At 70.7% G+C, this 54,345-nt stretch carries 61 protein-coding genes and 3 pseudogenes (1 of these 64 only partly in view); 27 read left to right on the top strand and 37 right to left on the bottom strand.

What is annotated here, in order from left to right; all coding sequences use genetic code 11:
* The 4 genes in view from nhaA (VG276_10475) to VG276_10460 are tightly spaced (at most 53 nt apart) and all read left to right on the top strand, a layout consistent with a single transcriptional unit that may run on beyond the window.
* Positions 1-268 carry the end of a Na+/H+ antiporter NhaA gene (gene nhaA / locus VG276_10475; protein HEV8649806.1) on the top strand. The gene continues 1,094 nt to the left of window position 1, outside the view, so only the last 268 of its 1,362 coding nucleotides appear in the window; its start codon lies beyond the left edge, outside the window; its stop codon occupies positions 266-268.
* An 8-nt stretch (positions 269-276) separates the two neighbouring features.
* Positions 277-726, top strand: coding sequence for a CBS domain-containing protein (locus tag VG276_10470; protein HEV8649805.1), 450 nt, complete (start codon positions 277-279; stop codon positions 724-726).
* On the top strand, positions 723-2,015 hold the full coding sequence (locus VG276_10465) for an ArsB/NhaD family transporter (GenBank protein ID HEV8649804.1): 1,293 nt from the start codon (positions 723-725) through the stop codon (positions 2,013-2,015). Before VG276_10470 ends, VG276_10465 begins: the two co-directional genes overlap by 4 nt.
* 53 nt (positions 2,016-2,068) lie before the next feature.
* Positions 2,069-2,461, top strand: coding sequence for a hypothetical protein (locus VG276_10460; protein ID HEV8649803.1), 393 nt, complete (start codon positions 2,069-2,071; stop codon positions 2,459-2,461).
* Between the two features lie 146 nt (positions 2,462-2,607).
* On the opposite strand, the gene VG276_10455 is transcribed toward VG276_10460, so the two are convergent.
* From VG276_10455 to VG276_10445, 3 genes are read right to left on the bottom strand one after another with little or no spacing between them, the layout of a single operon-like run.
* Positions 2,608-3,243, bottom strand: coding sequence for an ABC transporter permease subunit (locus VG276_10455; GenBank protein HEV8649802.1), 636 nt, complete (start codon positions 3,241-3,243; stop codon positions 2,608-2,610).
* Positions 3,240-3,410: a hypothetical protein gene (locus tag VG276_10450; GenBank protein HEV8649801.1), complete on the bottom strand. Its 171-nt coding sequence runs from the start codon at positions 3,408-3,410 to the stop codon at positions 3,240-3,242. The genes VG276_10455 and VG276_10450 overlap by 4 nt, the downstream gene beginning before the upstream one ends.
* Positions 3,407-4,300: an ABC transporter ATP-binding protein gene (locus VG276_10445; protein HEV8649800.1), complete on the bottom strand. Its 894-nt coding sequence runs from the start codon at positions 4,298-4,300 to the stop codon at positions 3,407-3,409. Before VG276_10445 ends, VG276_10450 begins: the two co-directional genes overlap by 4 nt.
* A 308-nt stretch (positions 4,301-4,608) precedes the next feature.
* Between VG276_10445 and VG276_10440 the strand changes: the two genes are divergently transcribed.
* The 3 genes from VG276_10440 (at position 4,609) to VG276_10430 (ending at position 7,216) form a co-directional block, all read left to right on the top strand.
* Positions 4,609-4,911, top strand: a complete 303-nt coding sequence (locus tag VG276_10440) for an antibiotic biosynthesis monooxygenase (protein ID HEV8649799.1) — start codon at positions 4,609-4,611, stop codon at positions 4,909-4,911.
* A gap of 165 nt (positions 4,912-5,076) precedes the next feature.
* On the top strand, positions 5,077-6,027 hold the full coding sequence (locus VG276_10435) for a calcium/sodium antiporter (GenBank protein ID HEV8649798.1): 951 nt from the start codon (positions 5,077-5,079) through the stop codon (positions 6,025-6,027).
* Positions 6,028-6,460: 433 nt separating this feature from the next.
* Positions 6,461-7,216: a cation:proton antiporter gene (locus VG276_10430; protein ID HEV8649797.1), complete on the top strand. Its 756-nt coding sequence runs from the start codon at positions 6,461-6,463 to the stop codon at positions 7,214-7,216.
* 166 nt (positions 7,217-7,382) lie between these two features.
* Here VG276_10430 and VG276_10425 read toward each other — a convergent pair whose 3' ends face one another.
* The 4 genes and pseudogenes from VG276_10425 to VG276_10410 form a co-directional block, all read right to left on the bottom strand.
* Positions 7,383-7,736: an amino acid permease gene (locus VG276_10425; GenBank protein HEV8649796.1), complete on the bottom strand. Its 354-nt coding sequence runs from the start codon at positions 7,734-7,736 to the stop codon at positions 7,383-7,385.
* A 177-nt stretch (positions 7,737-7,913) separates the two neighbouring features.
* Positions 7,914-8,459: pseudogene (locus tag VG276_10420) on the bottom strand (glycosyltransferase family 2 protein).
* A gap of 28 nt (positions 8,460-8,487) precedes the next feature.
* Positions 8,488-9,363 (bottom strand): ABC transporter permease, encoded by an 876-nt coding sequence (locus VG276_10415; GenBank protein ID HEV8649795.1) that lies wholly within the window; start codon positions 9,361-9,363, stop codon positions 8,488-8,490.
* A 10-nt stretch (positions 9,364-9,373) separates the two neighbouring features.
* On the bottom strand, positions 9,374-10,438 hold the full coding sequence (locus VG276_10410; protein HEV8649794.1) for an ATP-binding cassette domain-containing protein: 1,065 nt from the start codon (positions 10,436-10,438) through the stop codon (positions 9,374-9,376).
* 140 nt (positions 10,439-10,578) lie between these two features.
* On the opposite strand from VG276_10410, the gene VG276_10405 reads away from it, so the two are divergent.
* The gene (locus VG276_10405) at positions 10,579-11,091 is read left to right on the top strand and encodes a MarR family transcriptional regulator (GenBank protein HEV8649793.1); all 513 of its coding nucleotides are present in this window, start codon (positions 10,579-10,581) and stop codon (positions 11,089-11,091) included.
* 98 nt (positions 11,092-11,189) lie between these two features.
* Here the strand turns inward: VG276_10405 and VG276_10400 are convergent, their stop codons facing one another.
* Positions 11,190-11,876: a TIGR03943 family protein gene (locus VG276_10400; GenBank protein HEV8649792.1), complete on the bottom strand. Its 687-nt coding sequence runs from the start codon at positions 11,874-11,876 to the stop codon at positions 11,190-11,192.
* Entirely contained in the window at positions 11,873-12,898 is a 1,026-nt protein-coding gene (locus VG276_10395) for a permease (GenBank protein ID HEV8649791.1), read from the bottom strand. The genes VG276_10400 and VG276_10395 overlap by 4 nt, the downstream gene beginning before the upstream one ends.
* A gap of 175 nt (positions 12,899-13,073) precedes the next feature.
* Here VG276_10395 and VG276_10390 point away from each other — a divergent pair, with 175 nt between their 5' ends.
* Positions 13,074-14,957, top strand: coding sequence for a bifunctional metallophosphatase/5'-nucleotidase (locus VG276_10390; GenBank protein HEV8649790.1), 1,884 nt, complete (start codon positions 13,074-13,076; stop codon positions 14,955-14,957).
* Between the two features lie 107 nt (positions 14,958-15,064).
* Here VG276_10390 and VG276_10385 read toward each other — a convergent pair whose 3' ends face one another.
* Positions 15,065-15,256 carry a PspC domain-containing protein gene (locus tag VG276_10385; GenBank protein ID HEV8649789.1) on the bottom strand — a complete coding sequence of 64 codons (192 nt, stop codon included), beginning with the start codon at positions 15,254-15,256 and terminating at the stop codon, positions 15,065-15,067.
* A 54-nt stretch (positions 15,257-15,310) separates the two neighbouring features.
* Positions 15,311-15,502: a hypothetical protein gene (locus tag VG276_10380; GenBank protein ID HEV8649788.1), complete on the bottom strand. Its 192-nt coding sequence runs from the start codon at positions 15,500-15,502 to the stop codon at positions 15,311-15,313.
* A gap of 161 nt (positions 15,503-15,663) precedes the next feature.
* Between VG276_10380 and VG276_10375 the strand changes: the two genes are divergently transcribed.
* Complete coding sequence (locus tag VG276_10375; protein ID HEV8649787.1) at positions 15,664-17,244, top strand: hypothetical protein; 1,581 nt, start codon at positions 15,664-15,666, stop codon at positions 17,242-17,244.
* 84 nt (positions 17,245-17,328) lie between these two features.
* On the opposite strand, the gene VG276_10370 is transcribed toward VG276_10375, so the two are convergent.
* The 4 genes from VG276_10370 to VG276_10355 all read right to left on the bottom strand — a co-directional run bounded on the left by VG276_10370 (position 17,329) and on the right by VG276_10355 (position 21,436).
* Positions 17,329-18,186: an HAD-IIA family hydrolase gene (locus VG276_10370; GenBank protein HEV8649786.1), complete on the bottom strand. Its 858-nt coding sequence runs from the start codon at positions 18,184-18,186 to the stop codon at positions 17,329-17,331.
* A gap of 140 nt (positions 18,187-18,326) precedes the next feature.
* Positions 18,327-18,860 carry a YbhB/YbcL family Raf kinase inhibitor-like protein gene (locus VG276_10365; protein ID HEV8649785.1) on the bottom strand — a complete coding sequence of 178 codons (534 nt, stop codon included), beginning with the start codon at positions 18,858-18,860 and terminating at the stop codon, positions 18,327-18,329.
* Between the two features lie 194 nt (positions 18,861-19,054).
* Positions 19,055-20,866, bottom strand: a complete 1,812-nt coding sequence (locus tag VG276_10360; GenBank protein ID HEV8649784.1) for a hypothetical protein — start codon at positions 20,864-20,866, stop codon at positions 19,055-19,057.
* A gap of 297 nt (positions 20,867-21,163) precedes the next feature.
* Positions 21,164-21,436 (bottom strand): hypothetical protein, encoded by a 273-nt coding sequence (locus VG276_10355; GenBank protein ID HEV8649783.1) that lies wholly within the window; start codon positions 21,434-21,436, stop codon positions 21,164-21,166.
* Positions 21,437-21,911: 475 nt separating this feature from the next.
* Between VG276_10355 and VG276_10350 the strand changes: the two genes are divergently transcribed.
* Positions 21,912-22,172, top strand: coding sequence for a DUF2277 domain-containing protein (locus tag VG276_10350; protein HEV8649782.1), 261 nt, complete (start codon positions 21,912-21,914; stop codon positions 22,170-22,172).
* Between the two features lie 173 nt (positions 22,173-22,345).
* On the opposite strand, the gene VG276_10345 is transcribed toward VG276_10350, so the two are convergent.
* Positions 22,346-22,732, bottom strand: a complete 387-nt coding sequence (locus VG276_10345) for a nuclear transport factor 2 family protein (protein ID HEV8649781.1) — start codon at positions 22,730-22,732, stop codon at positions 22,346-22,348.
* A gap of 134 nt (positions 22,733-22,866) precedes the next feature.
* Positions 22,867-23,103: a hypothetical protein gene (locus tag VG276_10340; protein ID HEV8649780.1), complete on the bottom strand. Its 237-nt coding sequence runs from the start codon at positions 23,101-23,103 to the stop codon at positions 22,867-22,869.
* A gap of 179 nt (positions 23,104-23,282) precedes the next feature.
* Here VG276_10340 and VG276_10335 point away from each other — a divergent pair, with 179 nt between their 5' ends.
* Complete coding sequence (locus VG276_10335; GenBank protein HEV8649779.1) at positions 23,283-24,068, top strand: SDR family oxidoreductase; 786 nt, start codon at positions 23,283-23,285, stop codon at positions 24,066-24,068.
* 42 nt (positions 24,069-24,110) lie between these two features.
* Here the strand turns inward: VG276_10335 and VG276_10330 are convergent, their stop codons facing one another.
* Positions 24,111-25,493 carry an amidase family protein gene (locus VG276_10330; protein ID HEV8649778.1) on the bottom strand — a complete coding sequence of 461 codons (1,383 nt, stop codon included), beginning with the start codon at positions 25,491-25,493 and terminating at the stop codon, positions 24,111-24,113.
* A gap of 163 nt (positions 25,494-25,656) precedes the next feature.
* Here VG276_10330 and VG276_10325 point away from each other — a divergent pair.
* The 3 genes and pseudogenes from VG276_10325 (at position 25,657) to VG276_10315 (ending at position 28,105) form a co-directional block, all read left to right on the top strand.
* A pseudogene (locus VG276_10325) lies at positions 25,657-25,785 on the top strand (IS5/IS1182 family transposase).
* Between the two features lie 140 nt (positions 25,786-25,925).
* On the top strand, positions 25,926-26,621 hold the full coding sequence (locus VG276_10320; GenBank protein ID HEV8649777.1) for a hypothetical protein: 696 nt from the start codon (positions 25,926-25,928) through the stop codon (positions 26,619-26,621).
* Positions 26,622-27,025: 404 nt separating this feature from the next.
* A complete protein-coding gene (locus tag VG276_10315) occupies positions 27,026-28,105 on the top strand; it encodes an ABC transporter substrate-binding protein (GenBank protein HEV8649776.1) in 1,080 nt (359 codons plus the stop codon).
* Positions 28,106-28,305: 200 nt separating this feature from the next.
* Here VG276_10315 and VG276_10310 read toward each other — a convergent pair whose 3' ends face one another.
* Together VG276_10310 and VG276_10305 are read right to left on the bottom strand one after the other, a co-directional pair.
* A complete protein-coding gene (locus VG276_10310) occupies positions 28,306-28,776 on the bottom strand; it encodes an SRPBCC domain-containing protein (GenBank protein HEV8649775.1) in 471 nt (156 codons plus the stop codon).
* Positions 28,769-29,107 (bottom strand): metalloregulator ArsR/SmtB family transcription factor, encoded by a 339-nt coding sequence (locus tag VG276_10305; protein HEV8649774.1) that lies wholly within the window; start codon positions 29,105-29,107, stop codon positions 28,769-28,771. Before VG276_10305 ends, VG276_10310 begins: the two co-directional genes overlap by 8 nt.
* A 95-nt stretch (positions 29,108-29,202) precedes the next feature.
* Here VG276_10305 and VG276_10300 point away from each other — a divergent pair, with 95 nt between their 5' ends.
* Positions 29,203-29,796, top strand: coding sequence for a dihydrofolate reductase family protein (locus tag VG276_10300; protein ID HEV8649773.1), 594 nt, complete (start codon positions 29,203-29,205; stop codon positions 29,794-29,796).
* Between the two features lie 179 nt (positions 29,797-29,975).
* On the opposite strand, the gene VG276_10295 is transcribed toward VG276_10300, so the two are convergent.
* Together VG276_10295 and VG276_10290 are read right to left on the bottom strand one after the other, a co-directional pair.
* Positions 29,976-30,209 (bottom strand): hypothetical protein, encoded by a 234-nt coding sequence (locus tag VG276_10295; protein ID HEV8649772.1) that lies wholly within the window; start codon positions 30,207-30,209, stop codon positions 29,976-29,978.
* Positions 30,210-30,454: 245 nt separating this feature from the next.
* On the bottom strand, positions 30,455-30,964 hold the full coding sequence (locus VG276_10290) for an Hsp20/alpha crystallin family protein (protein ID HEV8649771.1): 510 nt from the start codon (positions 30,962-30,964) through the stop codon (positions 30,455-30,457).
* A gap of 153 nt (positions 30,965-31,117) precedes the next feature.
* Between VG276_10290 and VG276_10285 the strand changes: the two genes are divergently transcribed.
* Positions 31,118-31,987, top strand: coding sequence for a TetR/AcrR family transcriptional regulator C-terminal domain-containing protein (locus tag VG276_10285; protein ID HEV8649770.1), 870 nt, complete (start codon positions 31,118-31,120; stop codon positions 31,985-31,987).
* A gap of 54 nt (positions 31,988-32,041) precedes the next feature.
* Here the strand turns inward: VG276_10285 and VG276_10280 are convergent, their stop codons facing one another.
* Positions 32,042-33,172, bottom strand: a complete 1,131-nt coding sequence (locus VG276_10280) for a site-2 protease family protein (protein ID HEV8649769.1) — start codon at positions 33,170-33,172, stop codon at positions 32,042-32,044.
* Positions 33,173-33,341: 169 nt separating this feature from the next.
* On the opposite strand from VG276_10280, the gene VG276_10275 reads away from it, so the two are divergent.
* The 3 genes from VG276_10275 (at position 33,342) to VG276_10265 (ending at position 36,027) form a co-directional block, all read left to right on the top strand.
* Positions 33,342-34,292: a glycosyl hydrolase family 32 gene (locus VG276_10275; protein HEV8649768.1), complete on the top strand. Its 951-nt coding sequence runs from the start codon at positions 33,342-33,344 to the stop codon at positions 34,290-34,292.
* 16 nt (positions 34,293-34,308) lie between these two features.
* Positions 34,309-35,475, top strand: coding sequence for a glycoside hydrolase family 68 protein (locus tag VG276_10270; GenBank protein HEV8649767.1), 1,167 nt, complete (start codon positions 34,309-34,311; stop codon positions 35,473-35,475).
* A gap of 372 nt (positions 35,476-35,847) precedes the next feature.
* Positions 35,848-36,027, top strand: a complete 180-nt coding sequence (locus VG276_10265; protein ID HEV8649766.1) for a hypothetical protein — start codon at positions 35,848-35,850, stop codon at positions 36,025-36,027.
* Between the two features lie 648 nt (positions 36,028-36,675).
* Here VG276_10265 and VG276_10260 read toward each other — a convergent pair.
* Positions 36,676-37,410, bottom strand: coding sequence for a hypothetical protein (locus VG276_10260; protein HEV8649765.1), 735 nt, complete (start codon positions 37,408-37,410; stop codon positions 36,676-36,678).
* 17 nt (positions 37,411-37,427) lie between these two features.
* On the opposite strand from VG276_10260, the gene VG276_10255 reads away from it, so the two are divergent.
* Entirely contained in the window at positions 37,428-37,745 is a 318-nt protein-coding gene (locus VG276_10255; GenBank protein HEV8649764.1) for an alpha/beta hydrolase, read from the top strand.
* Positions 37,746-38,393: 648 nt separating this feature from the next.
* Here the strand turns inward: VG276_10255 and VG276_10250 are convergent.
* Together VG276_10250 and VG276_10245 are read right to left on the bottom strand one after the other, a co-directional pair.
* The gene (locus VG276_10250; protein ID HEV8649763.1) at positions 38,394-38,750 is read right to left on the bottom strand and encodes a hypothetical protein; all 357 of its coding nucleotides are present in this window, start codon (positions 38,748-38,750) and stop codon (positions 38,394-38,396) included.
* A 79-nt stretch (positions 38,751-38,829) separates the two neighbouring features.
* Positions 38,830-39,303, bottom strand: a complete 474-nt coding sequence (locus tag VG276_10245) for a helix-turn-helix domain-containing protein (protein ID HEV8649762.1) — start codon at positions 39,301-39,303, stop codon at positions 38,830-38,832.
* A 102-nt stretch (positions 39,304-39,405) separates the two neighbouring features.
* On the opposite strand from VG276_10245, the gene VG276_10240 reads away from it, so the two are divergent.
* Positions 39,406-39,651, top strand: coding sequence for a hypothetical protein (locus VG276_10240; protein ID HEV8649761.1), 246 nt, complete (start codon positions 39,406-39,408; stop codon positions 39,649-39,651).
* A complete protein-coding gene (locus tag VG276_10235) occupies positions 39,648-40,172 on the top strand; it encodes a PaaI family thioesterase (protein ID HEV8649760.1) in 525 nt (174 codons plus the stop codon). The genes VG276_10240 and VG276_10235 overlap by 4 nt, the downstream gene beginning before the upstream one ends.
* A 327-nt stretch (positions 40,173-40,499) precedes the next feature.
* Here VG276_10235 and nhaA (VG276_10230) read toward each other — a convergent pair whose 3' ends face one another.
* The 7 genes from nhaA (VG276_10230) to VG276_10200 all read right to left on the bottom strand — a co-directional run bounded on the left by nhaA (VG276_10230) (position 40,500) and on the right by VG276_10200 (position 46,712).
* Positions 40,500-42,383, bottom strand: a complete 1,884-nt coding sequence (nhaA, locus tag VG276_10230; protein HEV8649759.1) for a Na+/H+ antiporter NhaA — start codon at positions 42,381-42,383, stop codon at positions 40,500-40,502.
* Positions 42,384-42,740: 357 nt separating this feature from the next.
* Entirely contained in the window at positions 42,741-43,469 is a 729-nt protein-coding gene (locus tag VG276_10225; GenBank protein HEV8649758.1) for a maleylpyruvate isomerase family mycothiol-dependent enzyme, read from the bottom strand.
* Positions 43,470-43,740: 271 nt separating this feature from the next.
* On the bottom strand, positions 43,741-44,136 hold the full coding sequence (locus VG276_10220; GenBank protein HEV8649757.1) for a DUF1801 domain-containing protein: 396 nt from the start codon (positions 44,134-44,136) through the stop codon (positions 43,741-43,743).
* Positions 44,137-44,419: 283 nt separating this feature from the next.
* Positions 44,420-44,698, bottom strand: a complete 279-nt coding sequence (locus tag VG276_10215) for a UBP-type zinc finger domain-containing protein (GenBank protein ID HEV8649756.1) — start codon at positions 44,696-44,698, stop codon at positions 44,420-44,422.
* A gap of 2 nt (positions 44,699-44,700) precedes the next feature.
* Positions 44,701-45,246 carry a DsbA family protein gene (locus VG276_10210; GenBank protein HEV8649755.1) on the bottom strand — a complete coding sequence of 182 codons (546 nt, stop codon included), beginning with the start codon at positions 45,244-45,246 and terminating at the stop codon, positions 44,701-44,703.
* Positions 45,247-45,300: 54 nt separating this feature from the next.
* A complete protein-coding gene (locus VG276_10205; protein ID HEV8649754.1) occupies positions 45,301-46,119 on the bottom strand; it encodes a pirin-like C-terminal cupin domain-containing protein in 819 nt (272 codons plus the stop codon).
* Positions 46,120-46,532: 413 nt separating this feature from the next.
* Complete coding sequence (locus VG276_10200; GenBank protein ID HEV8649753.1) at positions 46,533-46,712, bottom strand: hypothetical protein; 180 nt, start codon at positions 46,710-46,712, stop codon at positions 46,533-46,535.
* Between the two features lie 100 nt (positions 46,713-46,812).
* On the opposite strand from VG276_10200, the gene VG276_10195 reads away from it, so the two are divergent.
* From VG276_10195 to VG276_10185, 3 genes are all read left to right on the top strand, one after another.
* Positions 46,813-47,436, top strand: coding sequence for a dihydrofolate reductase family protein (locus VG276_10195; protein HEV8649752.1), 624 nt, complete (start codon positions 46,813-46,815; stop codon positions 47,434-47,436).
* A 502-nt stretch (positions 47,437-47,938) separates the two neighbouring features.
* On the top strand, positions 47,939-48,511 hold the full coding sequence (locus VG276_10190) for a hypothetical protein (GenBank protein ID HEV8649751.1): 573 nt from the start codon (positions 47,939-47,941) through the stop codon (positions 48,509-48,511).
* An 84-nt stretch (positions 48,512-48,595) separates the two neighbouring features.
* The gene (locus tag VG276_10185) at positions 48,596-49,780 is read left to right on the top strand and encodes a transposase (GenBank protein ID HEV8649750.1); all 1,185 of its coding nucleotides are present in this window, start codon (positions 48,596-48,598) and stop codon (positions 49,778-49,780) included.
* A gap of 165 nt (positions 49,781-49,945) precedes the next feature.
* On the opposite strand, the gene VG276_10180 is transcribed toward VG276_10185, so the two are convergent.
* Complete coding sequence (locus VG276_10180; GenBank protein HEV8649749.1) at positions 49,946-51,472, bottom strand: serine hydrolase domain-containing protein; 1,527 nt, start codon at positions 51,470-51,472, stop codon at positions 49,946-49,948.
* Between VG276_10180 and VG276_10175 the strand changes: the two genes are divergently transcribed.
* Positions 51,471-51,635 carry a hypothetical protein gene (locus VG276_10175; protein HEV8649748.1) on the top strand — a complete coding sequence of 55 codons (165 nt, stop codon included), beginning with the start codon at positions 51,471-51,473 and terminating at the stop codon, positions 51,633-51,635. The two genes, VG276_10180 and VG276_10175, sit on opposite strands and share 2 nt — an antisense overlap.
* A gap of 615 nt (positions 51,636-52,250) precedes the next feature.
* Here VG276_10175 and VG276_10170 read toward each other — a convergent pair.
* The 3 genes and pseudogenes from VG276_10170 to VG276_10160 form a co-directional block, all read right to left on the bottom strand.
* Positions 52,251-52,550, bottom strand: a pseudogene (locus VG276_10170) (ISNCY family transposase).
* Entirely contained in the window at positions 52,475-53,326 is an 852-nt protein-coding gene (locus tag VG276_10165; protein ID HEV8649747.1) for an MBL fold metallo-hydrolase, read from the bottom strand. Before VG276_10165 ends, VG276_10170 begins: the two are co-directional and overlap by 76 nt.
* Before the next feature lie 87 nt (positions 53,327-53,413).
* Positions 53,414-53,854: a hypothetical protein gene (locus VG276_10160; protein ID HEV8649746.1), complete on the bottom strand. Its 441-nt coding sequence runs from the start codon at positions 53,852-53,854 to the stop codon at positions 53,414-53,416.
* Positions 53,855-54,345 lie beyond the last annotated feature (491 nt).

Below are 54,345 nucleotides of genomic sequence, written 5' to 3'. Positions count from 1 at the left end.
AACGCTACCGCGGCTGGTCACTCGCCAGCAGCTGGCGGCTGCGGCCGCCCTGGCTGGCATTGGCTTCACGGTCGCGTTGTTCGTCACCGACCTCGCCTTCACGGATCGGGTGGCCGAGGAGGAGGCCAAGGTCGGGATCCTGGTCGCCTCGGCGGCGGCCACCACGATCGGCTGGCTGCTGTTCCGCATGCCAGTTCGTCCTTCCGGCCGCCGGCCGCACGTTGGCGGCGCCCCGCCAGCTGGCGGCGCTGGCGGGGCAGGGAGGTGAGCCAGCCGGTGCGTGCGCGTGACCTTGCCATCACCTATCCGTCGCTGACGCCGGACGCCCCAGCGGAGGAGGCGGCCCGGCTGCTGGCCGAGGAGCCGGTGGAGGGCGTGTTCGTCCAAGACCAGCACGGCGGCCTGCAGGGGGTGGTGTCGGACACGGCGCTGCTGGCGTTCCTGCTGCCCCGCTATCTGGCCGAGGACCGGGCGCTGGTCGGGGTGCTGGGCGAGGACGTCGCTGATGCGTTGTGGCAGCGGCTGCGCGGCCGACCGGTCCGGGAGCTGCTGCCGGCCTCATCGGCCGGGTTGGCCGAGGTCGACGCCGACGACACCCTGGTCAAGGTCGCTGCGACGCTGGTCCGCGGCGGCGCCTCCCTGGTGGTGGTCCGCGACCGTGATGGCCGGCTGTTGGGCGGCATCACCACCTCCCGGCTCATCACCCGGCTGCTGGGGGCGCGGTGAGCGCGACGCTGGCGGTCGGCGTCTTCCTCGGCGCCTACGCGTTGATCGCCAGCGAGAAGGTCAACCGGGTGGCGGTGGCGCTGGGCGGCGCCGGGCTGATGCTGGCCCTGGGGCTGCTGTCCTCGGCCGACGCGTTCCACTCCGAGCGGTTCGGGATCGAGTGGGACGTCATCTTCCTGCTGCTGGGCATGATGGTCATCGTCGGCGTCATCAAGCAGACCGGCCTGTTCGACTACCTGGCGATCTGGTCGGCCAAGCGCGCCGGCGGGCGGCCGTTTCGCATCCTGGTGACCCTGACCACCATCACCGCGGTCGCCTCGGCGCTGCTGGACAACGTCACCACCGTGCTGCTGGTCGCCCCGGTCACCTTCCTGATCTGCGAACGCCTGGACATCCCCGCGGCGCCGTTCCTGATCGCCGAGGCGTTGGCCTCCAACATCGGCGGCACCGCCACCCTGATCGGCGACCCGCCCAACATCATCATCGCCAGCCAGGCCGACCTGTCCTACACCGACTTCCTGGTCCACCTCGCGCCGCTGGTGGTGGTGCTGATGCTGCTGTTTGTCGCCATGAGCCGCTGGCTGTTCCGCAACGCGCTGGTCTACCGGCCCGAACGCGCCCGCGAGCTCATGACGCTGGAGGAGCGGGAGGCGCTGACCGACCGGCCCCTGCTAATCCGCTCCCTGCTGGTCCTAGCGCTGGTCACGGTCGCGTTCGCGCTGCATGGGGTGCTGCATTACGAGCCGTCGGTGGTGGCGCTGCTGGGTGCGGGGCTGCTGCTGCTGGTCGCCCGGCGTGATCCTGGGCCGTTCCTGCGTGAGGTGGAATGGCCCACCCTGGCGTTCTTTGCGGGCTTGTTCGTGATGGTCGGCGCGCTGATCAAGACCGGCGTGATCGCCCAGCTCGCCGAGGCCGTCGCCGCCGCGACCGGGGGGAGTTTGTGGGTTGGCAGCATGCTGCTGCTGTGGGTCTCGGGGGTGCTGTCGGCGATCGTGGACAACATCCCCTATGTGGCCACCATGGCGCCGGTCACCGCCACCCTCGTCCAGGACCTGCAGGGCGATGGGGATGCGACGGTGCTGTGGTGGTCGCTGGCGCTGGGTGCCGACCTTGGCGGCAACGCCACCGCCATCGGCGCCAGCGCCAACGTGGTCATCCTCGGCCTTGCCCAACGCGCCGGCCAACCCATCCGCTTCCTGGAGTTCACCCGCTACGGCGTGGTGGTCGCGGTCGCCACCACGCTGGCCTGCGTGCCCTACCTGTGGCTGCGCTACTTCGCCTTCACCTGAACCCGCACCCGGCCATCCCAACGACCCCCAAGAGACGGCGCGAGCATCCACCGATGGACGACAGGATCCGGCAAGGACACGACCCGGAATGGCGGCTCGCCTTCCACGATCGCCTCGACCATGCCGCCCGGGCTCGGGTACTGCAAGCAGTCAGCGCCGGGGAGAGCCTTCCCGATCCCCATGAGGCAGCCATTGCGGCCGGGTTGGCCCACCGACAGCAACGCTTGCTCCTTCGCCATGCGCTGATCATCCTGCCGCTCCAGGTCGGGCTCACCCTGACCTGGCTCGCCATGCTCCTGCCACCAGCGCGGCTGCCCGCCGCCTTCCGCTGGATCTGGGCGGTCGTGCTCACCCTGCTCGTCGGCGTGGCACCGCTGCTGCTCCGACACCAGTACCTGACCGCCCGCCACACCATCGAAGCCAACCAGCGGGCCGGCCGCTCATGAGCGATAGCCGCTCCCCTTCCGGCATTCGTGACCGGGTTTCCACGTCCCTCGGCCGTCCCGTTCGCCGCTGACCGGTCGCCGATCCGCCGGGCCGCGGCCCGGCGTGCGTGGCCGGCTTGGGGTGCGCGGGACCGTGACGGTGGCTCTCAGCGGAGGTCGCGGCGGCGGAAGGCCGCCCAGCCGATCAGCACGACCGGCACCGACACCACAACTGGCAGGACGATCGCGGCGACCGCGGGTCCTTCCGCGAGCATGTTGCGGTCCAGGTACCAGTGCCAGGGTGTGATGGCACGCAGCGGCGCCAGGGCGCCGGTGAGGCTGAGCAGGCTCTGGACGAGGTAGCCGCCGACCGCCACGGCAGTGGCCACCGCGATCGCGGGTCCCCGTCGGCCGGTCGCGGCGCCCACCGCAAAGGCGACGCTGGCATGCAGCAGGGCGATGCCGAAGACCCCGGCGCAGGCACCCAGCAAGCCGGTCAGCGACACGCCGTCCAGCACCTCGAACGGCGCGCCGAAGGCGACCAGGGCCAGGGTGAACGCCGCCACAAGGACGACCAGCAGCGCCACGATTGCCAGGTAGCGTTCGGCCGCGACCCGGCGGCGGGTGACCGGGTTGGCCAGCAGCGGCTCCAGCGTGCCGGCCTCCTCGCTGCCGCCGATGGCCTGCGCGCCGGCGCCGATGCCGAACACCAACACCACCAGCGGTGCCAGGCTGGCGAACAGCCGGGCGTGCAGATAGCCGGGCGGGGAGGTCAGCGGCACCCCGGCTTCGTAGCCGATCACGTCCTTGAAGCCCTCGCGGGTAGGTCGGCGATCACCTGGTCGAAGGACGCCTGGCCCTTGATCGAGGGGTACAACGCGACCGTGAACAGCACCAGCGCCAGCAGCCCACCGATCCACCACAGGGTCGACCGGCGGCGGTCACGGAGCAGCCGGGCGGCCACGATCACGGCTGCTCCCCCTGGTAGTAGCGCAAGAAGACGTCCTCCAAGTCGGCGTGGTGGGTGATGACGCGGACCACCTCCAGCCGCGCGGCGGCCTTGATGACCTGGTCCACCGAGCCCTCCACCACCAGCTGCACGGTCCCATCGCTGGCGTGGACCTCCACCACGCCAGGGACACCGACGAAGTCCGCCGGGTCTGCCGGCCCGGCCACGTGCAGGTCGATGCGCTGGCGGGCCTGCCGGCGCAGCTCCTGGACCCCGGCGACCGTCACCAGGCGGCCCGCCCGCAGGATCGCCACCCGCCGGGCCAGCACCTCCACCTCGGGCAGCGCGTGGCTGGACAGGAACACCGTGGCGCCCTCGCCCACCAGCTCCCTGATCAGCAGCTGGAACTGATGCTGCAGCAGGGGATCCAGGCCCGAGGACGGCTCGTCCAGCACGAGCAGCTCCGGGCGGTGGGCCACCGCCTGCACGATGCCGACCTTGCGCCGGTTGCCGGTGCTGAGCTCGCCCACCGGTCGGGTGGGGTCCAGGTCGAAGCGTTCCAGCAGCATCGCCACCCAGCGCGAGTCGTGGCCGCCACGCAGCCGGCCGTAGAAATCGAGCAGATCGGTGGTGGTGTAGCGAGGGTCGATGGAGAGCTCCGCGGGCAGGTAGCCGATCCTGGCCCGCACCCGCGGGTCCGCCCCGGAGCCGCCGAGCAGCTCCGCGCGGCCTCGTGTCGGCCGGATGAAGTCCAGCAACAACCGGATCGTCGTCGTCTTGCCGGCGCCGTTGGGCCCCAGATAGCCGAACACCTCGCCCTGCTCGACGGCGAGATCGAGATCCTCCAGCGCACGGACCGACCCGAAGTGCTTGGTCAGCCCCTGGATACGGATCACGGGCTCGCTCGGCATCGGGCGCCTCCAGCCGCAATCGTCAGCCACAACAGCGATGCCGACCCGACTTCCCGGCGCACCACCCGAACCATAGCAGGCGGCTTGGCTGCCGCGCACTGAACCCGACGCGACCACCGAGCTCCTGCTCGGGAACCCGACGCGAACCTCCCACGGCGTTGCTGACCTGTCCGCCGACCGTCCCACATCGGGCGTCTCGGCCTGCCGCCACCTGTATGGGCGGCGGCAGTTCGACGGCACCCCAACCCCCAGTAGGATGCCCCAATCGCGGTCTGTGCCAGGCCGCACCACCGGAAAGGACAGCCATGATGGTCACCGTAGGGCTGCTTGTTCGCCTAGTCGCCAAGCCCGGGAAAGAGGCCGAGGTGACCAGCTTTCTGGAGGGAGGGCTGTCGCTGGTCGACGAGGAACCGGCAACGATCGCGTGGTTTGCGATCCAACTTGGCACGTCGGAGTTCGGCATCTTCGATGCCTTTCCCGACGACGCGGGCCGGCAGGCACACCTGGCGGGCCGGGTCGCAGCCACCCTGATGGCGCAAGCCCCTGAGCTGCTGGCGCAGCCACCGGTGATCGAGCCGGTCGATGTCCTTGCGGCCAAGCTACCCGGATAGCTGCCCCATCGGGAGCCTCCTCGACGAGCCTGACCTGCTGCTGACCAGGTCTCGAGCGGCAGTCTGGTCGGCACGTGACTGGTGTACTCGGGAGCCGACCGTGCGGATGCAACCCTTGTTCGCTGACTGTCGCGACGCCCACCTCCGGCGAACCGGCGCGGCCCGGTGATCCAGCTGCTCGTCGGCTTCGGGGTGGGGCTGCTGCTGCTCGCCAAGGCCTCCGACTACTTCGTCGTCGGCTCGGCCCGGCTGGCCACCAGGCTGCGTGTATCACCGGTGTTCATCGGTGTGGCCGTCATCGGGTTCGGCACCAGCGCGCCTGAGCTGCTGGTCTCCGGGTTGGCCGCCGCGCAGGGCAGCACCGAGCTGGCCGTCGGCAACGTGGTCGGCTCCAATGCCGCCAACATGACCCTGGTGCTGGGCATCGCCGGGCTGATGGCCGTGGTGCCGGTGCGTTCGGCAGTGCTGCGCTGGGAGGCGCCGCTCAGCGTTGGCGCCGTGCTGGCCTTCGCCGCCCTCGTCCCCGGCGGGCTCAGCCTCGCCGAGGGCGCGGTACTGCTTGGGCTGCTCGCGGCCGCGCTGTGGCTGCTGCTGCGGGCGGCCCTAGCGGGCAAGGTGGACGTGCTGGCCGGCGAGGTCGGCGAGTACGTGGACGGCACCATCCAGCACTCGTTGCGGGCCGAGCTGATCCGCACCGGGATTGGGCTGGTCGGCACCCTCGCCGGGGCGCAGCTGCTGGTCTGGGGCGCCGCCGGGCTGGCCTCCAGACTCGGTGTGCCGCCGGAGGTGATCGGCTTCACCCTGGTAGCGGTGGGGACCTCCCTGCCCGAGCTGGTCACCGCGATCCAGGCGCAGCGCCACAACGAACCGGACCTGCTGGTCGGCAACCTGCTGGGCAGCAACCTGTTCAACAGCCTTGCCGTCGGGGCAGTGATCGGGCTGGCCGGTGCCGGCGCACGGGCACCCGTGGTGCCCACTACACAGGTCGTGGTGATGGTGGTGACGAGCCTGGGGGCATGGCTGCTGCTCGCCAACCAGGCACGCCTGGACCGCTGGGAGGCCGGGCTGCTGCTAGCTGGGTACGCCATAAGCCTCCCTCTCATTGTCCTGCAGTAGCACACCCCCCGAGCGTGTCACGAGCAGTATCGGGTCGGCGTTGCCATCCTCGGAGGCACACCGTCAAGGGCGCCAGCGGCAACAACCTCAGCGACCGGCGGTCCTGACCAGCCACGCGTCCAGAAAGCAAAGCACGGTAGCAATGACCGCTGCGCTGCCGTGCCTGACGCTGGTCGACCGAGTACTCCTCGTAGGGCAGAAACGACGGCAGCCGCAAATCGAAACGGTGAGGCACGCGATCCCGATGGCAAGCAGCACAGGTTCGGGTCCGACCAGACTTCCTGGTATTCCGCGGGTACCTATTGATCCCCTGAGCGATCGTCCCAGCGTGCGGCTACCTTAGGGCCGAGCAACGCCGCAACCCACTGCCCAGGACCTACCCTTGGCACCGTACGGTTTGAGGCGGGACGCCGAGGGAGCCTGAGGAGCGTTCGTGGACCAGTTGGAAGCGATCTTCGGGCTGTTCGTGCTGCTGGTGGTCATCGCGACCCTGGCGCGCCGCATCGACGTTCCCTACCCGATCCTGCTGGTGCTGGGCGGGCTGGCGATCGGGCTGGTGCCGGGCCTGCCGCTGGTGGAGCCCGACCCCGAACTGGTGCTGCTGGTGTTCTTGCCCCCGCTGCTGTACGCGGCGGCAATCGCCACGCCCGTACGGGAATTGCGGGAGAACCTGCAGCCGATCAGCCTGCTCGCCTTCGGCCTGGTCCTGGCCACGATCGCGGTGGTGGCCGTCACCGCCCATCTCGCCATCCCCGGGGTGAGCTGGCCGGTCGGCTTCACCCTCGGCGCGATCATCTCGCCGCCTGACCCAGTGGCGGCCACCGCCATCGCCAACCGGCTGGGCCTGCCGCGCCGCCTGGTCACCATCCTGGAGGCCGAAGGCCTGTTCAACGACGCGACCGCGCTGGTCGCCTACCGGCTGGCGGTCGCCGCGGTGGTGACCGGCAGCTTCTCGGCGGTCCGGGTCGCCGGCGGCTTCCTGCTGGCCGCGGTCGGCGCGGTGACGATCGGGCTGGCGGCGACTACGACCGGCTGGACCAGACCCTGGCAGAAGTGCGCCGTGAGCTCCTCGAAGCAGAGCGGGATGAACTGTTCCATCTGCGCGACAAGCACGGCATCAGCTCAGAGGTGTTCCGCCGCGTGCTCCACGACCTGGACGTCGAGGAGACCCGCCTTGGTTAGGCAGTGAGCCAGCCATCGCACCTGCACCGCTCCAGACGGTCGTCGCGATAGCAGCGGCGTTCCTTCGGGACGTATCCCGCGTGGTTCTGTCCGAGCTCAGCGCAACGCGCCGGACGGTGATGTCAGCGAGCCGGGCGACATTCTCGATGGTCAGGCTGCTTGATGTGTCGGCTTTATGACACAGGCATGACGGATGAGCGGAAACCGACGGTTGCGTCCACGAACGCGTAGCCCCAGCCGACCAGGAAGCCCACGGCCGGGTGCAGGCCGCGGGCGGCGTAGGTGTAGAAGCCCCCGGCCGACGGGAGCCACCTGGCCAGCTGCCCGATCGACACCGCCACCAGCAGGCAGCCGACCAGGGCCAGGACCACCGAAAGGGGCAGGGCTCCGGCGGCGAAGTTGGCCCCGACGATGATCGAGAAGGCCACCGCAGCGGCCGGGGCCATATGGGTGATCGACTGGAACAGGACCTCCCTGAGGCCGATGGCCTCGCGGGCGAGGCCACGGGATGGGCTGCTCTGCGCCACGTGCGCCTCCTTCGGAGACCTCCCACCACCAAGACAGGCATCCTGAACGGTGGACCGGCACGGGGGGAAAATCAAGAGAAGTCCGAGACGCCCGGGTGGTCCGAACCGGTCAACGTCTCTCGGCGATCGTGGGTGACGAACAGCGCCGCGACCGCTTGACGTACGGGTAGACCGCGGTCATCCCACGTAGCGTCGGGCGGTGAAGCGGCGCTGGGGTTCTTCCAGCAGGCGTAGCCCGTCCTCGACGTGTGGGGGGACCACCCGCCGTTCCCGCAGCACCCAAGGCAGGCCCGCCACGGCCTCGGCGACCGCTGCCACGCTGGCCCGGTCGGGCGGGAACGAGCGCAGCAGCGCCCCCGTGCGGCGCAGCGCGCTTGTGGCCGGGCGGCGCAGCCAGGTCGTCCACAGCGTGTTGCGGATGCCCAGCTGGCGTCGGCGGCGGGGTTCACGCGCGGTCGAGGGCGCGTGGTAGACGACCAGGTCCTCTGCCCAGCACATCCACCAGCCCCTTGCCGCCAGGTCGATGGCCAGCAGCTCCTCCTCCCCGCCAAACCACAGCCGCGGGGAGAACCCCCCCACCTCCCGGAACGCCGCCACGCGGAACATGCTGGCTCCGGCCAGCACCCCCAGCAGCGCGGGGCCGGGCAGCCACGCCGGCCCTGGCACCGGTGAGTGGCGCAGCTCGGGCATGAGCGGGTCCTCGGCCCGGTCGGGCTCGACCAGGCGGGGACCGGGTGTGCGCCGCGGCCGCCTACTCGGTCCGGCGGAACTCGGCGATGGCCACGCCGAGCATGGCCAACCCGACCACCGCGACGACCGTCAGCTCGACCAGCGGCGGGACGGTCCAGCTTCCCCACGTCACCCCGGGGCTGAGCTCGGCGCGCACCGCCGCGGGGATGTCCAGGTGCGCGAACACCGCCTGGCGCATGGGGTCGACCGCGTAGGTCATCGGGTCGATGCGGGTGAGGACGTGCAGCCACGTCGGGAGGTTGCCCAACGGGTACAGCGCACCGGAGAGGAAGAACATCGGCATGAGGAGCGCCTGGGTCAGCGCCATGAAGGACTGGATCTGCCGGATGCGCGCCGCAGCCATCACGCCGAGCGCCGTCAGCGTGAACGACAGCAGCAGCAGCTCGACGACCAGCGTCCCCAGCAGCACCGGGGAGTAGGGCACGCCGACGGCCCCGGCCAGGGACAAGATCACCACGCCCTGGAAGGTGGCCACCGTCGCGCCGCCGAGGCACTTGCCGATCACGATCGCGCTGCGGCGTACCGGCGCCACCAGCATCTCGCGCAGGAACCCGAACTCCCGGTCCCACACGATCGACGCGGCCGAGAACATCGCGGTGAACATGGTGGACATCGCCAGCACGCCCGGGAATATGAACGTGCGCAGGTCCAGGCCGCCGGTGCCGCGCGAGGCGAGCGTGGACAGCCCCGTGCCAAGCACGAACAGGAACAGCACCGGCTGCACCAGCGAGACCACCATCCGGGGGCGGTCCTGCAGGAACCGGATCAGGTCGCGCTGCCACACGATCTTCACGGCCCGCAGGTCGTGGCGGATCGTGCGCCCGGGCAGCCGGACCGGGGCGACAGCGCCGGGGTGCGTTACGGTGTCGGTCGCCATGGCCCTGGTCTCACCTCCTCCTGAACGCGGCCGCCATCGCCCGCAGCGGGTTGGCGGCCTCCGCGTCGCGGATGGTCTTGCCGGTGTAGGACATGAACACGTCGTCAAGCGTTGGCCGCGTCACGCTCACCGACCGGATGGGCACGCCCAGCTCGGCGAACAGGCGCGGGACGAACTGCTCGCCGTCGGCGACGAAGAACGTCACCGCGCCCTCGTGGACGCCCCCCTCCAGGTCGAACCGCTCCCGGAGCGCGGCGATGGCGGCCTCGTCGTCGGGGGTCTGGATCTGCACGCGATCCTTGCCGACGCTGGCCTTGAGGACCTCGGGGGTGTCGAGGACCACGATCTTGCCGTGGTCGATGATGGCGATCCGGTCGCAGTGCTCGGCCTCGTCCATGTAGTGGGTGGTGAGGAAGATCGTGATGTCCTCCAGGCGCTTCAGCTCCTCGATGTAGCCCCAGATCGAGGCGCGGGTCTGGGGGTCGAGCCCGACCGTCGGCTCGTCCAGGAACAGCACGCGTGGGGAGTGCAGCAGCCCGCGGGCGATCTCCAGCCGCCGCATCATGCCGCCGGAGAACGTCTGCACCAGGCTCGTGCGCCGCTCCCACAGGCCGACTATCTCGAGCACCTGGCGGAGCCGGTCGCCGACCACCGGGCGCGGCACGCCGTACAGCTCGGCGTGGAAGCGCAGGTTCCGCTCGGCAGTCAGATAGCCGTCCAGCGTCGTGTCCTGGAACACGAGCCCGATGTTGCGGCGGACGTCGTCGCGCTCGCCCACGACGTCGTAGCCGGCCACCGTGGCCGACCCCGCCGTGGGCGTGGCGAGCGTGCACAGCATCTTGATGGTGGTCGACTTGCCCGCGCCGTTGGGCCCGAGGAACCCGAACGTCTCCCCGCGGCCAACCTCGAAGTCGATACCCGTGACAGCCTCGATCTCGCCGTAGCGCTTGACCAGGCCGTTGACGCAGACGATCGGGTCGTTGCCCGCGGCGGCGGAGCCTGCTGCCGGGTCGAGCGGCCGCTCGTCAAGTGGCGCGCTGCGGGTGGTGCCAGGGGGCTGGCTGTGGTTTATCATGGGGCGTCCCCACGATAGGAGTCACCCCAGTGACTGTCAAGGCAGGCGCGGGCGGCGGGCAGCGCGCAGACGATGCCCGGCGAGCGACCGGCGAGGTCAAGGCTTCGCGCGTGGACCGGCGCGTGGGGCGACGTATGCGCATGAGCGAGGTGCGGCCCGATTCGCCGCCGCTGCCGGGACGGCTGCTGCGGCACCCAAGCGCGGTGCTGTTCCTGGTCATGCGCGAGGCCTTCCGGCTGGGCCAGCGGCGGGCGCAGCGCGCGGGCGCCTCCCCCGCGGAGGCGATGCGCTTTCCCCACTTCGCCCTCCTTGCCTGCCTCGACGAGTTCGGCCCGGCGTCGCAGAAGGAGGTCAGCGACCGCCTCCGCTTCGACGCGAGCGACCTGGTCGCGTTCGTCGACTTCCTCGAGCGTGCAGGATTCGTCGTCCGCAGGCGCGACGAGCGGGATCGGCGCCGGTACGCGCTTCAGCTCACCGCCACCGGCCGCCGGGCCCTCCGGCAGCGGGACGAGGAGGCAGAACGCCTCAACGAGGAGCTGTTCGCCCCGCTCTGCCCGGAGGAACGCGAGCAGCTTCGCCGCCTGCTGCTGCGAGCCCTTGCCCACCACGATCCCCGAGTGCTGGGCGCAGACCCCGGCGACGGTCCCGCCTGAGCGAGCTCGAACGGCCGGTCGGCTGACTCCCTAGTTTTGGGCGGTGCGCCTGAGGTTTGGGCGGTGCGCCTGGTCTCACTCGGGCGGTGCGCCTGGTCTCACTCGTAGGGGTCGTCGGGCGCGGGGATCTCGACGACGCTCGTGGCCGCCAGCTCGGGCACCTCGTCGCCTCCCGGTTGGAACACCCCGGTCACGGTCACCCACTGGTCGCGCGCAGGGCCGCCGTGGACACCGACGACCCGCAGCACCACCGGAGCCGCGTCGGCCGCGCAACACGCGATCTGGTAGCGGGCGAGCCTGAACCCGTCCTCCTCGGCGCCCGCCACGAAGCCGGTGAGCTGGACCGCGGCACCGTTGAAGCTGGCGCCGCCGCGGTCGAAGGCGCGCTGGCCGAACTCGAGCAGGGTCATGGGGACGGGTTCGGCGCCAGGCACGAGCGGGTCGAGGACGCCGCCACCGGAGCGGATGTCGACCTCGGCGCCCCGGCCGACGCCGTAGCTGCCGAGCGTGGGAGGCGCCACGAGCAGGAGGGCGGCGACCGGCGCCAGGAGCAGCCATCCCACCCGGTCGCCTCCGCCACGACGATGATCGTGGGCGTCGGCGGGGTGGGTGTGACGGAGCGCGTGGACCAAGGTCACCAACCCGAGGACGATCGCCACGACACCTGCGACGGCCAGCCACGGACCCATCCCCAGGCGGACGTAGCGACCGTAGGTGCCTGTGAGCGTGAGTCGCAGCAACACGGTGCCGACGAGCACGCTGATCAGCCCACCGGCTGCGGTCACAGCAGCCACCACCCGATGACGGCGCTCGACGCCAGCGCGACGACGAGCGTGAGCGGTGCGAACCGCAGCGCGAAGCCGCGCCCGAACGTGCCCGCCTGCAGGGCGATGAGCTTCACGTCGACCATGGGGCCGACGACCATGAACGCCAGGCGGGCGCTCAGCGAGAACTGGGTGAGGCTGGCGGCCACGAAGGCGTCGGCCTCGGAGCAGATTGCCATCACCACCGCGAGGCCGGCCAGCGCCAAGAAAGCCAGCGGGCCGGCGCCGGCCACGGTGTCGAGGACGCTCCGGGGCACAACCGTCTGCAAGGTGGCGGCGGTCGCCGCCCCGACGATGAGGAATCCACCGGCGTGAAGCAGGTCGTGCTGCGCGGTGGCCGCGAGCACGGCCAGCGGTGGCCCCGCATCGCTGCGCCGCCGGTGGACCCGCTCGAGCAACTCGTCACGGCCGGTGCGGGCCCACACCAGACCGACGACGGTCGCGGCGAGAAGGCTGGCGAGAAGACGGGCGACGACGACCTCGGGTCGGCCCGGAAACGCCACCGCCGTCGCCACCAGCACGACGGGATTGATGGCGGGCGCCGAGAGCAGGAACGCCAGAGCGGCGGCGGGCGGCGCGCCACGGGCCACCAGCCGCCCGGCGATCGGCACGGACCCGCACTCGCACCCTGGGAGCGCGGCCCCCGCCGCGGCCGCCACAGGGACCGCCAGCGCCGGCCTGCGAGGAAGGACCCGGGGGAGGAGCCCGGCGGGGACGAGGGCGGCGACCGCGGCGCTGAGCATCACGCCCAGCACCAGGAACGGCATCGCTTGCACGGCGATCGCGACGAAGACGGTGGCCCAGTGGGCGACGGCGGGCCGGTCGAGGAGACGTTCGAGGAACGGGCGGAGCACGGCGGCTGCCACGACCACCAGGGCGACGCCGGCGACGCCGGCGTCGACCGGACGGGTGCGGCGGCGATCCTGCTGCTCGCCCGGGAGCTCCCCTCCCGCGGCAACGTCGTCGCCGACCGCTCCCACCATGGGCGGGGAGTGCGGCCAGCGGTCGCGAAGGGGTTGGCGGTGAGGGTCACGGCCTGCGGATGTCGCCCTGTTCACCCCCTGCGCATGCTTTTCCCAGATATGTAACCATCGCTTCTCCCAGATATGGAACCATGAGGCGTTCTCGTAGGCGGACGGTCGAGCGCGGGAGGACGGGATGAAGCGAACCTCGCTACGGAGCTGGGCAGCCCAGGTGATGGTGGCGGGGGTCGCGGTCGGTGTGGTGCTCGCCGCACCTCTCGCGGCGCCGAACCGGGCGACGGCGGGCGCCGTGAGCATCTCCGGCGCCCGGTCGCTCTCGGACCAGGTCCTGGTGAGCTACAGCAAGCCGGTCAAACAGCGCTCCACCGACGTACATCTCCTCGCGTTCAACGACCTGCACGGCAACCTCGAAGCGGGCGGGCTCAACCTCTACGGCAAGTTCGCCGGTGGTGCCGCGTACCTGGCCAAGGCGGTGAAGGACCGCCAGGCCCGGTACGGCGACCTGCAGGCGACCCTGCTCGCAGGCGACAACATCGGCGCCAGCCCCCTGGCCAACGGGCTGTTCTTCGAGGAGCCCGTCACCATCGCCACCAACCTGATGAACGTCGACTTCGGGTCGGTCGGCAACCACGAGTTCGACAAGGGCAAGGACGAGCTGCTCCGCATCCAGAACGGTGGCTGCCACCCAGCTGGAGGGTGCACCGCGGCCCCCTACGCGCTGGCCGACGGCACGAGCACCAACGTCTACCCGGGCGCCGACTTCCAGTACCTGTCCGCCAACGTGGTCGTCGACGCCACCGGCAAGACGCTGTTCCCCGCCTTCGGCACCAAGGAGTTCACGAGCGACAGCGGAAAGAAGCTCGAGGTCGGTTTCATCGGCGAGGTGCTCGAGGCAACCCCGACCATCGTCACTCCGACCGGGGTGGCCGGTCTGACCTTCCAGGACGAGGCGGACGCCGCGAACCGCGCCGTGAAGAAGCTCAAGGACATGGGCGTGAAGACGTCGGTGCTGGTGATCCACGAGGGGGGCTTCCAGGCGGCCGGCGCCGCCCTCAACGGGTGCGCCGGCAATCTGGCCGGCAGCGCGATCGCCGACATCGCCAGCCGGCTCGACCCGGCCATCAAGGTGATCGTCTCGGCCCACACGCACGCCGAGTACCGCTGCACGATCAGCAGCAACGGCGTGACCCGTCTGATCACCAGCGCCTCGTCGTTCGGGCGGATCCTCACCGACATCACGCTCACGGTCGACGACACGACCGGGAAGCTGCTGCAGTCGAGCGCCGAGAACGTGATCGTCGAGAACGCCCTCAACACCCCGGGCCCGGGTGTCACCCGCATCCCTGATCCGTCGAAGGAGGACCCGCGGGTCCAGGCGGTCGTCCAGCAGTACGTCGCCGCGGCGGCACCGCTGGCCAACGTCGTCATCGGCCGCATCCAGGGCGACCTCACCCGAACGGCGTCGCCGCTCGGGGAGTCGGCGCTCGGCGACGTGATCGCCGACGCGCAGCTGGCGGCCACGCAGCCGGCGGGGCTCGGCGGTGCCCGGCTCGCCTTCATGAACCCGGGAGGCATCCGCGCCGACCTTCGGGTCGCCGACGTCTCCTCGGGCGGGGAGGCACCGGGTGAGGTCACCTACGGCGAGGCGTTCACGGTCCAGCCGTTCGGCAACAGCCTCGTCACGAAGACGATGACCGGCGACATGATCCGCCGACTGCTCCAGCAGCAGTTCCCCGGATGCGGCGGCCAGACCACGAAGCGGGTCCTGCAGGTCTCGAACACATTCGGGTACGAGCAGGAGCCGGCGGCCCTGACCTGTGAGGGCCGCATCGGCCGGATCCGGGTCGCCGGGGTCGAGGTGGCGCCGACCGACTCGTTCCGGGTGACGATGAACAGCTTCCTCGCAGCCGGCGGCGACGGGTTCACGGTGTTCAACGAGGGCACCGACGCCCTCGGCGGCGCCCAGGACATCGACGCCCTGGTGGCTGCCTTCGCCGCGGCCGAGCCGGCCGGCATCCCGGTGCCGCCCCTGAACCGGATCGTCGCGCCCGCCCCCTGACCGGGGGCGGGCGTCCTGGTGTCAGGCCTGGACCTTGGCCGACCCGACCTGGACCGGGCCCAGCCCTGTGTCGTCGGTACGGCGGGGCCGGCCGGTCATAGCACGCCCTACGGCTCGTTGGGGACGATGATCCACATCGCCAGGTAGATCACGGCACCGGAGCCTCCGAGCACGGCCAGGGCAACGAAGAGCACCCGGATCAGCGTCGTGTCCGTGTTGAAGAACCGGGCCAAGCCGCCACACACGCCAGCCAGCTTGCGATCGGTTCGGCTGCGGTACAGCTTGCGGGTCTGGGCCATGGCGCCGCCTTTCGTGATGCGTGCCTGCGGTTCAGGTAACCGCTGCCGGTGAGGCTACTTGTTGTCGAGCCGCAGCAGGGCCCTGGAGCCGCCCCGGGTGAGCCGTTCGAGCCGCTCGGACCGGCCGGCGGCCAGCACCACACCCACCCGTGGCAGCAGCGCTGGTGGCGGGGTACGCCGGGCCGCGCCCGCCCGCCGGGGGGCCGCCTCGAACAGATGCGGAGGAAGCTGCGGTGCCTCAGCCATATGCCATCCGGCCTCGCGGCACGAAGGTGAACTCCGCGGGAACATTGCAAGGATCGCCGGTGGCGCCCGCCCAGGCAAGGGGAGGGAGCCGGGCCGTGTTGGAGCTGCGGACAGCAATCTGGACTAGCATCGTGGAGAGCTTCGATCTGCAAGGGGGTGGCATGACGGCTCAGGGCGGCGAGAACCTCGAGTCCCGCGAGCCGGGCGGCCGCTCCCTGGCTGCAGGGGACCGGGACCGCGCTGACGGCCCGGTGGAGCCACCAAGCGCCGACTGGATGTGGGAGCTCGCGCTGCACTACGAGCGCATGCGCCGGGCCTATCCCGACCAGGAGCTCTGCATCGTGTTCGACATCGACGGGACGATCCTGGACGTCCGGTACCTGGTGGCGCACGCCCTGCTGGCCTACGACCGGGAGCACGGCACCGAGTACTTCCAGGGGCTGCGCGCCGAGGACATCACGGTTCACGAGAACCGCATCGACGAGTTCCTGGGGAACCTGGCCCTCCCCGCGCCCGTCCGTGCCGACGTCCTCGCCTGGTACGCCAAGCACCTCTGGAGCCCTGCGGCGATCCTCGCCGCGAACCAGCCCTACCGGGGGGTCCTGGGCGTGATCCGGTGGTTCCAGCTGCAGCCGGCGACCTGCGTGGCGCTCAACACCGGACGGCCCGAAGAGATCCGCGACGTCACGCTGCAGGCCCTGAACGCTCTGGGGAAGGCCTACCGGGTGACGTTCCGGTCGGACCTGCTGTGCATGAACCCCTACGGATGGGGGCGGCGCGTCGCCGAGTCCAAGACAGCCTGCATCCGGTGGCTGCAGGAGCAGGGGCTGCGGGTGGTGGCGGTGGTGGACAACGAGCCGGCCGCCATCGAGGCGATGGCCGCGGCCGACCCGACCCACGAGATCTTGTTCCTGCACGCCGACACCATCTTCGAGTCCCAGCGGGTCGTGACGCCGCGCACGGTCCGGGGCACCACCTACGACCTCGCGGAGCTGGTCTCCGAGGAGGAGCTGCGCCGACGGGTGCAGTTCGTCTGGCACGGCGTGAACGACGAGGCCAACCTCCGGCAGTTCCTTGCTTCCGGCGTCCACTGGGCGGAGTGCGACATCCGGCGGGATCCCCTGGACCGGCTGGTGCTGCGTCATGACTCCTTCGAGCAGACCCCGTGGCGTCGCGCCGAGCACCCGTTCCGGCTGGAAGCCTGCCTGCAGGCGCTCCGTGAGCAGGACCGCTCGGTCGCTCTGGACCTGAAGGAAGGTGGGGAGGTCATCGACCGGGTGCTTGGCGTGGTCGCCACCATGGGCATCGACGACGGCTCCCTCTGGTTCAACGGCTCCATCGAGGACCTGCGCGAGCCCGGGATCCGACGCCTGGCCGAGGCCCACCCGCAGGCGACCATCTCCGTCCCCGTCGACTTCCTCGGCCCGCTGCTCCTCGCGGCTCCCGACCTGGCCGGAGAGGTCCTGGACACCCTGCGGTCCTGGGGGGTGAACCGCTGGTCGCTGGACTGGCGGGCGCCGGGAATCAGGGAGCTGATCGATCGCCTCGAGGAGCGGGGATGGGAGGTCAACGTCTACGGCGTCCCCGACCTCGAGGCGTTCCTGGAGGCCTCGCTCCTGCTCCCCAGATCGGTGACGGCAGACTTCAACTTCCCCGACTGGCACTACTTCGGGCGAGGGTCGGGACAGCATCGCGCCTACCACCGCTACGAGCTCGCGGGGAGGGCGCCCTCGGAGCGGTGAGGGAGCAGGAGGTGTCCCTCCACCCGGCGCTGACCTTGCCGAGCGAGAACCGGCGAACTCATTGGCCGGCGGCGGGCCGGATGCCTACGGCTCCTCCTTCCAGTGCAGCTCCTCCCAGATGCCTGGGGGCAGCAACCGGTCGACGCGGTCGAGCACGAAGTCGGGCGTGTCAGACGGGGCCAGCCCCCGCAGGTCCTCGGCCCTGGTCTCACCGGTCAGCACGAGCGCGGCGGCCAGCCCGGTGTCAAGCGCCATGCGGATGTCGGTCGACAGCCGGTCACCCACCATCACGCACTCGGCCGGGACGACGTCCAGCCCCGCCAGCGCCGCGTGCAGCATCGCCGGGTCCGGCTTGCCCGCGTTCGCCTCACACCTGGCACCGGTGCACGCCTCGACCGCGGCGATGATCGCCGCGCAGTCGGGCTCCCCACGCCCCCCGGGAAACGGGCAGAAGCGGTCGGGGTTGGTCGCCACCAGCCGGGCCCGCTTGTGGAACCAGATGGCGTCGAAGGCGGTCTGCAGCTTGTCGTAGGTGAAGGTCCGGTCGTAGCTGGCGACCACGATGTCGATCTCGGCGGGGTCGCTGGACATGCGGATGCCCGCCTTGTCCAGCGCCCGGACCAGCGGCGGCTCGCTGATCGGGAAGACCACCGCGTCGGGGGCGTGGTCCAGCAGCCACCGGGTCATGGTCACCACGGTGTTGACGATCTCCCCGACCGGGGTTGGCAGCCCCAGCCGCTCGAGCTTGGCGGCGTACTGCTCGGGGTCTTTGGTCGGGTTGTTGGACAGGAAGCGCACCGCCAGGCCCCGCGCCCGCAGGTGCTCGACCAGCCGCCTGGCACCCGGCAGCAGCTGGTCGCCGAGGTAGATCGTGCCGTCGAGGTCGAACGCGTATGCCGTGTACAGGCGGTCCGGCACTCGAAGGCCGTGCGCGTCGGTCATGGTCGCCACCCGCTGCAGGCGTCCACCACACGATGAAGGTGAGACGTCGGGGTGATCCGCATGCGACCTCCAGGCACGTGGGCCGGGCGATGACGTGGTGACGTGGTTCGCGGGGGTTGCCAAACCCCTCGGGGCGCCCGTCACCTGGCGAAGACACCGGTCAGGCGGCCCTGCGCGATGGCCGCCTGCCCGATGGCCTCCAACGCGGCGTCGAGCCGGGCCCCGTCGGACAGGTCGAGCTGCTGGCTGAGCGCGTAGAGGGTGAACCGGTAGTGGTGAGCCGGACCGCCTGGCGGGCACGGACCGGTGTAGCCGGCCTCGCCGGCGCTGTTGCGCGCCTGGCGGGCGCCGGGCGGCAGCCGGCCCTGGTCCAGGCCGGACAGCCCGGGGTCGAGGCGGAACAGGACCCAGTGCACGTAGGTGCCCCCAGGCGCATCCGGGTCGTCGACCACCAGCGCCAGCTGGGTGGCGTCCCGGGGCACGCCCGACCACGCCAGCGGCGGGGCGGTGTCCTGGCCCGCACAGGTGAACCGGCGCGGGATCGGCGCCCCTTCGGCAAACGCCGAGCTGGTCACGCCGATGGTGTCGGGCAGGGCGGCCTGGACCCCTGGCGAGCCGCCTTGCCCACAGGCGGCCAGGCAGAGGCCGAGCACGAGCACGATCCAGCGCCGCATCCGCGTAACGGTAGTGCACCGCGGGCTGTTGCGTCTTGCGCTCACCGACGATGCGGCCGCCGACGACGTCTAGGAGGCAGACCGCCGGCTCCTCGACGAGGAACTTCCGCACGGCCGCGGCCGGCGGTGGGGTGCGGCAGATCAGGTGGCCCCACCGCCGGCTCGGATCGGCTGACTCGCTCGGCTCGGCTTGTTCAGCCGACGGGCAGCGTGATCGACTGGCCGTAGATGTTCTGGTCCAGCCCGTGCGCGTTCGGGCACCGATCCGGCTCGAGCGCCGCGGCCGTGCGGCACTGGAACACGTCGAAGCCGTCGACGTAGTCGGTCTCCCGAATGTCCACACCCGCAAGGACGTCCCTGTTGTCCGTCCAGCTCATGTAGCCGAAGAGCGAGCTCGCGCCGTCGAAGGCGAGCGCGACCCAGTTGTAGTCGCCCTGGAACGGCACCGAGCGGTTGCCGAACATCTCGTACGAGGGCTGGTGCGTCGTCGACGAGACCATGCCCAGCGGGGTGAACGTGGTGCCGTCGTCGGATACCGCGGCGTAGGTGCCGGCCACGTCGGTGCCAGACGAAACCGGCCGGCCCTGCGCGTCGAGCGTGTTGCCGATCGGCAGCTGCACGCTGTACGCGTCGTCGGTGCGGTTGTCCTGCCAGACCGCGACGAGCTTGCCGCCCAGCGCGTCCACGTCGGAGAAGTACTGGTGGCCACGGCCGCCCGCGGGGTCCACCGGGACCGGTGCGGACCAGGTCTGGCCGTTGTCCACCGAGCGGATGACGTTGACCACGGACCGGCCGACGAAGCCGGAGTTCGCCCCCGCCGAACTGTAGGACGTGGTGCTCCGGACCACGGTGGCCGGGTCGACCGCGTTGTAGGTGGCATAGACGCCGGGCAGGAGGCCGCTCTGGTCAGCGGTGATCCGCGGCTCCAGCGGCACCCGGAAGAACACGAACCGGCTCGGGCAGGCCGCCGCGCCGTCGCCGCAGTCGCGCGCGCCGTCGGACGGGAAGTACCGGGTGAAGGTCGCGGTCTGGTGGGCCGGCTCGAACGTCGCGCCGCCGTTGGCGGACCGGGCGATGGCAAGGCCCTGCGCGTCGATCGCCGACGGGGTGTTCCGGGTGCCCCAGGTCACGTACACGTCGCCGTCGTGCTCGATGGCGATGTCGCAGCCTTGCACGTCTTTGCCGTAGGACAGCAGGGTCGGACGCGAGAACGTCTGCCCCGAGTCGGTTGACCGGCTGAAGGAGATCTGCGTCCGGCCGTTGAAGCCGACAAAGCGCGACCAGCAGATGTAGACGTTGCCGTCGTTGCGCCCGCCGGTGCGGTCGACGTCCAGCTCCGGCTTGTCCTCGAAGATGCCGTTCAGCCCGGGCGTGCCCTGGCCGACCACGACCGTGCGCAGGTAGTCCTTGGGGTAGCCGCTGGGGTGCGGGCGGTTCGCGTAGGTGGCCACCCACACGTCGCCGTTCTGCGGGTTGACCCGGTTGAACGCGATGCCACCGGCGAACAGGTTGCCGTCGTTGTCGAAGGCGAGCAGCGGGTCGCCGGCCTCGGCCTGCCGGTTGTGCAGCGGCGACGCCACGCCCTCGGCCGAGGTGTCGCTCGGGTAGCCGGGGATCTTCGACGGCGTCCAGCTCTCACCACGGTCACCGGAGAACGCAAGGCCCATCCAGCCGCCACCCAGGTCCGCGTCGCAGTAGTCGTTCCAGCTGGCCACGACGAGGTCCGGGTTCGTCGGGTCGATCGCGACCGTGGGCTCGTTGCCCTGGCGGAAGGCACCACCGTCGTTCGAGTCAGCGTCACCGTCACCCGGGATGTCTGGTGCGGTGCTCGTCGACGTGTCCGAGCAGTGCTGGATGGCCCGGTCGGTGCCCCCGTCGTGCCGTACGTAGGCGGCCGCGGGCGTCACCCGGTCGTCGGGCTCGGGAGCTGCCGCGGAGGGCTGCGCCACGGAGGCGAGGCCGACAACCAGCAGCCCAACCGTGGCAAGGAAGACGGATCGTCGCATGCTTCCTCCAGGGAGGTCGTTGGTACGGCGCCTCGACGACGGGGCAGCGCCGCGGGCCCAATCAAAACGCACAGGCACTACCCCTGACAACCGTTTCGTGGCCGGCGTGATCGGCTTCTACGGTGCTCCCGGCATCGCCGGCCCGTACCGCGACCCCGGCCCGACGCAGCTCGCCGACCAGCTCACCGCGCCGGTGCTGGCCCTGATGGGCGGCGCCGAGGAGGGAATCCCCCTGTCCGAGGTGGAGGCCTTCGAAACCGCCCTCACCGCTGCCGGCGTCGCTCGCCCCTTGATGCTTCAGGTGCAATGGCCCGCGCCAGCGTCCTCCAGCACGGCCTTCAGCGTGGCCAGATCGTGCTCCACCTGCTTCGCGTCTTCCGCGAACCTCTCATCCGACATGTCCGGCGCTTGAAACAGCGTGAAGAGCACCTCGCTGCCTTCGCCGTTCGGGATCACGCGCATCGGCACGTCGATCTCCACGCCTGATCCGAGCTTCACGTAGTGATCGAGGACGCCGAGCTCATTCGCCTCGACGAAGCGGAGCCCCACCGGACCGTCCGGCGTGTCCACGACCCACTGGTCACCGGACCTCGTAACGGATCGGAAGAACGACCACCGAGGCAGGTTCCGCGGATCGGAAACGAAGTCGTAGACCCGGCCCGGCGCGCAGCCGATGGACACGGCCAGCGTTCGTGCCTTGAGGAGCCGAGTCGTCACGGCATGGCTTCCCGCTGCATGGCGAGGCCAGCTTACGTCGGAGCGCGACCGCCGGAAACCCTGTCCCCGCCGGCGGGCGCGGGCGCTCTGCCCCGCTGGCCGAACTCAGCCGCGACTCGGTTCGACGGCAAGGCGTGATGAGGGTTGCCAACTCCGCCTCCGGAACGGGCCGTCACCGCAGCTTCGACCGTCGCGAGCGGCAAGGCCGCGTCTCATCCTGTTGCTGAATCGGGCGACGTGCGGTCCGGCGCCACGATGCCTGCGCCACGAGGCGCGCCGAGGGAGGGCGCGCTTGCCCTCGCCCCCGCCGTGGTCGAAGATCGCGAGCATGTGCCGCAACATCACCACCCTCCGGGGCCTCGAGCCGCCCGCCACCACCGAAGAGATCGAGGCCGCCGCTCGCCAGTACGTCCGCAAGGTCAGCGGCATCACCCGCCCGACCGCCGCGACCGGCGAGGCGTTCGAACAGGCGGTCGCCACGATCACCCGCGTGACCGCCGAAGTGCTGCGCGACCTGCCGCCGCGACGCCAGCCCCCGAAGACCGTCCCGCCCCTGCGCCGCCCCGAGGTGCGCGCCCGCATGACCTGACGCGGGCCGGGCGGGGCCGATCGGGGGTCCGCGCTCGTGGCGCCAGCCAGTGGCAGCGTGCCGCCTGGACCGACCCGGACGAGGTGGTCCGCTACGTCCGCTCGCACGAGGCCGCCCTCAGCGGCCTCTCCCGCCGGGAGGCGCTGAGGAACGTCGCCCGCTGAGGTGCCCGCCTACTCGCCCCAGCCGGGCCAGGGCTGCTGGTGGCCGTCCCGCTGGTGCCAGTAGTCGCGCTGCTCGGTCACCAGGCCGTCGGCGTCGAACCGGAGGAAGCTGCAACCCGCGATCGTGACCGGCTCGCCCCCCTCCAGCAGGGTGGCCCAGTACTCCACCACCGCCCGGTCGCCCTGGACCACGGGGGTGCCGAACACCGGGTCGGCGTCGCTCTCGCCCTCGAGCGCGCTGACGACGTAGTCGACCATGGCGATGGCCGGGCGGAACGGGGTGGGGTGATGCTGGGCGTGCTTGGCGTACAGCTTCCCGATCGACTCGGCGTCGCGGTCGCGCCACCCGGCCTCCCACTCCCGCGACCACCGCCTTGCCGCCTCGTAGGCGTCCATGGCTCTCCTCTGGCGCTATCAGCTTGGGGCTCGGGATGGTGGTGATCGCGGACCTCCTTCGGCGCGGGGACGGCCCGCATGCGAACTCGCGCGGTGGTGTCCGACTGCTGATCGCCTGGTGACCGGCGCCGCGGTCACAGGACCGGCTTGAATTCCATTGCCCACACCACCGAGAGCAGCAGAAGCAGGTTGATACCGTACAGGGTCGCCGCCCGCCGCTGCAGTGAGGACGCCACCGACCCAGACGATGACGGCGAGCACGCGGGGCCGGCGGGATGGCTGTCGGTCCATGCCAGCCCGCCGAGCGCGAGCAGCTCATCACGCTGCTCAACCGGCTCGCCGCCGAGCAGGGGCTTGCCGAAGGGGTCCACCCCGGGGCTGCCGACCCCGATCCCGAAGAGCGCTGAGCACCCCGTTGTGTCGATCGACGCGCTGGAGTGTCGACGCCCTGGTCCGCCACTACCGCGTCGGCCGCTACTCAAGCCCACGCCAGACCGATTGACGCAGCGATTCGAGCGGCGCTTTGGTTCCATCTCGACAGGAGGCGAGCATGAGCCGTTCCTTTGTGGTGACGGGAGGAGGCCGCGGCATCGGCCGCGCGCTGGTGGAGCGGCTCCTCGGCTGCGACGACAACGTGGTCGCGATCGAGCTCGACCCGGCCGCGCTGGCGGGGACCGACAGCCATCCCGCCGGTCCCCGCGTGCTCGCCGTGGTCGGCGATGCCGCCGACGAGGCCGTCACCGAGCAGGCCGCCGATCTCGCGCAGGCCGCGGGCACGCTCGCCGGCTGGGTCAACAACGCCGCCGTGTTCCGGGACGCCTCGATCCACTCGGCCTCCACGCGTGCGGTGCTGGACCTCATCGCGCTGAACCTCAACCCTGCCGTGGTCGGGTGCGCGACCGCGATCCGCCGGTTCCTCGCGGCGGGCACGGGCGGGGCGATCGTCAACCTCTCCTCCCACCAGGCGCGCCGGGCGGTTCCGGGCGCCCTGCCGTACGTGACGGCCAAGGCAGCCATCGAAGGGCTGACCCGCGCGCTGGCCGTCGACTACGGGCCGCGCGGCATCCGGGTCAACGCCGTTGCGCTGGGCTCGATCCACACCGAGCGCTACCAGGCGTTTCTCGGCCAGCAAGAACCTGCGGCGGCCGCGCGGACCGAGGAAGAGATGCGCCTGCTGCATCCGATCGGCCGGGTGGGGCGCCCCGCGGAGGTCGCCGCTGCCGTTGCCCACCTGCTCTCGGACGATGCGAGCTTCATCACCGGCGCAACCATCCCCGTCGACGGCGGGCGGTCGGTGCTCGCGCGCGACCCCGAGGCGCACGGTCCCGGATCGTAGGATGCTCCTTCTCGAATGCCAATGTTGCTGAGCGGCGAGCCCTTAGATGGGCGGGGACTCGTATCCACCAATCACAGCACCGAGCAGTTCGGCAAAGGTGAGCGCCGTGTCGTCTTCGTAGAGCGGACCAACAAGCTGTGTGCCGACGGGTAGGCCGTGGGGTGTTCTCCCGATCGGTGCGACCACGGCGGGCAAACCGGTCAGCGTCGCGTGCGAAATCCAGAAGGCCTGCTTGTCGTAGGGCCGCTCGCCTTCGGGTGTTGTGATCGTGCGTTCTTCGAAGGGTCTGGTGTCGTGTGGGAAGGCTGGAGTGAAGTTCGCCGGGCACACGAACACATCGATGTCGGTGAAGTAGCGGCTCCAGGCGGCACGGGCCGCCATGCGCCGGGTTTCGTGGTCGATGACCTCCGAGAGCGTCGCGAAGTCCTCACCGGGTTGCTGGAAGGCGAAGAACAGCTGCACGTGGAACCCGAACGATTCGTAGTGCTGCACGGGGTCCACGCCATCGGGCCAGCCTGCAACAACCGTCGCACCGGCCCGGGCGAGTGCGTCCACGGCGTTGGACAGCAGTGCGGTGACCTCGCTGGAGACGGGGGCGTGGTCGTGGTCGAACACGACACCGACGCGAAAGTCCTCCAGCCGGGTGTGGCGCGATGGCGACAGCGCCCAGGAGTAGGCCTTCGCAGCCTGGCCCTCGGGCCCGCCGGTGACACTCAGCGCCGTCCGCAGATCGCGTGCGGACCGGCCGAGCGGGCCCACCGCGGACATGTACATCATGTCGCTCGGACCCGGCGGGGGACCGGGTGGCTGGAACCCGGTCAACGGGACGATCTCGACACTCGGCTTCAGTCCGTAGACACCGCAGAAGCTCGCCGGGATGCGAATGGAGCCCACCAGGTCCGATCCGTATTCGAGGAACGTCATCCCAGCAGACAGTGCCGCGGCCGCTCCGCCGGAGGAGCCGCCCGGCGTGCGCGTTGTGTCCCACGGATTGTTGGTGACGCCGTACAGGTCGTTTGCTGTCTGCCCGAAGTCGGCCAGCATGAAGGGTAGGTTGGTCTTCCCGACGATGATCGCGCCAGCCTGCTCGAGCCGCCGTACCACCGTTGCATCCCAGTCCGCCACGAAATCCTTGAAGGCAGGATTGCCCCAGGTGGTTCGCAGTCCGGCAACGTTGAAACTCTCCTTGATCGTCATGGGTACGCCGTGCAGCGGTCCCAACTCGCCACCACGGGTGATCGCTTCGTCGGCTGCGGCCGCCTCCCGCAATGCCGCCTCCCGCCGGAACTCGACAACCGCGTTCAGGGCGGGATCGACGGCATCGATCCGCGCGAGCAGCATCTCGGTCAGCTCGCGAGAGGAGATCTCCTGGCGCCGCAGCATCTGCGCCGCATCGGTGGCTGACTGGAACAGGGTCTCGTTCATGTGCCGGCTCCCGTCAGCTCGTGGCGATCGGTTCTTGGAGCTCTGTCACCCACGCATCCCTGTCCTCGCCGCACTCGATATAGAGCTCTCGGTTACAACCAGATAGAGCTCTCGGTTACAACCAGCGGAGCGGTATCCGTTGGTGTCGATCCAGCGAGCCAGCGTGCGGAGGTCTCGTGCTGCGATCCCATCCTGCATCCTGGAACCCCTCTGGGGCCAGTTCGCCGCGCTGCTGCCCACCCGCCCGGTCCACCATACCCTTGGCTGCCACCGCCAGCGCATCCCCGACCGCCGGTGCGGCGTGCCCGTTATGGACGGCCGGGCGCTCGGGGCGGAAGCGAAGCCCTCACTGAGGTGCCCGGCGGGAACCCGAACGGCCGGGCTGGTGTACCAGATGCGATATCGCTCCCAGGCCACCAGAAGGAGCCGGAGATGAAGCCCCGCATCCTGGTCATGGCCGCCCTGGCGGCCGCCCTCACGCTGCTGGCACCCACGGCTGCCTTGGCCAAGGGGGCCTCGGCCGCCACCATCGACGGAAGCGGGCCAGGCGGCCCGGGCAACGGCCCGAACGGCCCCATCACCCTGGGCGGCAACGGCGAGCCGGGCAGCGGCACCGACCTCGGCACCCTGGCCGACCTGTCCGGGCTGTTCCCGGCCATGTTCGGGCAGTCGCCCGACCCCATGCTCGACGCCGCACCGACCAAGCGGCTCGGCCCCCGCTACACCATCACCTGGACGATCCCCGACGGCAGCGGCACGGCAAAGAAGATCCGCCAGGGTGTCTACCCGTATGCGGCCGGCGGGCCGGTCACCTACACCAGTCCCGGCCAGCCGGTGTTCGACCAGACCACCAGGGGCGGCTGGTACAAAGCGTCAGACAGCCTGCGCCAGCACCTGATCTCGCTCGGCCTGCCCAACAAGGCGCCCTTGGCCGCCGCGAGCGGCGGCGGGTCGGCCGCGAACCCGGCGGGCGGCGCGAACGCGAGCCCCGCGCCGGCCCGGCCGGCGGCGGCCGACGCGCCGGCTGTCTGGCCGCGGGTCTTGGTCGGCGGCGCCCTCCTGCTGCTGGTCGCCGGCACCGCCGCGGTCGTCCTGCGCCGCCGGCCGGGCCCGGCCACCGCCCGCTGAGGTTTTCTACCGCTTCGCGGTTCCAACTCGATCTCGGCTCCGTCAGGCCAACACCCAGGACCGTAAAGCCGCCGAGTCCGCGGCCAGCCAGCCGTCCCCTGGCGCGGCAAAGGGCTGGACGAGCCGAGCCGCGGGAGCAGCACGCATCCGGCGTTCGAGCAGTCCCCTGTCACGACGGGAACGTCACCGAACTGGTCAGCACCCATCGAGGCCATGGAAGGCGGCGACCCGCCGTGGTCGCCGGCCGCCGCCATGCCGCGACTGCCCACGCGAACGCTCTCCTCCTGAGGACCGGCAGGCAACATGAACGCATCTTGCGCACCTGGGCTGGGGGCCAGGCGTACGTCCCGTCGGTCTGGTCGACGTGGGTCACAATCGGGCGAAGGAATCGCCACGGAGGCTCCATGGCCACGTTGCGCGTCGCGCTTGTCACCCCGCTGACCGGACCGCTGGCGCGCTTTGGACGCGCGGGCGCGGCGGCTCTGGACGTGTGGGCGCGGCAGGGGGCACGGCTCCCGGCCGGTTGGCGGGGCGTGACGCTCGAGATCCACGACGCCCATCCCGACCCGGCGCGGGCGATGCGCGCCTCGACGGCATCCCATCCCGACGTCGTCTTCGGACCGTACGGCAGCAGCCCGGCGGTGACCGCGGCCGCCGCGACGGACCGGCTCGTGTGGAACCACGGCGGCGCGACCTCCGAGCTTGCCCGCGCGCGCTTCCCGCGCGTGGTGAACGTCCCCTCCCCGGCGTCGGCCTACTTTCGCGGGACGTTGCAGCTCGTGCGGGCGGTCGACCCCGACTCGCGCACGGTCGCGCTCCTGCACGGCGAGACCGGATTTGCCCGCGACGTCGCCGGCGGTGCGCGGGCGGCGGCCACCGCGCTGGCATTCGAGGTGCGCCCCGTCGGGTTCCCCCCCGGACAGGCGCTCGACGCCGCGGCCCGGCTTCCCGACGCGGAGGTCTTGCTGGTCGTCGGGGGCTTCGACGATGAGATCGCCGCGGCGAGGGTGCTGCTGGGACGCGGGTGGCGGGCGGCGGCGTTCGTGGCCGCGGGGGTGGAGGAGGTGCTCGCCCCGCTCGGAGCCGAGCGCGATGGGCTGCTGGGCCCCGCGCAGTGGGCGGCCGCGGCCGCCCCCGAGCCCGACGAGGGACCCGATGCCGCATGGTTCGTCGACGCGTTCCGCCGCGCAACAGGCGAGGAGCCCGGGTACCCGGCGGTGCAGGCGTTCGCCGCCGGTGTGCTGAGCGCGCGGTGCCTGCGAGAAGCAGGGACCGCCGATGACGCCGCGCAGCTCGCCGCGGCCACGCGGCTGTCGTGCCGGACGCTGTACGGAGGCTTCCGCCTCGACCCCGTGACCGGCCTGCAGGTCGGCCACGAGGTGCTCACGGTGCAGTGGCAGGACGGGAGCCGCCGCGTCGTCTGGCCTCCGGAGCTGGCGGAGCGACCGCTTTCGTATCCACTGCCCCAGCGCACCATCCGGTGAGGCCGCGCCCGTCCCGCTGCGCGTCGACGACAGCGAAGGAGGCCCTCCGGCTCGGCCCCTCGGGACGCTGCGGGCTTGCAGGCGAACCTCCGCGGCATGCAGCGAGGGTCCTTGAGGTAGCGTCCTTGCGGCACACCATCCCAGTGAGGCCAGCTGCCCGCGCGTGGCCTGTGGGCGTGACAGGCAGCCGCGCCGCGGGGTCAGGCGTCGGCCAGGTGCTCCGCCATGCGATCGAAGAAGGACGACCACCCTTCCCCGGAACGCTCGTACTGCTTGGCCGACAGGCGGCCACGCTGCTGGAAGAGCATCTCGGTGCGGCCGTCGCCGAGGTCGGTGAGGACGACGGTCACCAGCTCGTACTGGTCCTCGCCGGGCCGGTCGGAGAGGGTGAAGACGAGCCGCTTGGGCGCGACCACCTCGCGGTATTCGCCCTTCCATTGGATCTCGCGGCGGCCGGGGCCGGCGAACATCGTCGCCCGCCACGCGCCCCCCTCCCTGACCTCCATCGAGACCGTGGACACGGGCACCTCGGCCTCGCTGCCGCCGAACCAGTCCGCGAAGCGCTCGGGCTCGGTCCACTCCCTCCACACGCGCTCGCGCGGCGCGTCGAAGACGCGGGTGATCGTGATCCCCTGCTCGGCCGCGGCGCCGGGAGTCGGTGGCTCAGCCATTCGCGGGCCCCTTCTCGGTCGCCTGCAGGCGCGCCTCGAGGCGGTCGAAGCTGCCTTCCCAGAACCGACGGTACTCCTCGAGCCAGTCGACGGCGTCCTTGAGCGGCGCAGCCTGCAGCCGCGAGGGCCGAAGCTGCGCCGTGCGACCCCGCGTGATCAGCCCGGCGCGCTCGAGCACCTTGAGGTGCTTGGAGACTGCCTGCACGCTGATCGGGAACGGCTCGGCCAGCTCGTTCACCGTGGCCTCACCCTCCGCAAGACGCCCGAGGATCGCGCGGCGCGTGGGGTCGGCGAGGGCCGCGAACGTTCTCGTCAGCTGGTCGACTGCCATCTCTTATCCAACCACACTGTTTAGCAACCATCTGGTTGGGTTATGATACCGGGCATGCGGATGGACCGGCAAGCACCAACGCGAAGGAGGAGCAAATGGGAAGGATCGTCGTAACCGAGTTCGTCTCACTGGACGGCGTCATGGAGGACCCGGGCGGATCGGAGGACTTCGAGCACGGAGGTTGGGTCTTCGAGACCAACCGCGGAGAGGAGGGCGACAAGTTCAAGCTCGACGAGGCCCTCGAGAGCGAGGCGCTGCTGCTGGGGCGGGTGACCTACGAGGGCTTTGCCGAGTCCTGGCCATCCAGGGACGGCGAATTCGCCGACAAGTTCAACAGCATGCCCAAGTACGTCGTCTCCTCGACCCTCCGGGAGCCCGAGTGGAACAACTCGACGCTGCTCAAGGGCGACGTGGTGGAGGAGGTCTCGAAGCTGAGGCAGGGGGCGGATGGCGACATCGTGGTCCACGGCAGCGCCCAGCTCGTGCAGACGCTGGTCGAGCACGACCTCGTCGACGAGTTGCGCCTGATGGTCTTCCCGGTCGTCCTCGGGACCGGCAAGCGCCTCCTCGGCGACACGAGCGGCAAGAAGCGCCTGCGGCTCGCGGACTCCAAGACGGTCGGTGACGGCATCGCCATCCTCATCTACAAGCCGGCGGGCGAGGAAGCGAAAGCGTCGGACTCCAACTGACCCGCGGCCGGCGCCGCCTGAGCGACGACGCCGGGAAGCCAAGCCCTAACCGCCGCGGCCACAGCCTCGAGGTCCTTCCTCAGGCGGTGGCCGCACCGCAGCGGCCAGCGCGCCCTCGTCGAGCCCGCGCCGGCTCTGTGGTGCGCGATGAGCGCCGCTGGCCGCTCGAACAAGGCGGGTCACGCCCCTGGATGACCGTACCGGTTGCCTTCGGTGGCGAGCTCCCGAGCCAGCGCCACCCAGGCCTGAGCGTGGGCGGCTTTCACTTCCGATCGCCGCAGGTGCTTCTCGATGTCGACGTTGGAGCGTCCTTCTGGCGGGTTGATCTCCTCATACAGGCACTCCGACGCGACGAGCGCTGCATGGGCGTGCCGCATTGCCCCACTCCAGGTCTGGTCATCGAACTGCGTCACGCGGTGTTCCTCTCTCGGGTTGGGCGGACTCGCCTGGCGCTCGACGTCTCCAGCACCGCCGAACGGCGGCGGCGCCCGGGTGGAGGCCTCCTGGGCCCGTTCCCTCTTCCGGCTCAGATGGGCCAGCAGCGAAGCCGGCAGCCGGGTTGCTCCCGGCGGGATCCCAGTCGCCATGCCGTGGAGCTGCGGGGTCGCAGCGGGGAGGACTGGCATGGCTCTCCTCCCCGAGCGACCCCTTGTTGCTGTCAGCTGGCGGGCGTGGTGCCTGCGCTGGCCTCAGCCATCTGACCGGGACGCACCTGGATGCGCTTGGGCTTGGCCTCCTCGGCCTTGGGCACCACGATCTGCAGCACGCCGTCCTCGACCGTGGCCTCGACCGCGTCGGCCTGCACGTGGGCGGGCAGGGTGATCGACCGGCGGAAGGCGCCGTAGCAGCGCTCGACCCGGTGGAACTGCTGCTCGGAGGAGTCGTGGGCGAAGTGGCGCTCGCCCTGGATGGTGAGCAGGCCGTCCTCGAGGGTGATCTCGAGGTCGTCGAGCTTGACCCCGGGGAGCTCGACGGTCACCAGGTAGGCGTCCTTGCGCTCGGAGATGTCGAGCGCGGGCGCCCAGGCCGGAGCACTGCTGGCAGCGGCGGCCTGCCGCCGGCCGAGCGCCTGGGCAAACAGGCTGTTCATCTGGTGGTGCATCGGGTTCAGCTCGTCCTGCGCGTTGCGCAGGTCCTGGAACGGGTCCCATCGCGTCATGGTGGCCATCTGGTCTCCCTCGTTCATGGGGCCGTCTCGGCCCGGCGGCTCGGGGAGAATGCAGGTCCAGGTCCGTGAACGAGATTCACTTGCCGAGGTACTGTGTTCACAGTATTATAAACAGTGTTTACTGTCAAGGCTACCGTACCGGAGGAGATGCAGGTGGAGAAGCGACCGACCGCACCGCCCGGCGAGCGCACGACCGACTGGGCATCGCGCTCGCTGTGGTTCACCGCTCCCGACAGCGACCGCCACGCCCCCACGGCCGACAAGGACCGCCGCCCCCCGCTCACCCGCCAGCGCGTGGTCACCGAGGCACTCACCTTCATCGCCCAAGAGGGCGTCGAGGCACTCACCATGCGCACCCTCGCCGCGCGCCTGGGGGTGGTCCCCGGCGCGCTCTACCGCCACGTCCGCAACAAAGAGCAGCTCCACGACCTGGTCCTGGACGGCGTCCTGGCCGAGGTCGACAGTGACGTCGACCCCGCCATGGCCTGGACCGAGCAGCTCAAGACCCTCGCCCAGCGGCTGCGGGCGGTCCTCGACGACCACCCCGGCGTCGCCGCGCTGCTGAAGACCCGCGACCCGCTCGGGCCCCACTCCCTGGCCCTGGCCGAGGCGTTCCTGGCCCCCCTGCACACCGCCGGGTTCCCCAACCGCGACGCCGGCCTCGCCTTCTTCCTCGTCGTCGACTACACCATCGGCTTCGCGGTCAGCAGCACCCGCACCTCCGTCAACGAGCAGCGCGTCCAGGACGCAGCGACCAGAACCCAGCTCCACGAGTTCTTCCGCACCCTGCCCCCCGACCGCTTCCCCGCCCTGGTCGCCCTCGGCGAGCACGTCTGGCTCGACAACCGCGACGAGCGCTTCACCGCCGGCCTCGACGTCCTCGTCGACGGACTCGAGCGCGCGCGCCACGCGGCGGGCCGCCGGGCACTCGGAGGGCGCCCGACCACGACCACCCCACGACCACCAGCCGCCCAGCACGATGCGCCCCACGAAACCCAGCACGTCGTCAGCCAACGCAGTTGAGACGCACGCCCACCCCACACGCCGGCTCCTACCAGTCGCGGCGAAGCGTTCCGCTCAGCGCGCTCGACCGTCCAAGGCCCGCCACCGGCGCAGCCAGCGGGTCAGATCCGAGGGGGTGATGATCCCCACCACCTCGCCATCTTCGACCACCAGCACCCGCCCGGCCTCGCCGTCCTCGAGCTTGCCCAGCACGCCGTCCATCCGGGCGTCCGGCGCCACCACGACCTGGTCGCCGAGCGGGACCATGAGCTCGCGCACCCGACGGGTGGGCCACTGCTCCCTCGGCACCCGCCGCACCCCCCGCAGGGTCAGCAGGCCGATGGTGCGCCCCTGCTCGTCGACCGGGAACGCGCCGTGGTCATAGCGCATGAAGTAGTCGTCCACGGCGTCCTGCAGCGACAGCTCCGGCGGGACCCGCAGCAGGTCGCCGGCCATCACGTCCTGGGCCTCCACGCCGCGGAGCAGGTCCCGCAGCTGCAGCTCCTGGTAGGAGGCCCGGGCGGCCTGGACCAGGAACCACCCGATGAAGGCGAACCAGATGCCGCCGGCGAGGTTCCCGGCCAGCAGGGAGGCCACCCCTGCGGCGACCAGCAGCCAGCCCACGGCCTGGCCGGCCAGGGAGGCGACCCGGGTGGCGCGGCGGAGGCTGCCGGTGGCCTGCCAGACCACCGAGCGCAGCAGCCGCCCGCCGTCCAGCGGGAACCCCGGGACCAGGTTGAACCCGGCCAGCAGCAGGTTCACCCACGCCAGGTAGCCGAACGTCCCGGCCAGCGGTCTGGGCAGGGCGCCACCGCCGACGCCGGCAACAAGCCCGAACAGCCCGGCGAGGACCGCGCTGGTGAGCGGCCCCACCACCGCGATCAGGAACTCGTCGCCGGGGCCGCGGGACTCCACCCTGGCCCGTGTCGCCCCGCCGAACAGGAACAGGGTGATGTCCTGGACCCGGATCCCCCGGGCCTGGGAGACCAGCGCGTGGGCCAGCTCGTGGACCAGGACCGAGCCGAAGAACAGCACCGCCGCCAGGATGGCAAGCCCGACCGCTCCCCCGGTTGAGAGGCTCTCGTACACGATGGAGGCCCGCAGGTACATGCTGTAGGTGATGAGCAGGGCGATCACCACCCAGGAGCTGTCGATGCGAACCTCGACGCCGGCGATCCTGCCCACGCGCCAGGATGTTCCGAACATCGCCGTCAGCTCCCCTCACCCGGTCAGCTCCCACGCAGCGCCGACACCTCGGATTCTGCCTCCAGACGTCAAGTCCCGGCTCCTCTCCAGGACGTGGCTGGGCTGTCTGATGAACGCCGCCAAGACCAGCGCTATAAGGACCACGGGCGCACGATAAGGTGGTGCGGCTATGGGCCTGGCATTCGAGGATCGGTGGATCTGGGACTTCTGGCTGCTCCGCGACGGCGCCGACCATCACCTGTTCTACCTGCAGGCCTCCACCAACATCGGCCACCCGGACGAGCGCCACTGGAACGCCTCGATAGGCCACGCCGTCTCGCGTGATCTCATGCAGTGGGAGACCCTCCCCGATGCGTTGTCGCCCGGGCCTTGCGGAACCTGGGATGATGCAAGCACCTGGACCGGCAGCGTCATCGCCCAGGACGGTCGCTGGTTCCTGCTGTACACAGGCACAAGCAGCGCCGACGGCAGGCTGGTGCAGCGGATCGGGCTGGCCGAGTCGGACAACCTGGTTCGCTGGCGCAGACACGAGCACCCGGTCCTCGAGGCCGATCCAACTTGGTACGAGACCCTCGACTGCCGGGCTTGGCACGACCAGGCGTGGCGGGACCCTTGGGTCTTCATGCATCCTGACGACGGGCATTTCCACGTCCTGGTCACGGCCCGGGCCCGCGCCGGGGAACCGACGGGGCGCGGTGTCGTGGGCCACGCCCGCTCCCAGGATCTGCGCACCTGGGAGGTCCTGTCACCGGTGACTGACCCGATGGGCTTCGGCCAGATGGAGGTGCCGCAGCTGGTGCACCTGGACGGACGCTGGTACCTGCTGTTCTGCAGCGACATCGAGACCCAGGGTGCCCGATGGCGCGACACGGGCCCCGGCACGGGCACCTTCTACCTCGTCGGCGAAGCGCCGACCGGACCGTTCCGCATGATCGGCGACGGTGCCCTCGCGGCAGACCGGAACGGCTCGACCTACGCCGGCAAGTTGCACGAGACGACCGACGGGACGGTGGTGTTTCTGGCCTGGCACCGCAGACGGCCCGGCGGCGACTTCCACGGCGCGCTGACCGACCCGAGGCCCGTCGAGGTCCTTCCCGACGGCGCTCTCCGAATCCGCTGAACCTCCCGGACAGCCCATGGCGACCACCCGCTGGACGAGAGGACACCTGACCGCCATCGTCGACGACCCGTCCACGTACACGCCGGTGATCGGTGATGCTGCCCCCGCCCGGATACTCCCCGACACCGATTTCTGGGACCTGTGGCCGATCCGTGAGCCGGACGGTACGGTCGCGGCACCATGCGGCGCCCAGATCTGGGCCGGCCTGTCCGCCCCGGCGGTGGGCCACCCGGGCAGCCGCCACGCTGTGGCCCGGATCCGTCTGGTTATGCTCGACCGGGATGGATGGGCAGATCTTGGGCCCCTGCTCCCCCAGGGCGCTTGCCCGGGGAGCCGCGAATGGGCGGGCTGCCTGGTGCTGCAACCCGGGACGGGGACGCTCTGGGCGTACTACACGGCCGCCGGCGAGCGCGGGGAGCCAACACCGACGTTCCGCCAACGGATCATGGGTGCCACCGCTGTCCTGCGCTGCGTCTCCGGGCGCCCGGAGATCACCGGCTGGAGCATGCACCGGGAGCTCGTGGTGGCGGACGGCATCCGCTATCTACCCGCCGTCCAGGCCATCGGCGAACCAGGCTTCATCAAGGCCTTTCGGGATCCCTTCTACTTCAGCGACCCGGCCACGCAGCAGGCCTACCTGCTCATCACGGCGTCCCTGCAGGACTCGACGACGGACTTCAACGGATGCATCGGGATCGCCCGAGCGCGCGCGGCCGACACCAGCGAGTGGGAGCTGCTGGACCCTCTGATCACGGCGGACGCGGTCAACAACGAGCTCGAGCGACCCCACGTCGTGTTTCGCGACGGCCGGTACTACCTGTTCTTCTCGACCCAGCAGCGCACCTTCCACCCCGACGTCTCCGCTCCCACCGGGCTGTACGGCTTCGTCGGCCGGACCGTGCTCGGACCGTACGAACCGCTCAACGGCTCGGGCCTGGTGCTTCGGAATCCGCCTGAGGAGCCGTTCCAGGCGTATTCCTGGCTCGTCCTGAACGACCTCCGCACGGTCGCCTTCGTCGATGCTTATGCCCTTCATGGTCACCACCCCGACGACCTGGAGGCTGAGGGGGAAGCAAGCGTTCGCCGCCACTTCGGCGGGACCATGACACCAGTGATGCACCTGGGTGTGGACGGCGACCGTGCCTGGATCGCCGAGGTCGACACGAGCCTGAGTAACTCGTGACCGACTCCACTACCCCACCCGGCCGAGCCCGGAAGGTGCGCCCACCGTGGGCTGCTCGTGCGGCGACCCGATCAGGACAACCGCGCGACCACCCCGAAGGCGTCAGCGGCCGGGCCGGCACCGCGAGCGCGACGGTGCCAGACTCAGCGACTGCATCTAGACAGCTCCCATGGATTTGAGGTTGTGCGCTATCTCATCGGGCTCGATCACATCCGATTCGCCTTCGCCGGCGACAACTCCGACCGGGGCGCTACGGACCGGGTGCTGCCCCGGGGAGGGAGGTGCCGGTCCCGTCCGGCAGCAGCATGACATGCTCAGCGCAACGTCACGGAATGTGGCCTGAGCCAGTCCAAGTCGGTGGCACGGCGTTCCATGACCATCGTGCGCGGGGAGCTGCGCGCCCGCGTGCAGGCGCACGTCCAGGAGCTGTTCCTGCGCTGGCTGCATCCCGGCGGCGGCAGGAAGCTCGGCCACACAATTGCGGCGATCATGGCAACGAGGGCACTGCCCTTGATTGACGCGACCGTCGCGCGACATCACCAACAGCGATGACTTATTCTCCATCGCCGTGTGTCCTAGCTGTGCATCGACAGAGATCACCCGGTGAGGAGCGTACCGTGAGACGAATTGTCGTTCTCGTCGCATCGGCCTTGGTGCTGGCCGCCTGCGGCGGCGGTAATGAGAAGACCGAGCCCGCAGCTACTGCCTCCACGACGACTGCCGCTGCCGCCACCACAACCACCGCTGTCAACGTTGCTGCCGACAGGCCCAGGCAGCGACGCTCCTTCTCAGGTCGTCCGACCTCCCCGGGTGGAAGGCCACGCCGGACCAAAAGGACCCTGCCGACAAGGCGTTCGATGACCAGCTCGCGGCTTGCGTGGGCAGGCCCAGCCCGTCCACCTACACCACGGCAAGCGCCGACAGCCCGGACTTCAGCATGGGCAACGCCGAAGTGAGCTCGCAGGCCCAACTCGTCAGGACCGTCGAGGACTTCAACGCCGACGTCGCCGCCGTCAGGGGTCCCAAGTACGCGCCGTGTGTCAGAAGTGGCCTGACCAAGTTCCTTCCACGGCAGCTCCCAGCAGGAGCATCGCTGCAATCCGTCGCCGTTGTGCGCCTTCCGGTCGCCCGCTACGGCGAGTTCTCGACAGGGTTCCGGGCGACCATCAAGCTTTTGCTCCAGGGCCAGCCCGCGAGTGTCTACCAGGACGCCGTCTTGCTCGGAAAGGGACGCGTCGAGCTGACGGCAAGCTTCTCGAATTTGGGACGGCCCTTTGACCCCGCCCTTGAGCAGGCGCTCGTGGCCAAGCTCAGCGCCAGGTTGGAAGCAGCCTGACCGGACCTGACCACCCAGCCGAAGTGAGCTTCCCCGCTTGTCGGACGGTCGGTTATCTGGCGCCGGCAGGTGCAGCCATGTGCCAGAAGCCTTGCCGGTGTACGCCTCCTCGTGCTCGTCGGGGCTTTGTCAGCCAAGCTCGCGGGCGATGGCGTCTCGCCGCCTGCCCAGCGTACGGAGGCATTCGGCGAGCGCGTGGCGAATTTGGCCGGTTGGGTAGTCGCCAGACTCGGCGAGGTCCAGTGCCGTTGCGAACGCGTCGGCGCGGCCTCAGTGTCGCCGCGACGGCCGAGCAAGGTGCCCTTCATGATGTGCACCCCTGCCAGCTCGCTGTCCTCGACGTCCGGGCCGGCGTCGTGCAGCGCCTTGTTCATCTGCCTGATCGCATGATTGATCTGGCCCCGGTCGCGGCACCAGGCGGCCCAGAGCAACCTTGCCTCCATCCGCTGCGCTGAGTCGCCATACAGCAGGCCCAGCGCCGCGACCGCGGGCACGGCGGCTTCCTCGAGGCCGGCGCGCCGCGCCAGCCGCTTCAGCAGCAGGCTCACCTTCTCGTCGCGCAGCCGCGGCGCGGCCTGGAAGAAGGGCTTTCTCGACAAACTTCTACAACACCGACGTGCTCGGCGGCACCCTGGTCAGCGACCAGGCGTTCCAGGCCAGCTGGAACATCGCGGCCACGGCGTCGGCCACGGCGGCGGTGGCGTGCATCCCGACGTGGGAGACCGACTTCCGCGACGACCTGCCCAAGCTCGACGTGCCGGTGCTGGTCGTGCAGGGCGACGCCGACCGGATCCTGCCCTTCCCCAATACCGGCAAGCGCCTGCCGGGCCTGGCCAACGACATCGAGCTGGTCGTCGTCGACGGCGGTCCGCACGCCATCGCCTGGACCCACACCGACCAGGTCAACCAGGCCCTCCTCGGCTTCCTCCACTAGCAGCCCGCCCGGGGAAGACGACAGGGCGGTAACCCGGAGCCTGCTCGGCACCTGTGGCGGGCACGTCACATCCCAGGAAAGGAACCCACGATGTCGGTCAACCTCGCCGCGCGCCCTGCCAGGCCGCGCGTCGTCATGGCGGCGGTCCTGGCCGTCGCCGGGCTGCTCACCGCCGCCGCGGGCCAGGTCGGCTCCCCCACGCCACGACAGCACCCACCACCCACGCCAGCGCGACACCGCAGGCCAGCTCGCCCAAGCCCACGATCGTGCTCGTGCACGGCGCGTGGGCCGACTCCGGCAGCTGGGACGGCGTCATCGGGCGCCTCAGGGTGCCGGCTACACCGTCTACGCCCCGCCCAACCCGCTGCGGGGCCTGCCCCACGACACCGCCACCATCGCCGCCTTCCTGCACACCATCAGCGGCCCCGTCGTCCTGGTCGGCCACTCCTACGGCGGGGCGGTCATCACCAACGCCGCCGCCGGCGACAGCCACATGAAGGCGCTGGTCTACGTCGACGCCTATGTGCCGGCGCAGGGCGAGAACCTGGTCAAGCTCACCGGCGCCGGGTCGTGCTTCGCCGTGGCAGACCTGGCCACCGTCTTCGACTTCGTGCCCTTCCCCGGCGCCCCCGCTGGCGTCGCCGACGCCTACATCAAGCAGCGCGTGTTCCCCGGATGCTTCGCCAACGGCCTGCCGGCCCGCGACGGCGCGGTGCTGGCCGCCACCCAGCGGCCGCTGGCGACCAGCGCGCTGTTCGACCAGTCCGGGGTCCCGGCCTGGAAGACGATCCCGTCCTGGGACGTGATCGGGACCGCCGACCACATCATCCCCGCGGCCGAGCGCGGCGCCGTCTCGGCCCATTTCTGCTCGGCCTCGTGGTCGGCGTGGTGTGGTGGCTGCTCAGCAAAGCGCGCGCTTTGGGGTGGACCCGGCCCGCCGCACCTGAGGCTCAGCTCCCTGTGGCCGTCGTGCTTGCGCACCTCGCGGGCACTGTGGTCGAGCACGCGCCGGCGCCGTGTCGAGGGGCAGGGCGCGGCCCTTGACGTCCCACCCGAGCGTCGCGTGTCGGATGGCCGAGCGACCCTACTCAGCGGCCTTGCCCGCCGCGATCAGCCCGGGCCCGGGACGCGCCGTGGTGTTGAAGTAGGTCAGCGCCTCGCCGCAGCGATCGCACAGGAGGTGGTCGTCGGGTCGCCCGCCGCAGCCGGCGTGCTCGACCACGCGCGGGACGCCGGCGGGCTCGGGGTAGTGAGCGTCGCCCCAGCGCAGCAGATGCAGGACGACCGGCCAGAGCTCGTGGCCCTTGGCGGTCGCGCGGTACTCGTAGCGCGTGGGGCGCTGCTGGTAGGGGACGCGCTCCAGCACCCCCTCGTCGACGAGGCGCTGCAGCCGAGCGGCCAGGACGCTGCGTGGTATCCCCAGCTCGTTGAGCAGGTCGTCGAAGCGGTGCACGCCGAGGAACACGCTGCGCAGGATCAGCAGCGACCAGCGCTCGCCGACCACCTCGAGCGAGCGGGCGATCGAGCACGTCTGGGTTTCGTAGTCGCGCTTCAGCATCGGGCGTCGGCCGATCGGGAACTTGTTAGTCGCTTCATCGAACTTATGATACCGTACCTCAGTCAGTTCGATCAAGCGACTCACTAATGATCCGAGGAACCCATGTCCGTCACCTCTCCTGGCCTGCCGAGACAGCACACCGAGCGGACGCTGGCCCGCACCAGGCCGGCGCAGGCCGGCGCGACCGCACGCGCCGGCGCCGCCGGTCACGTGGCCCGGGCCGTGAGCAACGGGTCGCTGGCGAGGGCGCCCGGCCGGCCTGCGCGAGTCGACATCCGCCGGCCCGAAGACGACAAGCTCATCGCCCGCGGCCAGGTTCGCCTGCAGAACATCGAGGCCACGACATGAGCACCGGCACTCCACAGCTTCACGACAGATGGGGAACGCCACGGAGCAGGACCGTCACCTGGTACGACCCGGCGATCCCCGCCGCCGCGGGCGCCGAGCTACCCGGCCGCCAGTTCCTGCGGGCGATCGTCGAGGGTCGGTTGCCGCCACCACCGATCGCAAACCTCGTTGGCGCTCGACTCGTCTCCGTCGGCGACGGTGAGGCGCTGTTCCGCTGCACGCCCGACGAATCCACCTACAACCCGATCGGCATGGTCCACGGCGGACTGCTGTGCACGCTGCTCGACACAGCGGCGGGTTGCGCCATACACACGCTCCTGCCCGCAGGGGTCGGATTCTCCTCGATCGAGATCAAGGTCAGCTTCCTCAAGGTCCTACGGGCTGACGTGGGCGAGATCGAAGTCCACGGGCAGGCGCTCCGTGTCGGCCGGCGAGTCGCCTTCGCCGAGGCGCACGCCCGCGACGGCAACAGCGAGCTCGTCGGCCACGCCACCACGTCGATCGCCCTGCTCCGGCGATGAGCGCGACAACCATCCCGCCGCCGACGACGTCGACGTCCAGCAGGGTGGTCCCCCGCCCTCTCGGCCGCGGGCAACGACCAAGTCCAGACGAAGCCGAGACGACCACCACCGGGGGATCGCGCAACGCCCCGATCGGCCCGAGCGCGGGGGCGCGATCGTCGCCATCGACCATGAGACCCGTGACCCCGACGCTCCTCCGCCTCTCCGTCAGCCGCCGGCCAGGCAGGCCCCGACACTCGTCCGTAGCGAGGGCAGCTGGGAGCTGTGGCTCGACGCTGGCGACCGCGGGGTCGCTGACCGCTGCGTCCTGCACCCCGGGAACCTGCTCTACGAGGCGAGGGCCGCGCGGGCGCGGGCGGCCTTGACCGCCGCCGAGAGTGTCTCGATGTCGTAGGCGCCGAAGTGGCGGCGGCCGTTGATGAAGAAGGTGGGGGTGCCGGAGACGCCGCTCATGTCGGCGCTGTCGACGTCCTGTGCGATCCGCGCGGCGCCGGTGTGCTTGCGCAGATCTTTGGTGAACCGCTCGACGTCGAGCCCGAGCCGCTCCGCGTAGCCGATGAGGTCGGTTGGGCGCAGCGCGTCCTGGTGGTCGAGCAGCAGGTCGTGCATCTCCCAGAACGCATCGTGCGCAGCGGCAGCCTCGGCCGCCTCTGCCGCGAGCTGCGCGCGCGGGTGGACGTCGTTGAGCGGCAGGTGCCGCCAGACGTAGCGGACGTCCCCGACCTCCGCGAGCAGCTCGCGGACGACCGGCTCAGCCTGTCCGCAGTAGGGACATTCGAAGTCGCCGTACTCCACGAGCGTCACGGGCGCATCCGCTGGCCCGCGCCAGTGGTCGCGCTCCAGATCGACCGGGTCAGCGAGGTCCACGATGTCCTCCGCGGTCCCGAGCAGCGCGCGGATGCGCAGGCGTTTCGGCAGCAGCGCCGCGGCACGTGCTACGACCCAGGTCAACAGCGCCGCGCAAAGCGCAGCCGTCAGGATGCCGAGCTTTGCCTCCTCCAGTTGCGGCCCGCGGAAGGCAAGCGACGCGATCAGCAGCGAGACCGTGAAGCCGATCCCGGCGATGGCGCCGCCGCCGGCGACCGCGGCCCACCCGACCGGTGGCCGCAGCCGGCCGCGGCTCAACCTCGTCACGAGCCAGGAGGTACCGAGGACACCGACGGGCTTGCCAACGACATAGCCGAACACGATCCCGCGCGTGATGGGAGAACCGTAGGCTCGGGTAAGGAACGCTCCGTTGATCGCGATACCGGCGTTGGCGAGCGCGAACAGCGGCACGACCAGGTAGCTCGTCCACGGGTGGTAGAGCTGCTGGAGCCGCTCGTTCGGTGAGACCGCCGACTCGAGCCCGACGCGGGCCGACCGTGCGAGCTCCGACGTCGGCTGCTCCCGGAAGCGCCGGAAGAGGTCCGTGGCGCGCTCCAGGTCCACGCGCGCGGACGGGGTCGCCCAGGTCAGCAGGCCCATCGCGAGGCCGATGACCACCGGGTCGATGCCCGACTCCAGCAGGGCGACCCAGGCGGCCGCCGCGAGCGTCGCGTACACCGGCCCGTAGCGGACGCCCAGCCTGATCGCGACGGGGACCACGGCGAACAGCGCCAAGGCGACGACCAACGCCCCGAACGCGAGCTCGCTCGTATAGACCGTCGCGATCACCACGAGCGCGATGACATCGTCCACGACGACCACGGTGAGCATGAACGCGCGCAGCCGCTCAGGGAAACGCGACCCCACCAGCGCAAGCACCCCGAGCGCGAAGGCGGTGTCGGTCGACATCGCCACACCCCAGCCGTGCGCCGACGGGCGGCCGGCGTTCACCGCCAGGTAGACCGCGACAGCCGCTACCATCCCGCCGATGCCGGCGAGCAGCGGCAACGCAACCCTGCGCCGCTCGCGAAGCTCTCCAACGTCGAACTCCCGGCGCGCCTCCAGGCCGACCACAAAGAAGAACAACGCCATCAGGCCGCTGTTCACCCAGCTGCGGAGATCCTGCGACACGCCCCAGCCGCCGATCCGGATCTCCAGCTTGGTCCGCCAGACGCGCTCGTAGGAGGACGCATCGACGTTGACCCAGACCAGCGCCGCCAGCGTGGCGGCGAGCAAGACGGTGGCGCTCCCCGCCTCGGTGCGGAGAAACCTCCGCAGCGGCGTCTCGAGAGTGCGTGTCCACGCCGTCCGCCCGGACAACCGCGATGCTTGCGGCCCGACCATACCCGCAGTCTATCCAAAGGCGTCGGCGTATTGAGCTTCGCCCCGGTTTCTCGGAGGCTTCCAAAGCTGGTCCACTGGGACCACGAGCAAGGAGGACATCAGTCTTCCTCGGCATCACAACCCCATGAACCAGACATTCCCGCACTTTGCCGACCCTGACGGGTACGGGTGGCCGCCGCAGGGCCGGCGTTGAGAGTCATGGAAAGGTTCTCATGACTTCGCTGGCCTCACAGTCTGCGGAGTCACGCGAGTGGGCAAGTGACGCTACGATCCAATCGTGCCCGGCCGCCCCGGCGGGATGGCGGCCAACCGAACGATGCGCGGGTATACGAGAGCCGCGCCGCTCAGCGGGGCTGGCTACTGGGTCGCCAGCGCGAGGCGCTCCCGCAGTCGGCGTGCCACGGCACGGTCGCCGGTGACCTGCAGCGCCGACGCTGGCCCTCGCCCCCACAGCCACAGCAGCACGTCGGAGGGCTCCCCGGTCACCCGCGCCTCGGCGTCGCCGGTGGCATCGCCGACCGAAACCCGGTCGGGGGCCATCCCGACCTGCCAGGCCTTGTCGCCGGCCGCCACCACGATCGTGCCGGTCGATGCCGGCTGGACGTCGTCGCTCCAGTCGCCGGCGAGCATCATCACCAGCACCTCCTCGACCCCGTCGACGGCCAGTTCGGCGTCGACCGGTGTCACCGCACCGAACGCGCTCTGCACGTCGGCCCGGTGCACGGCCGTCTCCTGGGCCATGCGCCGCACCCAGAAACCGGCCGTCTGGTCCGGCGGCCACCACGTCCAAGACGGGGCGCCCGGGTCGGTGCCCCCCAGCACCTCCAGGAGCCGGCCGTGCGCGTCCGCGAACCATGCCAGCGGGTCGCGGCCGGCCGGCCAGGACGGCGGCCAGGGATCCGGGCGCTCCCCCCGCAGCCGGATGCATGCGATCTTGTGCTCGTAGACGGTCGCGGTGTGCTCCACCGCGTCACCCACCGTCCACCCCGGGCACGGCGGCACCGCGGCCTGCAACCCCTGCGCCGCGGCCCGGCGCAGCAGCTGCCCGTCGGCGTCCAACAGATCCAGGTACCGCGAGCGATCCATGGGTGCAGTCTGGTCGTCGACGCCGCAGGTGTCGAGCCGCCCTGCTGCCGCGAAGTCATTCCCTCGTTGTGACCTCTGCGCTCGGCAATCGAGCCTCGGCTCGGAGCATCGCGGTCCGTCACGGATCGGCCGATAGGGCGATAGGGATCTCGTGCACACTCGCTGGTGCCCACCCGTTCACAAGGGATCGTCCTATGAGATGCGGAACCTATTATGAAAGCCGTGCATCACGAAAGTGCCCGTTCGCCCCGCGTGGCTCAATAACCGTGACTCAGCTTTCCCGCTTCAACTTGCGCCAGCCGCCGGCGCGGTTGTTGGCAATGATGTGCTTGAACATGGCGGTGAGGGCGGGCGCGTTGATCGTTTCGCCCTGGCGGACGGCCACGGTGCGGGCGGTCTTATTTTCGTGGCCGGCGGTGATGACTCCCTCGGGATCAGGCACGATGCCGCCGTCGTAGAGAAAGACGTTGACATGGTCCTTCGCCGCCAACAGGGCGCAGATGTTGCCCTGCAGGACGAAGTACGGACGGTTGGTGCGCTTGATGGTTTCGGTAACGTCCCGGTCGGCGGCGTGGACCAGATCGCGGACCTCGCGGCAGATGGCCTGCTGCCAATCGGGCAGGGCACCGATGTACGAGTCAACGCGCGGGTCGGCGGCGTAGGTCATGGTGGATCCACCATACCCCGTCAGGGACGGCCCGCGTGCGGGACGTTCACACGGCAGGTGAGGATGCGCGCCGACCGGACCTTGGCCGCCTCGTCCGGCATGAGCCTGAAGTCAAGGGGCACGCAGCGGAACAGCGTGTGCCCGTCGTCGCCGCCCAGGGCGCCGGCGATGACGTCGAGGTCGCCGGCGCTGCTCTGCGCTTCAACCCGTTGGGCGCCCGGAGCCGGGCGGCGGCTGCGAGGTGCAGCGGCTGGTCGGGCAGGCCGGGGAGACCTCCTGGTGCTCAGTCGCGGGTGTCGAGGACGAAGGCGACCTGGTCGACGAAGCACCAGCTCCAGTCCTCGCCGGGCTCAAGCGAGCGGACCACGGGGTGGTGGTCGTGGCGGGCGTGGCGGCTGGCGTGGCGGTTGGGGGAGGAGTCGCAGCAGCCGACCTTGCCGCAGGTCTCGCACATCCGCAGGTGGACCCACCAGCTGCCGGTCTCAAGGCACTCCTCGCAACCGGCGACCGGTCCAGGCGGCTCGGTGAGCTTGATCTGGTCCAGGTGGGTGCAGACAGCCATCGTCATCGCTCCTTGATCGCGGTGGCCAAGGCCGCGCCCAGGGTCGCCTGGTCGTAGCCGGCGAGGTGCAGCTGGCCGTTGATGAACAGGGTCGGGGTGCCGCGGGCGCCGCTGGCCAGGGCGCTGTCGACGTCGACCTGGACGCGCTGGGACACCGCCGGGCCGTCCAGGTCGACGCCCAGGCGTCGGCGGTCCAGCCCGAGCTGGTCGGCATAACCCCACAGGTCGGGATCGGCCAGGGCCTGCTGGTGGCCGAACAGCAGCTCGTGCATGGGCCAGAAGCGGCCCTGGAGCGCGGCCGCCTCGGCCAGGTGCGCGGCCGCGAGCGCGTGGGGATGGATCCCGGTGAGGGGGAGGTGGCGGAACACGAACCGCAGCTGGCCGCCGAGTTGCTGCTCCAGCCGCTGGACGGCGCGGAAGGCCATGCGGCTGTAGGGGCACTGGTAGTCGCCGTACTCGACCAGGGTGACCGCGGCCCGCGCACCGCCGCGCCAGTGGTCGCGGTCGGGGTCCACCGGCGGCGTGAGGTCCTCGACGATCGGGCGCATCGCATCACTTCCCGTCCCGCATCGGGTGAATTCAGGCCAAAGCTAGGGAGCGGGCTAGTCCACGAACGGCCCGTTGAACACCGGGACTTCCCCGTAGGGCCGCCCCGTCATGAGCAGGAACCGCGTGCCGGGGGCGGCGTCGGTGACCGTGAACCCCTCTCCGGGACCCAGCAGGACGAGTTGGGGAGGCCTGGCCGGGCGCAGGTTGGCCCCGAAGGCGGCCTCGCCGTCGAGCACGTAGGCGAAGCCCTGGAACCCGGGCGGCACGGAGGTCGTGACCTGCCCGCCTGTGGGCAGCTCGACGTCGAGGATCAGCGCGGGCGTCCCCAGACGCACCGGAGAGCCCTCGCCGACCAGCACCCTAACGATCGCGTCGCCCTCGTGCCGCACCGGGATCTGCTCCGGCTGGACCACCTGCGCGCTCGGCTCGAGCTGCTTGTCCTTGCGGGCCAGGTTGACCCAGAACAGCACGCCGCGGAACTCGGTGTCGGCTTGGCCCCCCTCGAGCTCATCTGCCCCCAGCGCTTCGGCGTGCCATGCCCCTCGCCCCGTCCTGAGCGCCAGGAGCGCGCCCTCGGAGAGTCGCGCCCGTTCCATGGCGCCGCCCGGGCCGGTGCTGTGGCCCGTGCTGACCGACCCCTCGAGGATGTACCACAGGTTGTCGAACCCTCGGTGCGGATGCTTGGTGTCGACGTTCGCGACATCCGACAGTCGGACGCGACCTTCGTGGACAAGGATGAACGGGTCGACCTGGTCGTAGGGGGCACCGCGGGAAGGCAGCGCCTCCAGGATCGGGATCCCCATGACCCGGATCCGCGCCGCGTCCTCCACAAGGATCGCGTCTCGCGCCGTTTCCTCAACTTGCTGTTGCATCGTCCCCGTCTCCTCTTCCGGTTGCCGAGCAACCTCTGTCACTGTGACACAAGGCGGAGGCAGCCCTCCGTATTCCCGGTACACTGCCGTCATGGCGACCGCAGACCGCCCCAGCGACCCCCCACGACCCGCCAGGCCGCTGCGCCGCGACGCCCAGCGCAACCGCGACGCCATCCTCGCCGCCGCCAACACCCGCGTCCTGCAGGCCGGCCGCGCCGCCGGCGCCCCCGACGCCGTGTCCAGCCGTCCAGCTCCGCCGTGTCCGGCCGTTTGTGTCCGCAGTGTCCGGGCAGACAGCCCCGGTGGGCCGACGTCCCGGCCCTGCTCGACCTGCTGGCCGAGGACGCCCGGTTCACGACGCCGCCTCTGCCCGCGTGGTTCGAGGGTCCCGAGGACGTCGGCCGGTTCCTGGCTCAGCGGGTGTTCGCCACGCCGTGGCGGCTGGTGCCGATCGCGGCGAACGGGCAGCCGACGTTCGCGTGCACCAGTAGGACGGGGAGCGGTTCCGGCTGGGCGCGGTCAACGTGCTGAGCCTGCGGGACGGCCAGATCTCCTGGATCGCCGGTTTCGTCGACCCCCAGGTGCACCGCCACTTCCGTCTCCCTGGAATTTTCTCCGCCGGACCGATGAATCAGGCGTCGACGGTGTCTCTCACCCGATGACAGCTCGAACACCAACCTTGAGAGGTGCACCATGCGCAAGCTCATCGTCTGCAACATCATGTCGCTTGACGGCTACTTCGAGGGCCCAGGCGGGAACGTCATGGCCCTGCCGATGGACGGGTTCTTCGACGAGCACAACCTCGAGCGGCTACGGGCCGCTGACACGCTGCTGCTCGGCGCCACGACGTACACAGGGCTAAAAGGGTACTGGCCGGCGGTGGCCGCCAACCCCGAGGTGTCCCCGGCGGTGGCCGCCAACCCCGACGTGGCCGACATCCACCGAGAGACCGGCCTGCGCAACAACGAGATCCAAAAGGTCGTGGTGTCCGACTCACTCACCGCGGACGACACCGCGCCGTGGACCGAAACCACGACCATCGTGCGAAGGGCGGACGCGCGACAGGCGGTTGCCGAGCTAAAGGACCAGCCGGGCAAGGACATCCTGATGTTCGGGAGCCGGACACTCTGGAACGACCTGCTGGTCGCCGGGCTCGTCGACGAGCTGCACCTGATGGTCGGCGCCACCGTGCTCGGCGGGGGTACGCCGACCTTCGGCGGCGGGCCGGTCCCGCCGCTGCGGCTGGTGAACACCCGGCGCCGGGATGGCTCGGACAACCTGCTGCTGCGCTACGAGGTGGTCAGCCGCGACGAATGACTCGTGCCGGCCAGGATCGAGTTCATGGCGCTGCGGGTGTGGCCGAACGTACAGATCGTCGCGACTGCATCGAGCCCACGGTCGCGGTCATCTGCCAGACCCATGACGAGATGGAGCGCCGCTACGCGCGGTGGAGTCCGGTCAAGCGATGGAGGACGACGGCCTAGGAGCCTGCTGGTTAGGCGCGATTCGATCGATTGGCTCTACCGCGAGTTTTGGCCCTCGCCTCCCTACCACGTGAACCGATAACCGGCGTTGCCGGAAGTACCCACCTTGAGCTGGGCAGAACGTCGGTGGCAGATGAGGTTGATCGCGCATGGATCTGCTGGCCGCCGGAATGATCTCCTCGGTGCTGACCTGACCGAGGCGGCCGGCATGAGCAAGCCTCGCGTCAGGGTGGGCAGTCAGGGGAGCCCCACCAGGATGCTGGGCGCTCCCACCAGACGCCCAGCCCGACGCGACCTGCATGACCGGCGGTGATGGTGACAAGCAGGTGAGCGGTATGGCAGCAGGGGTTGGAACCCAGCAGGCGGCCGGGAGACGCCCCCCTTTGTGGGCGGCGGCGGCCGCTGTGGCGCTGGTCGTCGCGATGCCGGTAGCGACGTGGTGGCTGGTCGGCGATCAGACCGACCCAGACTTCAAGCGGCGCCTGCAGGCAGACGGGGACCCAGCCATCCGAGCGGGCCTGGACCCGGACTACATGTTCCGGCCCTTCGACATCGCGCCCGCAACGGAACGGGCGGTCGGGGTCGTCGCCGTCGTGCTGGTGGTGGCCGCGGTCATCGTGCTGACCCTTGCCTCGCTGACCGGCCGCTTGCACGTGGGCTGGTGGGGGGTGCTGGGGGTGCTGAGCCTGGTAGGGGCGGGGTGCGGCTCTGGGTGGCGGGTCATGACCGCCGCCGTCAGCGGCGCCAACATCGGCGGCGGGATCGTGCTCATGCTCGGCGGCCCGATCGGTCTCGGCCTGGTCGGGGTGGCGCTGTGGGGGGCACGGTGGCGCATCGCGCCGCGCCAAGCTCCAACCACAGGCGGCGGATCGTCCTCCGCGACCGAAGGCCGGTCACCAAGCGAATGAGCCGCGGCAGGCCCTGGACACGCTCTGGCATTGCGTCAGGTCCGGAAGGGTCCGCGCTGGGTGGCTGTGACCAGGCAGACTGCCGTGCATGAGCCCCAGGTCCACCCAGCCGATGACCAGCTGGACGCGGCGAGGTGGTGTCGTCACCTGGTCCCCCAGGGGTCGGTGTACGCCTTGCTTGCCGACCACCGTCACCAGCTGTTCCCGCCGGAGCTGTTCGCCGATCGTGCCCGCCAGGGTGGCGGGCACCCCTCGGTGCCCGCCGAGGTGGTCGCCACGGTGCTGGTGCTGCAGGCCCTGGAAGGCCTGTCGGACCGCGAGGCCATCGGCGCGTTGCGGCGCGATCTCGCCTGGAAGGTCGCCTGCGGGTTGCGGCTGGACGACGAGGGGTTGCATCCCACGGTGCTGGTGTCCTGGCGCAACCGCCTGCGGGCCTGGCCCAGGCCACGGCGGATCTTTGACGCAGTCGGCCAAGTGGTGGAGGCGACCGGTGTGCTGCGAGGGCGACGCCGACGGCTGCTGGACGCCACCATCCTGGCCGATGCGGTCGCGACCCAGGACACCGTGACCCAGCTGGTCGCGGTGATCCGCCGGGTCCGCCGCCTGGTGCCACAGGCACGCGGGGTCGAGCTGGTCGCCCCTGACGATGCCCGCCCAGGCAAGCCCGACTGTGCCTGGGATGATCCGCAGGCCACCCAGGCGCTGCTGTCGGGGCTGGTCAACGACGCGCTGGCCACACTCGACGCGGTCGCCGACCTGGAGCACGACCCCGAGCAGGCCGAGGCGGTCGCGCTGCTGGCGCTGGTGGCAGGCCAAGACGTCGAGCCAGGCGAGCGGCCAGGGACCTGGCGGATCGCCCGGCGGGTCGCCCCCGATCGGGTGCTCTCCACCGTCGACCCCCAAGCCCGCCATCCCCGCAAGACCAGCGCCCACAAGCGCGACGGCTCCAAGGCCCACCTTGCCGCCGAGCCTGCCTCTGGGCTGGTGACCGCGTGCGCGCTGACCGCCGCCACCGCCCTGACGGGCCCACCGGGGTCGAGCTGCTCGCCGAGAGAAGCCCGGCTTGGAGGTGCTGGGCGACACCGGCTACGGGTCCGGGCAGACCCGCGCGACCCTTCGGGCTGCCGGCCATATCCAGTACTGCACCCCACCCAAAGCACCCGAGCGAAAGGAAGCGCGCCCATGAACGCCATACGCAGAACCGTCGTCTGCACAGCGCCTGTGAGGGCTACCCGGAGGAGTGCTCGACGGCACCGCGGCGCCAGCTGATGCTTCCCCGCCAAGTCACGCGTTGCGACCGCACCCCGCTCACCTGTTGGTCACGAGGTACGCCAGCTCACCGCCGTACCCGCGATGGTTCATGCGTGAGCTGCCGCCGCAACGCCCGAAACGGCCCGCGCGACGGGCCGTTTCGGGCGTTGGACGCGTGGAGGTTTACGCGCTGACAGCCTTCACCTTGGGTGGGACAGCGGGTTCGGCGCGGTGCCGGTGGAGCGTGCGGACGGCCAGGACGGCCCTGCAGACACCCCAGGCCGCTGCGACGATCCCGCTACCGACCAGCACCACGGCGAAGTCGGGGATCGTGAGCAGCAGGACCGACAGGGACCCCCCCAGGAACAACGGCAGGCCGACCAGGCACACCAGCGCCCAGGCAAGGCCCACCACCAGCGGCACGACGATCCGTCCCGTCACCCTGACCAGGCCGCGGGGGCGGCGCGCCGGCTGGGCGCGCCAGCGCCGCAGCAGCACGATCGAGCGGGCGATCCCGAGCACCTGCAGCACCCCCGCCCCCAGCAGGACGAGGAACAGGACCTGGTTGGCGTTGGTGACGGGTGGGGTGGTGAGCTGGCGGCCGACCAGCAGGCCCAGCACCCCGCGGGCGATCGCGGTCTCGCGGTCCGGCGACAGCGCGTTGTGGCCGTTGGTCAGCAGCACCACGCCCCAGTGGTCCTGTGGGGCGAGCATGATGTCGGCGTGGAAGTTGGGGGCGTTGCCTGGATGCCACAGCATCGATACGCCGTTGGCCTGTTCGACGTACCAGCCCATGGCGTAGGCGACGTCGCGGTCGGCGCCGCTGAGCTTGACGGCGGGCCGGTGCAGCTGGGCGACCCCGGCCGGCGACAGCACCCGCGCGGTCTGGTAGCGGCCGGCGTTGAGGTGGGCGAGCAGGTAGTGGCTCATCGCCTCGGCGCTGGCGCTGATGTAGCCGGCGGGCACCCCGGCGCGGTTGTAGGGCTGCTGGAAGGCGACCGGATGGCCGAACCAGTAGCGGTGCCCGGTGGCCAGGCCATGCCGGCGGGCGTCCACCGGTGACAGGTAGGAGTTGGTCATGCCCAGCGGCGCGAGCACGTGCTGGCCTATGTAGTCCTCGTAGGACTGCCCGGCGACGGTCTGGATGATCAGCCCGAGGGTGACGTAGTTCATGTTGCTGTACCCAAAGCCCTGGCCGGGCGGGTGGGTGGGCTGCACCGTGGCGAGTGCGCGCACAGCGTTGTCCAAGGCGGCGTCGCTGCTGTCGGCCTTGGTGAGGGAGTCGGACGGGTCGGCCAGCCCGCTGGTCTGGGTCAGCAGGTGCCGGACGGTGATGCGCGCGGAGGCGGCGGGGTCGGCCAGCCGGAACCAGGGCAGGTAGCGCTGCACCGGGGCGTCCAGGTCGACCTTGCCGGCCTCGACCAGCTGCATGACCGCCAGGGCGGTGAACGACTTGGTCGTGGAGGCGAGCAGGAAGGGGGTCTGGGGGGTGACCGGCCGCCCGGACGGGTCGGCGTGGCCGAAGCCGCGCAAGTGCACGACCTGGTCGCCGTGCACGATGCCAAGCGCCAGGCCGGGCAGACGCGTGGCGCGCCGCTGTGCCTGGACGTAGCGGTCGATGGCGGCAAGATCTGGTGTGCTTGTGCCCGGTGTGCTGGCCGCGGCTGCCGTCGGCGGGCGCATCCCGCCAAACGCGAGCAACGCCAGCATGGCAGCCAGCGCCACCACGGTGGCCCGTTGCGCTGCGCCAGCCGGCAACGATCGGATCCAGGTACTGGTCCTTGGGATGCTGGCGTTCATGGAGGTCTCCTTTGCCGTGGCCAACTCGTCGATGGCGTCGGTGGTCGCGATCGGGCTCGTGGGTGAGGATTGACGATGGTCTGGTCCTGCTGCCGCACCGCTCGACCGACTCAGCCTCAGCAGGGCGCTGCGCGACGGTGCGAGTGCGCTCCCTTTGTGGCCTGCTGGCCGAGCGGGCTAGCCACGCTCGACGATACGGACCGGGGCCGGGTTCGTCGTCGGCCGGCGGGTGACAGTTTGTGTCGGCCGGCGGGCTGAAGTTCGCGTCGCCCCAGGGAGTAGGGCCTCGCCCCCCGGGGAGTAGACAAGCCCGCCTTCACCCTGGGATGACGGATCTAGGCGAGCGCGTCGGCGGGCCGAGCCCGACTACCAGAGCCCGTCTCCTGGACAGTCATCGCCAGCCGATAGCGTGGGTGCCTTCGCCTTCGTGAACGACCATGTCGGCGAGGGCGGGGCGCAGTTCGTCAACTGGGCGCTCGCCGAAGGACCCTTCGGCCTGGACCCCGAGGAGGGTTTCTGACGCCGCCCTGATTCATCCCACCAGGCAGGATGTGCCCTCTCGGCGCGCTGGCAGGCTCTGGTCCGGGAGCGGGGAGACCCTGGCCGTCGCCCAGGGCTCCCGAGCACCCGGGGACTGGCAGCAAGATGCGGCGCGTCCCTTGAGCAACACCCTTGTAAGAATCCTGCTGGGGGTGCCGGTGCGCTGCAGCCCGATCCGCCGCACGCCAAGGCCGGCCAGGGCGCGGTCGTTGGCGGCGACCCCGAAGCCGCGGTCGGCGACCACGGTGGCGGGTGGCCGGCCCCGGATGGCGGCGACGCGGCGCACCGCCGGGAGCAGTTGGAGGGCGTCGGGCGGGTTGCCCCTGGCCAGCAGGTGGTCGGCGACAAACCCGCGCTGCGGGACTGCGGCCGCTAGGGCTTGAGTGTGCGCGCCGACCACCAGAGCATGCCGGGGTTGACTCGTTCGGGGTAGATGGCGAGCATCTGGTCGTACAGCGCTCGCGCGGTCTCCGTCGTCTCCACGATCCGGTCGAAGTCGCGGACGTACTGGCGGGTCTCCTCGATGATCTCGGGGCCGTCGTGGCGGCCGGCGCGCTGATGCCCGGCGATCACGGCCCGAGGGCCCAGGGACTGGATGGTGTCGAGGGCGGCGAGCCACGCGCGCCGGCCCTGCGGGCTGGACTCACGAAGGTACTGGTGGACGTCGTTGTAGACGGCGTCGCCGGCGACCACCAGGCCGATCTCCGGGACGTGCAGGCAGGTCGTCTCGTCGGTGTCGGTGTGCCCGAGCTCAACCGCGACCAGGTCGTGGCCCTCCAGGTCGATGGTGTGATCCGGCAGCGGATCGGCGAGGACGAGGTCGTCTGGGATCTTGCCGGGCAAGAGCCCGTTCCAGAAGGCGAGAAGGTCCGGCGTGGAGCCTTGCCGCATCGCCTCGATCACCGCGGGCACGGCGAGCGCTCGTGCCTGGGGGAAGCGGTCCAGGATCATGCGCAGGCCGAACCAGTGATCGCCGTGGCCGTGGGTGATGTAGACCGCTGTCAGGTTCTTGCCGTGGGCGGCGACCCAGTCGGCGAGGTCGCGTGCCTGGCCGACGGTCAGGAGCGGGTCGACGAGGACGGCGTCCTCCTGGCCGGAGATGAGCGTCGCCGCTATCGGTTGCCACAGGAACTGCTGTGCGCCGGGAGGCGGGTCGTCGCTGGCGGTTGGCTCGAGTGCCGTCACGTACACATCCCAGGTGAGCGGGGCAGGTTGGGTTGTCATCGGAGCTCCTTTCATGTCAGCCCGGGAACTTCAGGCCCTCGCGGCCGAAATCGTCCGCGTGCTGGAGGAGGAAGGCGCGGAAGTCGGTCAGCCAGGTGTCCACACACGACCCATGGCCCCTCCTTCACTTTCGGCTCCAGCCGCGCCACCTGAAGTCGGCGTCCATCGCGATGTCATGTCCGGAGGCAGCGCTCGTATCCACCAGGGCACAGTGCGAGTGGCCAGCATCTGGTGGGCGGTGCGCAGCTGCTCGCGCGCGTCAGCGCGGCGGCGCTCGCGGCGCAGCCACTCGCAGTAGAGCAGATGGGTGCGGGCGACCTCCGCGCCGAGGCGGGTACGGCCCAGGCGCGCGACCGACTCGGGGTAGAGGCGCTCGGCGACGTCGCCCTCGCTCAGCAGGGCGCGGACGCGGGCTTGGATCCCCAGGGCCCACTTGCTGGGCACAACATGCGTGCGCTCGGACAGCCACTGGAGTGCAGCCCTGGTCGACGCATCCGGCGCACGGAAGTAGTCGAACAGGACACCCACCGGCACTCCCGACTCATCACAACCACGTCATTTGAGTAGGCACGGCAATGGACAATTGTGGGCAGCCAAGTCGTCTGCCGGGCGGGCGCGGACGGCCATCGTGAGGGTCGTCCCGTGCCGCGTCGCCAGCACGGGAGGATCGCTCTGTAATGGTCGTCGCCCAGGCTGACGATCACCGAGCGCCTCGCCGACGGGCGGAAGGCTTGACAGAATCGTGCTCCAGGATCTCCGTACCGGCGCCCAGATGGGGGCAGTGGACGGACGTTGGGTTCGGCGGGGTGGTCTGCTGGTGGTGCGGTCGCGGATTCCATCCGGGATGCCCAAGGAAGGCATACTGCCGCCGCTGGCCTTCCAGGGCCGATGGCGGCGCTATCAGGAGCTTACGCTGGAGGCGTTCGAACGTGATCGGCGGGCGGGCAGGCGCTCCACCCACGTGCTTGCCCCGCCGGGCTCCGGCAAGACCATGCTGGGGATGGAAATCGTCCGCCGCC

The organism is Actinomycetes bacterium, assembly GCA_036000965.1.
In the GTDB taxonomy this organism is placed as follows: domain Bacteria; phylum Actinomycetota; class CALGFH01; order CALGFH01; family CALGFH01; genus DASYUT01.
Note: the sequence above shows the minus strand (reverse complement) of the source record. Positions and strands in the feature narration are given on the sequence as shown.

Excerpts from the sequence above, each read along its gene's own strand:
- VG276_10460 (HEV8649803.1), top strand. The coding sequence starts at position 2,069 with ATGGACGACAGGATCCGGCAAGGACACGACCCGGAATGGCGGCTCGCC.
- VG276_10445 (HEV8649800.1), bottom strand. The coding sequence starts at position 4,300 with ATGCCGAGCGAGCCCGTGATCCGTATCCAGGGGCTGACCAAGCACTTC.
- VG276_10440 (HEV8649799.1), top strand. The coding sequence starts at position 4,609 with ATGGTCACCGTAGGGCTGCTTGTTCGCCTAGTCGCCAAGCCCGGGAAA.
- VG276_10415 (HEV8649795.1), bottom strand. The coding sequence starts at position 9,363 with ATGGCGACCGACACCGTAACGCACCCCGGCGCTGTCGCCCCGGTCCGG.
- VG276_10410 (HEV8649794.1), bottom strand. The coding sequence starts at position 10,438 with ATGATAAACCACAGCCAGCCCCCTGGCACCACCCGCAGCGCGCCACTT.
- VG276_10405 (HEV8649793.1), top strand. The coding sequence starts at position 10,579 with ATGAGCGAGGTGCGGCCCGATTCGCCGCCGCTGCCGGGACGGCTGCTG.
- VG276_10395 (HEV8649791.1), bottom strand. The coding sequence starts at position 12,898 with ATGGTGGGAGCGGTCGGCGACGACGTTGCCGCGGGAGGGGAGCTCCCG.
- VG276_10390 (HEV8649790.1), top strand. The coding sequence starts at position 13,074 with ATGAAGCGAACCTCGCTACGGAGCTGGGCAGCCCAGGTGATGGTGGCG.
- VG276_10385 (HEV8649789.1), bottom strand. The coding sequence starts at position 15,256 with ATGGCCCAGACCCGCAAGCTGTACCGCAGCCGAACCGATCGCAAGCTG.
- VG276_10380 (HEV8649788.1), bottom strand. The coding sequence starts at position 15,502 with ATGGCTGAGGCACCGCAGCTTCCTCCGCATCTGTTCGAGGCGGCCCCC.
- VG276_10375 (HEV8649787.1), top strand. The coding sequence starts at position 15,664 with ATGACGGCTCAGGGCGGCGAGAACCTCGAGTCCCGCGAGCCGGGCGGC.
- VG276_10370 (HEV8649786.1), bottom strand. The coding sequence starts at position 18,186 with ATGACCGACGCGCACGGCCTTCGAGTGCCGGACCGCCTGTACACGGCA.
- VG276_10365 (HEV8649785.1), bottom strand. The coding sequence starts at position 18,860 with ATGCGGCGCTGGATCGTGCTCGTGCTCGGCCTCTGCCTGGCCGCCTGT.
- VG276_10360 (HEV8649784.1), bottom strand. The coding sequence starts at position 20,866 with ATGCGACGATCCGTCTTCCTTGCCACGGTTGGGCTGCTGGTTGTCGGC.
- VG276_10350 (HEV8649782.1), top strand. The coding sequence starts at position 21,912 with ATGTGCCGCAACATCACCACCCTCCGGGGCCTCGAGCCGCCCGCCACC.
- VG276_10345 (HEV8649781.1), bottom strand. The coding sequence starts at position 22,732 with ATGGACGCCTACGAGGCGGCAAGGCGGTGGTCGCGGGAGTGGGAGGCC.
- VG276_10335 (HEV8649779.1), top strand. The coding sequence starts at position 23,283 with ATGAGCCGTTCCTTTGTGGTGACGGGAGGAGGCCGCGGCATCGGCCGC.
- VG276_10330 (HEV8649778.1), bottom strand. The coding sequence starts at position 25,493 with ATGAACGAGACCCTGTTCCAGTCAGCCACCGATGCGGCGCAGATGCTG.
- VG276_10320 (HEV8649777.1), top strand. The coding sequence starts at position 25,926 with ATGAAGCCCCGCATCCTGGTCATGGCCGCCCTGGCGGCCGCCCTCACG.
- VG276_10315 (HEV8649776.1), top strand. The coding sequence starts at position 27,026 with ATGGCCACGTTGCGCGTCGCGCTTGTCACCCCGCTGACCGGACCGCTG.
- VG276_10310 (HEV8649775.1), bottom strand. The coding sequence starts at position 28,776 with ATGGCTGAGCCACCGACTCCCGGCGCCGCGGCCGAGCAGGGGATCACG.
- VG276_10305 (HEV8649774.1), bottom strand. The coding sequence starts at position 29,107 with ATGGCAGTCGACCAGCTGACGAGAACGTTCGCGGCCCTCGCCGACCCC.
- VG276_10300 (HEV8649773.1), top strand. The coding sequence starts at position 29,203 with ATGGGAAGGATCGTCGTAACCGAGTTCGTCTCACTGGACGGCGTCATG.
- VG276_10290 (HEV8649771.1), bottom strand. The coding sequence starts at position 30,964 with ATGGCCACCATGACGCGATGGGACCCGTTCCAGGACCTGCGCAACGCG.
- VG276_10280 (HEV8649769.1), bottom strand. The coding sequence starts at position 33,172 with ATGTTCGGAACATCCTGGCGCGTGGGCAGGATCGCCGGCGTCGAGGTT.
- VG276_10275 (HEV8649768.1), top strand. The coding sequence starts at position 33,342 with ATGGGCCTGGCATTCGAGGATCGGTGGATCTGGGACTTCTGGCTGCTC.
- VG276_10270 (HEV8649767.1), top strand. The coding sequence starts at position 34,309 with ATGGCGACCACCCGCTGGACGAGAGGACACCTGACCGCCATCGTCGAC.
- VG276_10265 (HEV8649766.1), top strand. The coding sequence starts at position 35,848 with ATGACCATCGTGCGCGGGGAGCTGCGCGCCCGCGTGCAGGCGCACGTC.
- VG276_10245 (HEV8649762.1), bottom strand. The coding sequence starts at position 39,303 with ATGCTGAAGCGCGACTACGAAACCCAGACGTGCTCGATCGCCCGCTCG.
- VG276_10240 (HEV8649761.1), top strand. The coding sequence starts at position 39,406 with ATGTCCGTCACCTCTCCTGGCCTGCCGAGACAGCACACCGAGCGGACG.
- VG276_10235 (HEV8649760.1), top strand. The coding sequence starts at position 39,648 with ATGAGCACCGGCACTCCACAGCTTCACGACAGATGGGGAACGCCACGG.
- nhaA (HEV8649759.1), bottom strand. The coding sequence starts at position 42,383 with ATGGTCGGGCCGCAAGCATCGCGGTTGTCCGGGCGGACGGCGTGGACA.
- VG276_10225 (HEV8649758.1), bottom strand. The coding sequence starts at position 43,469 with ATGGATCGCTCGCGGTACCTGGATCTGTTGGACGCCGACGGGCAGCTG.
- VG276_10220 (HEV8649757.1), bottom strand. The coding sequence starts at position 44,136 with ATGACCTACGCCGCCGACCCGCGCGTTGACTCGTACATCGGTGCCCTG.
- VG276_10215 (HEV8649756.1), bottom strand. The coding sequence starts at position 44,698 with ATGGCTGTCTGCACCCACCTGGACCAGATCAAGCTCACCGAGCCGCCT.
- VG276_10210 (HEV8649755.1), bottom strand. The coding sequence starts at position 45,246 with ATGCGCCCGATCGTCGAGGACCTCACGCCGCCGGTGGACCCCGACCGC.
- VG276_10205 (HEV8649754.1), bottom strand. The coding sequence starts at position 46,119 with ATGCAACAGCAAGTTGAGGAAACGGCGCGAGACGCGATCCTTGTGGAG.
- VG276_10195 (HEV8649752.1), top strand. The coding sequence starts at position 46,813 with ATGCGCAAGCTCATCGTCTGCAACATCATGTCGCTTGACGGCTACTTC.
- VG276_10190 (HEV8649751.1), top strand. The coding sequence starts at position 47,939 with ATGGCAGCAGGGGTTGGAACCCAGCAGGCGGCCGGGAGACGCCCCCCT.
- VG276_10175 (HEV8649748.1), top strand. The coding sequence starts at position 51,471 with ATGGCAGCCAGCGCCACCACGGTGGCCCGTTGCGCTGCGCCAGCCGGC.
- VG276_10180 (HEV8649749.1), bottom strand. The coding sequence starts at position 51,472 with ATGCTGGCGTTGCTCGCGTTTGGCGGGATGCGCCCGCCGACGGCAGCC.
- VG276_10165 (HEV8649747.1), bottom strand. The coding sequence starts at position 53,326 with ATGACAACCCAACCTGCCCCGCTCACCTGGGATGTGTACGTGACGGCA.